This is a genomic window from Curtobacterium sp. MCLR17_036 (assembly GCF_003234445.2).
In the GTDB taxonomy this organism is placed as follows: Bacteria; Actinomycetota; Actinomycetes; order Actinomycetales; family Microbacteriaceae; genus Curtobacterium.
In genome coordinates this window covers 223382-276703 of sequence record NZ_CP126269.1, presented here as the reverse complement: position 1 = coordinate 276703, position 53322 = coordinate 223382, and the positions used below count along the sequence as shown (strand labels likewise).

General features: G+C 73.2%; 61 protein-coding genes (1 of these 61 running past the window's edge). 19 read left to right on the top strand and 42 right to left on the bottom strand.

Going from position 1 to position 53322, the window contains the following annotated elements; genetic code table 11:
- The first annotated feature begins 85 nt into the window (after positions 1 to 85).
- A complete protein-coding gene (locus DEI99_RS01410) occupies positions 86 to 1069 on the top strand; it encodes a sugar phosphate isomerase/epimerase family protein (RefSeq protein WP_181434422.1) in 984 nt (327 codons plus the stop codon).
- Positions 1070 to 1079: 10 nt separating this feature from the next.
- Complete coding sequence (locus DEI99_RS01405; RefSeq protein ID WP_181434423.1) at positions 1080 to 1253, top strand: hypothetical protein; 174 nt, start codon at positions 1080 to 1082, stop codon at positions 1251 to 1253.
- Between the two features lie 54 nt (positions 1254 to 1307).
- Here DEI99_RS01405 and DEI99_RS01400 read toward each other — a convergent pair whose 3' ends face one another.
- The 6 genes from DEI99_RS01400 to DEI99_RS01375 all read right to left on the bottom strand — a co-directional run bounded on the left by DEI99_RS01400 (position 1308) and on the right by DEI99_RS01375 (position 6720).
- Complete coding sequence (locus tag DEI99_RS01400) at positions 1308 to 1637, bottom strand: hypothetical protein (protein WP_111041657.1); 330 nt, start codon at positions 1635 to 1637, stop codon at positions 1308 to 1310.
- Positions 1634 to 2203, bottom strand: coding sequence for a hypothetical protein (locus DEI99_RS01395; RefSeq protein ID WP_146247105.1), 570 nt, complete (start codon positions 2201 to 2203; stop codon positions 1634 to 1636). The genes DEI99_RS01400 and DEI99_RS01395 overlap by 4 nt, the downstream gene beginning before the upstream one ends.
- Positions 2200 to 2814, bottom strand: coding sequence for an RNA polymerase sigma factor (locus tag DEI99_RS01390; protein WP_258369373.1), 615 nt, complete (start codon positions 2812 to 2814; stop codon positions 2200 to 2202). Before DEI99_RS01390 ends, DEI99_RS01395 begins: the two co-directional genes overlap by 4 nt.
- A gap of 182 nt (positions 2815 to 2996) precedes the next feature.
- Positions 2997 to 3161, bottom strand: a complete 165-nt coding sequence (locus DEI99_RS01385) for a hypothetical protein (RefSeq protein ID WP_181434424.1) — start codon at positions 3159 to 3161, stop codon at positions 2997 to 2999.
- Positions 3162 to 3307: 146 nt separating this feature from the next.
- Positions 3308 to 5833 (bottom strand): ATP-dependent DNA ligase, encoded by a 2526-nt coding sequence (locus DEI99_RS01380; RefSeq protein ID WP_111041659.1) that lies wholly within the window; start codon positions 5831 to 5833, stop codon positions 3308 to 3310.
- Positions 5830 to 6720 carry an SDR family oxidoreductase gene (locus DEI99_RS01375; protein WP_111041660.1) on the bottom strand — a complete coding sequence of 297 codons (891 nt, stop codon included), beginning with the start codon at positions 6718 to 6720 and terminating at the stop codon, positions 5830 to 5832. The genes DEI99_RS01380 and DEI99_RS01375 overlap by 4 nt, the downstream gene beginning before the upstream one ends.
- A 134-nt stretch (positions 6721 to 6854) precedes the next feature.
- Here DEI99_RS01375 and ku point away from each other — a divergent pair, with 134 nt between their 5' ends.
- Positions 6855 to 7964, top strand: coding sequence for a non-homologous end joining protein Ku (ku, locus tag DEI99_RS01370; protein WP_111041661.1), 1110 nt, complete (start codon positions 6855 to 6857; stop codon positions 7962 to 7964).
- Here ku and DEI99_RS01365 read toward each other — a convergent pair.
- Positions 7961 to 8470 carry a DUF6328 family protein gene (locus DEI99_RS01365; protein WP_111041662.1) on the bottom strand — a complete coding sequence of 170 codons (510 nt, stop codon included), beginning with the start codon at positions 8468 to 8470 and terminating at the stop codon, positions 7961 to 7963. The genes ku and DEI99_RS01365 overlap by 4 nt on opposite strands.
- Positions 8471 to 8539: 69 nt before the next feature.
- Between DEI99_RS01365 and DEI99_RS01360 the strand changes: the two genes are divergently transcribed.
- Positions 8540 to 9151, top strand: a complete 612-nt coding sequence (locus tag DEI99_RS01360; protein WP_111041663.1) for an antibiotic biosynthesis monooxygenase — start codon at positions 8540 to 8542, stop codon at positions 9149 to 9151.
- Here DEI99_RS01360 and DEI99_RS01355 read toward each other — a convergent pair.
- Genes DEI99_RS01355 through uriH form a run of 6 tightly spaced genes read right to left on the bottom strand, consistent with a single transcriptional unit; the run spans position 9148 to position 14781 of the window.
- Positions 9148 to 9774, bottom strand: coding sequence for a TetR/AcrR family transcriptional regulator (locus DEI99_RS01355; protein ID WP_181434425.1), 627 nt, complete (start codon positions 9772 to 9774; stop codon positions 9148 to 9150). The genes DEI99_RS01360 and DEI99_RS01355 overlap by 4 nt on opposite strands.
- Positions 9771 to 10484, bottom strand: a complete 714-nt coding sequence (locus DEI99_RS01350; RefSeq protein ID WP_111041665.1) for a DUF998 domain-containing protein — start codon at positions 10482 to 10484, stop codon at positions 9771 to 9773. Before DEI99_RS01350 ends, DEI99_RS01355 begins: the two co-directional genes overlap by 4 nt.
- A gap of 16 nt (positions 10485 to 10500) precedes the next feature.
- Positions 10501 to 11448 (bottom strand): Ppx/GppA family phosphatase, encoded by a 948-nt coding sequence (locus tag DEI99_RS01345; RefSeq protein ID WP_111041666.1) that lies wholly within the window; start codon positions 11446 to 11448, stop codon positions 10501 to 10503.
- 50 nt (positions 11449 to 11498) lie between these two features.
- Positions 11499 to 12359, bottom strand: coding sequence for a ribokinase (locus DEI99_RS01340; protein WP_111041667.1), 861 nt, complete (start codon positions 12357 to 12359; stop codon positions 11499 to 11501).
- Complete coding sequence (gene uriT / locus DEI99_RS01335) at positions 12356 to 13786, bottom strand: uridine transporter UriT (RefSeq protein WP_111041668.1); 1431 nt, start codon at positions 13784 to 13786, stop codon at positions 12356 to 12358. Before uriT ends, DEI99_RS01340 begins: the two co-directional genes overlap by 4 nt.
- Before the next feature lie 5 nt (positions 13787 to 13791).
- On the bottom strand, positions 13792 to 14781 hold the full coding sequence (gene uriH, locus DEI99_RS01330) for a uridine-preferring nucleoside hydrolase UriH (RefSeq protein WP_111041669.1): 990 nt from the start codon (positions 14779 to 14781) through the stop codon (positions 13792 to 13794).
- Between the two features lie 164 nt (positions 14782 to 14945).
- Here uriH and DEI99_RS01325 point away from each other — a divergent pair, with 164 nt between their 5' ends.
- Entirely contained in the window at positions 14946 to 15944 is a 999-nt protein-coding gene (locus DEI99_RS01325; protein ID WP_258369375.1) for a LacI family DNA-binding transcriptional regulator, read from the top strand.
- A 511-nt stretch (positions 15945 to 16455) separates the two neighbouring features.
- Here the strand turns inward: DEI99_RS01325 and DEI99_RS01320 are convergent.
- The 9 genes from DEI99_RS01320 to DEI99_RS01280 form a co-directional block, all read right to left on the bottom strand.
- Positions 16456 to 18132 (bottom strand): MDR family MFS transporter, encoded by a 1677-nt coding sequence (locus tag DEI99_RS01320; RefSeq protein WP_111041670.1) that lies wholly within the window; start codon positions 18130 to 18132, stop codon positions 16456 to 16458.
- Complete coding sequence (locus DEI99_RS01315; RefSeq protein WP_258369376.1) at positions 18129 to 18749, bottom strand: TetR/AcrR family transcriptional regulator; 621 nt, start codon at positions 18747 to 18749, stop codon at positions 18129 to 18131. Before DEI99_RS01315 ends, DEI99_RS01320 begins: the two co-directional genes overlap by 4 nt.
- A gap of 50 nt (positions 18750 to 18799) precedes the next feature.
- Complete coding sequence (locus DEI99_RS01310) at positions 18800 to 19282, bottom strand: GNAT family N-acetyltransferase (RefSeq protein WP_258369378.1); 483 nt, start codon at positions 19280 to 19282, stop codon at positions 18800 to 18802.
- 119 nt (positions 19283 to 19401) lie between these two features.
- Positions 19402 to 20091, bottom strand: coding sequence for an HAD family hydrolase (locus tag DEI99_RS01305; RefSeq protein WP_111041671.1), 690 nt, complete (start codon positions 20089 to 20091; stop codon positions 19402 to 19404).
- Positions 20092 to 20146: 55 nt separating this feature from the next.
- A complete protein-coding gene (locus tag DEI99_RS01300; protein ID WP_111041672.1) occupies positions 20147 to 20788 on the bottom strand; it encodes an MBL fold metallo-hydrolase in 642 nt (213 codons plus the stop codon).
- Between the two features lie 57 nt (positions 20789 to 20845).
- Positions 20846 to 21271 (bottom strand): MarR family winged helix-turn-helix transcriptional regulator, encoded by a 426-nt coding sequence (locus tag DEI99_RS01295; RefSeq protein ID WP_111041673.1) that lies wholly within the window; start codon positions 21269 to 21271, stop codon positions 20846 to 20848.
- A gap of 77 nt (positions 21272 to 21348) precedes the next feature.
- Positions 21349 to 21921 carry a DUF3618 domain-containing protein gene (locus DEI99_RS01290; RefSeq protein WP_111041674.1) on the bottom strand — a complete coding sequence of 191 codons (573 nt, stop codon included), beginning with the start codon at positions 21919 to 21921 and terminating at the stop codon, positions 21349 to 21351.
- Complete coding sequence (locus tag DEI99_RS01285) at positions 21918 to 22361, bottom strand: phage holin family protein (RefSeq protein WP_071254181.1); 444 nt, start codon at positions 22359 to 22361, stop codon at positions 21918 to 21920. Before DEI99_RS01285 ends, DEI99_RS01290 begins: the two co-directional genes overlap by 4 nt.
- Positions 22358 to 23176: a hypothetical protein gene (locus DEI99_RS01280; RefSeq protein ID WP_111041675.1), complete on the bottom strand. Its 819-nt coding sequence runs from the start codon at positions 23174 to 23176 to the stop codon at positions 22358 to 22360. The genes DEI99_RS01285 and DEI99_RS01280 overlap by 4 nt, the downstream gene beginning before the upstream one ends.
- A 147-nt stretch (positions 23177 to 23323) precedes the next feature.
- Here DEI99_RS01280 and DEI99_RS01275 point away from each other — a divergent pair, with 147 nt between their 5' ends.
- Both DEI99_RS01275 and DEI99_RS01270 read left to right on the top strand, forming a co-directional pair.
- Positions 23324 to 24079 (top strand): glycosyltransferase family 2 protein, encoded by a 756-nt coding sequence (locus tag DEI99_RS01275; protein ID WP_111041676.1) that lies wholly within the window; start codon positions 23324 to 23326, stop codon positions 24077 to 24079.
- A gap of 105 nt (positions 24080 to 24184) precedes the next feature.
- The gene (locus tag DEI99_RS01270; protein WP_181434426.1) at positions 24185 to 24853 is read left to right on the top strand and encodes a hypothetical protein; all 669 of its coding nucleotides are present in this window, start codon (positions 24185 to 24187) and stop codon (positions 24851 to 24853) included.
- Here the strand turns inward: DEI99_RS01270 and DEI99_RS01265 are convergent.
- On the bottom strand, positions 24850 to 25476 hold the full coding sequence (locus DEI99_RS01265) for a helix-turn-helix domain-containing protein (protein WP_111041678.1): 627 nt from the start codon (positions 25474 to 25476) through the stop codon (positions 24850 to 24852). The two genes, DEI99_RS01270 and DEI99_RS01265, sit on opposite strands and share 4 nt — an antisense overlap.
- Before the next feature lie 66 nt (positions 25477 to 25542).
- Here DEI99_RS01265 and DEI99_RS01260 point away from each other — a divergent pair, with 66 nt between their 5' ends.
- Complete coding sequence (locus tag DEI99_RS01260; RefSeq protein ID WP_111041679.1) at positions 25543 to 26526, top strand: NAD(P)/FAD-dependent oxidoreductase; 984 nt, start codon at positions 25543 to 25545, stop codon at positions 26524 to 26526.
- Here DEI99_RS01260 and DEI99_RS01255 read toward each other — a convergent pair.
- From DEI99_RS01255 to DEI99_RS01245, 3 genes are all read right to left on the bottom strand, one after another.
- A complete protein-coding gene (locus DEI99_RS01255) occupies positions 26511 to 27194 on the bottom strand; it encodes a pentapeptide repeat-containing protein (protein ID WP_111041680.1) in 684 nt (227 codons plus the stop codon). The genes DEI99_RS01260 and DEI99_RS01255 overlap by 16 nt on opposite strands.
- A 133-nt stretch (positions 27195 to 27327) precedes the next feature.
- Positions 27328 to 27786: a DUF6314 family protein gene (locus DEI99_RS01250; RefSeq protein ID WP_111041681.1), complete on the bottom strand. Its 459-nt coding sequence runs from the start codon at positions 27784 to 27786 to the stop codon at positions 27328 to 27330.
- Between the two features lie 56 nt (positions 27787 to 27842).
- Positions 27843 to 28433, bottom strand: a complete 591-nt coding sequence (locus DEI99_RS01245) for a hypothetical protein (RefSeq protein WP_146247106.1) — start codon at positions 28431 to 28433, stop codon at positions 27843 to 27845.
- 376 nt (positions 28434 to 28809) lie between these two features.
- Between DEI99_RS01245 and DEI99_RS01240 the strand changes: the two genes are divergently transcribed.
- The 3 genes from DEI99_RS01240 to DEI99_RS01230 are packed head-to-tail and all read left to right on the top strand — an operon-like array spanning position 28810 to position 31087.
- Positions 28810 to 29130, top strand: a complete 321-nt coding sequence (locus DEI99_RS01240) for a hypothetical protein (RefSeq protein WP_284180912.1) — start codon at positions 28810 to 28812, stop codon at positions 29128 to 29130.
- The gene (locus DEI99_RS01235) at positions 29127 to 29846 is read left to right on the top strand and encodes a response regulator transcription factor (protein WP_111042051.1); all 720 of its coding nucleotides are present in this window, start codon (positions 29127 to 29129) and stop codon (positions 29844 to 29846) included. Before DEI99_RS01240 ends, DEI99_RS01235 begins: the two co-directional genes overlap by 4 nt.
- Positions 29843 to 31087, top strand: a complete 1245-nt coding sequence (locus DEI99_RS01230) for a sensor histidine kinase (RefSeq protein ID WP_111042050.1) — start codon at positions 29843 to 29845, stop codon at positions 31085 to 31087. Before DEI99_RS01235 ends, DEI99_RS01230 begins: the two co-directional genes overlap by 4 nt.
- Before the next feature lie 103 nt (positions 31088 to 31190).
- On the opposite strand, the gene DEI99_RS01225 is transcribed toward DEI99_RS01230, so the two are convergent.
- The 5 genes from DEI99_RS01225 to DEI99_RS01205 form a co-directional block, all read right to left on the bottom strand.
- Positions 31191 to 31328 carry a hypothetical protein gene (locus tag DEI99_RS01225; RefSeq protein ID WP_181434470.1) on the bottom strand — a complete coding sequence of 46 codons (138 nt, stop codon included), beginning with the start codon at positions 31326 to 31328 and terminating at the stop codon, positions 31191 to 31193.
- 269 nt (positions 31329 to 31597) lie between these two features.
- Entirely contained in the window at positions 31598 to 32704 is a 1107-nt protein-coding gene (locus DEI99_RS01220) for an NAD-dependent epimerase/dehydratase family protein (protein WP_111042049.1), read from the bottom strand.
- Entirely contained in the window at positions 32704 to 33897 is a 1194-nt protein-coding gene (locus tag DEI99_RS01215) for a zinc-dependent alcohol dehydrogenase (RefSeq protein WP_111042048.1), read from the bottom strand. Before DEI99_RS01215 ends, DEI99_RS01220 begins: the two co-directional genes overlap by 1 nt.
- A gap of 133 nt (positions 33898 to 34030) precedes the next feature.
- Positions 34031 to 34666, bottom strand: coding sequence for a DNA alkylation repair protein (locus tag DEI99_RS01210; protein WP_111042047.1), 636 nt, complete (start codon positions 34664 to 34666; stop codon positions 34031 to 34033).
- Positions 34667 to 34834: 168 nt separating this feature from the next.
- Positions 34835 to 36046 (bottom strand): peptidoglycan DD-metalloendopeptidase family protein, encoded by a 1212-nt coding sequence (locus tag DEI99_RS01205; protein WP_111042046.1) that lies wholly within the window; start codon positions 36044 to 36046, stop codon positions 34835 to 34837.
- Positions 36047 to 36207: 161 nt separating this feature from the next.
- Here DEI99_RS01205 and DEI99_RS01200 point away from each other — a divergent pair, with 161 nt between their 5' ends.
- Positions 36208 to 38148 (top strand): gamma-glutamyltransferase family protein, encoded by a 1941-nt coding sequence (locus tag DEI99_RS01200; RefSeq protein WP_258369443.1) that lies wholly within the window; start codon positions 36208 to 36210, stop codon positions 38146 to 38148.
- 93 nt (positions 38149 to 38241) lie between these two features.
- Here DEI99_RS01200 and DEI99_RS01195 read toward each other — a convergent pair whose 3' ends face one another.
- Entirely contained in the window at positions 38242 to 38646 is a 405-nt protein-coding gene (locus DEI99_RS01195) for a VOC family protein (protein ID WP_111042045.1), read from the bottom strand.
- A 57-nt stretch (positions 38647 to 38703) separates the two neighbouring features.
- The gene (locus DEI99_RS01190) at positions 38704 to 39747 is read right to left on the bottom strand and encodes an NAD(P)-dependent alcohol dehydrogenase (RefSeq protein ID WP_111042044.1); all 1044 of its coding nucleotides are present in this window, start codon (positions 39745 to 39747) and stop codon (positions 38704 to 38706) included.
- 417 nt (positions 39748 to 40164) lie between these two features.
- Here DEI99_RS01190 and DEI99_RS01185 point away from each other — a divergent pair, with 417 nt between their 5' ends.
- The 3 genes from DEI99_RS01185 to DEI99_RS01175 all read left to right on the top strand — a co-directional run bounded on the left by DEI99_RS01185 (position 40165) and on the right by DEI99_RS01175 (position 42519).
- On the top strand, positions 40165 to 40605 hold the full coding sequence (locus DEI99_RS01185; RefSeq protein WP_071254211.1) for an OsmC family protein: 441 nt from the start codon (positions 40165 to 40167) through the stop codon (positions 40603 to 40605).
- Positions 40606 to 40691: 86 nt separating this feature from the next.
- Positions 40692 to 40949 (top strand): hypothetical protein, encoded by a 258-nt coding sequence (locus tag DEI99_RS01180; RefSeq protein WP_111042043.1) that lies wholly within the window; start codon positions 40692 to 40694, stop codon positions 40947 to 40949.
- Positions 40950 to 41007: 58 nt separating this feature from the next.
- Complete coding sequence (locus DEI99_RS01175; protein ID WP_111042042.1) at positions 41008 to 42519, top strand: threonine/serine exporter family protein; 1512 nt, start codon at positions 41008 to 41010, stop codon at positions 42517 to 42519.
- A 155-nt stretch (positions 42520 to 42674) separates the two neighbouring features.
- Here DEI99_RS01175 and DEI99_RS01170 read toward each other — a convergent pair whose 3' ends face one another.
- Together DEI99_RS01170 and DEI99_RS01165 are read right to left on the bottom strand one after the other, a co-directional pair.
- On the bottom strand, positions 42675 to 42869 hold the full coding sequence (locus DEI99_RS01170) for a DUF2795 domain-containing protein (RefSeq protein ID WP_071254217.1): 195 nt from the start codon (positions 42867 to 42869) through the stop codon (positions 42675 to 42677).
- A 97-nt stretch (positions 42870 to 42966) separates the two neighbouring features.
- Positions 42967 to 43653, bottom strand: coding sequence for a TetR/AcrR family transcriptional regulator (locus DEI99_RS01165; protein ID WP_111042041.1), 687 nt, complete (start codon positions 43651 to 43653; stop codon positions 42967 to 42969).
- A 166-nt stretch (positions 43654 to 43819) separates the two neighbouring features.
- Here DEI99_RS01165 and DEI99_RS01160 point away from each other — a divergent pair, with 166 nt between their 5' ends.
- On the top strand, positions 43820 to 44137 hold the full coding sequence (locus DEI99_RS01160; protein ID WP_146247122.1) for a hypothetical protein: 318 nt from the start codon (positions 43820 to 43822) through the stop codon (positions 44135 to 44137).
- Between the two features lie 94 nt (positions 44138 to 44231).
- Here the strand turns inward: DEI99_RS01160 and DEI99_RS01155 are convergent, their stop codons facing one another.
- Complete coding sequence (locus DEI99_RS01155) at positions 44232 to 45131, bottom strand: SDR family oxidoreductase (protein ID WP_111042055.1); 900 nt, start codon at positions 45129 to 45131, stop codon at positions 44232 to 44234.
- Positions 45132 to 45329: 198 nt separating this feature from the next.
- Between DEI99_RS01155 and DEI99_RS01150 the strand changes: the two genes are divergently transcribed.
- Entirely contained in the window at positions 45330 to 46061 is a 732-nt protein-coding gene (locus DEI99_RS01150; RefSeq protein ID WP_111042039.1) for a hypothetical protein, read from the top strand.
- Between the two features lie 15 nt (positions 46062 to 46076).
- On the opposite strand, the gene DEI99_RS01145 is transcribed toward DEI99_RS01150, so the two are convergent.
- The 3 genes from DEI99_RS01145 to DEI99_RS01135 form a co-directional block, all read right to left on the bottom strand.
- Positions 46077 to 46859 carry an endonuclease/exonuclease/phosphatase family protein gene (locus tag DEI99_RS01145; RefSeq protein ID WP_111042038.1) on the bottom strand — a complete coding sequence of 261 codons (783 nt, stop codon included), beginning with the start codon at positions 46857 to 46859 and terminating at the stop codon, positions 46077 to 46079.
- A 54-nt stretch (positions 46860 to 46913) separates the two neighbouring features.
- Entirely contained in the window at positions 46914 to 48422 is a 1509-nt protein-coding gene (locus DEI99_RS01140) for an LCP family protein (protein ID WP_111042037.1), read from the bottom strand.
- 66 nt (positions 48423 to 48488) lie between these two features.
- A complete protein-coding gene (locus DEI99_RS01135; protein ID WP_111042036.1) occupies positions 48489 to 49139 on the bottom strand; it encodes a GntR family transcriptional regulator in 651 nt (216 codons plus the stop codon).
- 71 nt (positions 49140 to 49210) lie between these two features.
- On the opposite strand from DEI99_RS01135, the gene DEI99_RS01130 reads away from it, so the two are divergent.
- Together DEI99_RS01130 and DEI99_RS01125 are read left to right on the top strand one after the other, a co-directional pair.
- Positions 49211 to 49609 carry a MarR family winged helix-turn-helix transcriptional regulator gene (locus DEI99_RS01130; RefSeq protein WP_111042035.1) on the top strand — a complete coding sequence of 133 codons (399 nt, stop codon included), beginning with the start codon at positions 49211 to 49213 and terminating at the stop codon, positions 49607 to 49609.
- Positions 49610 to 49688: 79 nt separating this feature from the next.
- Entirely contained in the window at positions 49689 to 50711 is a 1023-nt protein-coding gene (locus DEI99_RS01125; protein ID WP_111042034.1) for an LCP family protein, read from the top strand.
- Between the two features lie 81 nt (positions 50712 to 50792).
- Here DEI99_RS01125 and DEI99_RS01120 read toward each other — a convergent pair whose 3' ends face one another.
- The 3 genes from DEI99_RS01120 to DEI99_RS01110 form a co-directional block, all read right to left on the bottom strand.
- Positions 50793 to 51491, bottom strand: coding sequence for a LysM peptidoglycan-binding domain-containing protein (locus tag DEI99_RS01120; RefSeq protein ID WP_284180911.1), 699 nt, complete (start codon positions 51489 to 51491; stop codon positions 50793 to 50795).
- A gap of 299 nt (positions 51492 to 51790) precedes the next feature.
- Complete coding sequence (gene rlmC, locus DEI99_RS01115; RefSeq protein ID WP_111042032.1) at positions 51791 to 52942, bottom strand: 23S rRNA (uracil(747)-C(5))-methyltransferase RlmC; 1152 nt, start codon at positions 52940 to 52942, stop codon at positions 51791 to 51793.
- 7 nt (positions 52943 to 52949) lie between these two features.
- On the bottom strand, positions 52950 to 53322 hold the 3' portion of the coding sequence (locus tag DEI99_RS01110) for an SMP-30/gluconolactonase/LRE family protein (protein ID WP_111042054.1). The gene runs 500 nt beyond the window's last position; only the last 373 of its 873 coding nucleotides appear in the window; its start codon lies off the right edge, out of view — the gene reads right to left on this strand; its stop codon occupies positions 52950 to 52952.

The window sequence follows — 53322 nt, the reverse complement described above, 5'->3', positions numbered from 1 at the left end:
GGGTGGGGATCGGGACGTCGACGGACACGGGGCAGCGCACCGCAACGACGCGGCCGCCACTGTTCCGGGACTACGGAGGTACGCCGTGCTGGAACACGATCTGCTGGCGACGTCGTGGACGTGGGCGGGCGACGAGAGCATCCGGGACCGCGTGCACGCGGTCGGCGCGGCCGGGTTCGCCGGGCTGTCGCTGTCGCTCGACGACCTGCACGAGGTCCGTGCGACGACCGGCTTCGCCGAGCTGCGACGCATGCTCGACGGCGCGGGCATCGTCTGGGTGCAGCTCGGTCCGCTGGACCGGTGGTGGACCTGCGCGAGCCGGACCGCCGACGACGTCGCCGACCGCGGTGTCGTGCTCGAGGCCGCGGCCTCGCTCCGCGCGTGGCAGGTCGTCGTCCGGGCCGACACCTCGCTGCCCGGAGCCTCACCGGTCGCCATGGCCGAGGACTGGGTCGCCCTCGCCGGACAGGCCGAGACGGTCGGCGCGCAGCTCGTGCTCGAACCGGAACCGTGGTCGAACCTGCCGACGGTCGAACGTGCCTCGCGGTTCGTGGCCGGCGCCGGGCACCCGAACGGCGGGCTCCTGCTCGACGCGATGCACGCCCTGCGTGGCGGGTCGACCCTCGCCTCGATCCGGCAGGGCGTCGCGCCCGCGACCCTGGCCGCGGTCGAGCTGAGCGACGGACTGCTGCACACCCCGTCCGGCATGACCCTGGCGCAGGAGTCCCAGCAGGCCCGGTACCTGCCGGGGGCCGGCGCGTGGGACCTGCCCGGCTTCGTCCGCACCGTCCGCGACCTCGGCTTCGACGAGCCGTGGGGCGTCGAGGTGCGCACGCCGGCACACCGGGCGATGCCGATCGCCGACGCCCTGCGGACCGCCGCGGCGGCGACCCGTGCGGTGCTCGACGCCGCGGATGCCTTCGGCACGCCGGCCGCCCCGCCGATGCCGTCCAGCCCGGCTCCCACCTCGGCGGTCGACTTCGAGCCGCCGCACCGTGCCGACCCGCGCCGCCTCGGCGGACCGCTCGACGGTCGCCGCCGGGACGCCGACACAGGCACGCCCGCGTAGTCTCCGGCGCATGAGCGACCAGCCAGCAGACGACGCCATGCTCCGCCGCGCGCAGGAGTCCATCGACGACGCGAAGGCCGCGGCGGCCGACGTGGTCGAGCCCGAGGAGGACACCCTCGTCGACGAGGGTGCGCCCGTGGCCGACCACGCCGAACCCGCCGACGGGCCGGCTCCCGCCGCCTGACACCGACCGACCACCGGAGCGCCGGGTCCTTTCACGGGCCCGGCGCTCCGGCGTTCAGTCGATCTCGACGGCCCGGACGGTCAGGTGCGCCGGTGGTCCGCCGAGGACGTCCACCACGGTCGTCCGGACCGTGTCCCGCACCTCCCGCAGCACCGCGGTCGTCGGGAGCCCGCGGTCGACGGTCACGACGACACGGACGACCGGTCCGTCGTCGCCCTGTCGGACGAGCACCGCTGCGCCGTCACGCGGTGTGTCGAGGGCCGTCCGGACGTCACGGACGAGCGTCGCGAGCGCCGGCCCGGGCGGCACGACCGACCGCACCCCGGGCACGGCGAGCACCGCTGCGGTGAGCGTGCGGGACGCTGCCCGCAGGTCGGCGCTCACGGGGTGCCCCCGGTCATGACGTCGGCGACGCGGACCACCAGGGTCCGGACGGTGAAGGGCGCGTGCGTCCGCAGCGCCTCGGCGATCGCGGCGCGGAGCGCGTCGGCCCGTTCGGGGACGGACGCGTCGATGGTCGTGACGACGGTGACCTCAACGTCGACCGGTCCCCCGGGCACGGTCAGGTCGCCGGTGAACCGGGTCCGACGGACCAGCACGCCGGGGAACGCGTCGCCGAGGCTCCGGACGAGGCCGCGCAGCGCGCCCTCGGTCACCACGAGGTCCGACGCCGGGTCGTCGTCGGGCACCGGGATGTCCCGGCCGGCGTGCGCCGTCGTCCGGATCGCCGCGAGGACCGAGGTGATCCACGGCTCGTCCTCGTCACCGTCGGTGCCCGGGTCGAGCAGCTCGCGCGACGCCGAGCGGAGCGCCTCGAGCCGTTCCAGGGCGCTGACCGCGTCGGGGTCGCCCTCGATGTCGGGGCGGAACGGGTCACGGTGGGCGTCGAGGTACTCGGAGAGCTCGTCGAGGGTGAAGGCGCCGTGACGGTCGTCGGTGTCGTCGGTCATCGCCACACCTCCATCTGCTCCATCACCCGGCGGCGGGCCCGCGCCAGCAGCCCCCGTACGCTCGTCGCCGTCAGCCCCGTTGCCTCGGCGATCTCGGCGTAGGGTGCGCCACCGATCTCCCGCATCACCCAGACCGCGCGCTGCGCGTCCGGGAGAGCCTGAACGATACGCGCGAGTTCCTGCACCTGGAGCCGCGTGGCGACCACCTCGTCGACGGCCTGTTCCGAGGCGGAGTCGACCACGGCCTCCAGGTCCGCGTGCGGGTGCCGTCGACGCAACCGGTCGAGGGCCTTGTTCGCCGTGATCCGGAACAGCCAGGTCCGGACCCGGTCCGGGTCCTCGACCCGGTCGATCCGCTGCCAGGCCTGCAGCGCGGCCTCCTGCACGGCGTCGTCCGCCTCGCCGTCCCCGTGTCCGAGGATGCGTGCGGCGTACGCGCGCATGAGCGGGCCGTAGCGCCGGATGAGCACCCCGAAGGCCGCGGTGTCACCGTCGGCGCTGCGTTCGACGAGCGAGGCGTCGGTCAGCGCGGACAGGGACTCGTCGCTCGCCACGGGCGGCTCCTCATCACGGATCTCGGTCGTCAGCGTGACGAATCGGGTCGTCGTCACGTCTTTAGTTTCGTGCCTACCAGGTGCGCGTCAGCGTGCCTGGTGCGAGCGCGTCGTGGCCGGCCGCCCCTGAACGGTCGGTCACGACGCTCCGGCGGCCCGTGCGCTCCCTGATCCGACGCACGGGCCGTTCTTCATTGCCCCACCGTGCTCCGGCGGGCCTGCGTGGCGGCACGGGTTCGTCAGTCGTCCTCGTCCACGAGGAAGTCGGCGTACGTGACCTCCGGGACCGGGGTCGGGATCGGGTCCGTGCGCTCGCCGGACGCCTCGGCCGTCGGCTCGGCGTCCGTCGCGACGGCCACGCGTTCCTCGGCGTCGTACGGCGGCAGGTACTTGCTCGAACTCATCGCGGTGCCCCTTCGTCCCGGCGACCGTAACAGCGCCGGGCGTCTGCGCAGCAGGCGTGCACCGTGATCGTCCCCCGCCGAGGGCCCGGACGGGGGACGGAAGTTCGCCGACGGCGGACCCCATGCGAACGCATCCGTGCGCGGGCTCAGGGTTCGCGCGTGACGTCCTCCGGGTCCTTGTCGGGGCGCCAGCCGCGCCAGGAGGCCTGCCGGAGACGGCCGTCACCGGTCCACTCGGCGAACTCGACCTCGCCGACGTGCTTCGGCGTCACCCACTGCGCGTCGCGCGCATCGACGCCCGGCACGTCGACGAACGGCGACGTCGTGCGGGCGAGCGGTCGCAGCACCGCGGCGATCTCGGCGAGGTCGCGGTCGCGGAACCCGGTGCCGACCCGGCCGACGTACTGCAGGCCGTCGGGCCCGGGCACGCCGAGCAGCAGGGAGCCGACGCCGCCGGCCCGTCGCCCGTTCCCGGGGCGCCAGCCGCCGACCACGACCTCCTGCGCGGCGTGGTGCTTGAGCTTCAGCCAGGCCTCGGACCGGCGGCCCTCGGCGTACCGCGACGACCGTTTCTTCGCGACGACCCCCTCGAGCCCCTGCTCTCGTGACGCTGCCATCACCGCGTCGAGGTCACCCGACACCGCGGGCGGCACGTCGATCGCCCCACCCGGTTCGACGACGGTGGTGAGCGCCTGCCGGCGGGCGTCGTACCCGAGTCGCGTGAGCTCGTGCCCGTCGGCCTCGAGCACGTCGAAGAGCAGGAACCGCACGGGTGTCGTCTCCTGCGCGGCGCGGACCTCGCGCGCCTTCGTCAGACCCATCCGGTTCTGCAGCAGCTGGAACGACGGTCGCCCGCGCTCGTCGACGGCCACCACCTCGCCGTCGAACACCCCGTCGACCCCGGCACGCTCGGCCAGCTCCTGCAGCTCCGGGTACTGCGCGGTCAGGTCGTTGTCGTTGCGGCTGCGGAGGGTCACCGACCCGTCGCGCACGGTCGCGAGCGCCCGCACGCCGTCCCACTTCATCTCGAAGGCCCAGTCCGCCGGGTCGAGCCGCGGCGTGCCCGAGGCCGCCGTCGCCTGCATCGTCCGACGGTCGGACGGCGGGGTGTCGGCAGCGGCAGCCCCCGTGATCCGCCGCCGTCCGTCGCGGTGCCCGGCGTCCGCTCCGTCGTGCGCCGCGTCGCCCCGCCGGTCGGTCGGTCGGCCGGCGCCGTCCGCCGCCCGGTCCGGCTGCTCCTTCGTGCGGTGGATGAGCCAGTTCTTCTCGTCGCCCCCACCCCGGCCGCGGGTGTGCAGGAGCGCGAGCCGTCGCACGCCGCCGGCGCGGCCGTGCAGCGTGACGATGACCTCTTGTCCCTCGCGCCACTTCTCGAGCTCGTAGGTGCCGTCGTCCCAGAGGGTCACCGTGCCGCCGCCGTACTCGTCGTGCGGGATCGTGCCCTCGAACGAGCCGTACTCGAGCGGGTGGTCCTCGGTCTGCACCGCCAGGTGGTTCTTGCCCGGGTCCGTCGGTTCACCCTTCGGCAGGGCCCAGCTGACGAGCACGCCGTCGTGCTCGAGCCGGAAGTCGTAGTGGTCACGCGTGGCGTGGTGCTCCTGGATGACGAACGTCGGTGTGCCGTCCTTCCGCACCGTCGGCGCGCCCGCCGGCACCGGTTCCGGGGTCTTCGACGCGTCACGCTTCGCCCGGTAGGCGGCGAGCCGGTCGCGCGCCGGCTGCTCGGCATCGTTCGCGCGCTCGGTCCGGTCGCTGTCCCAGTGACCGTGGTCGTCCCGCCCGACGGCCAACGAGGCGGAGGCGACCGGGTGCAGGAAGTCCCCACGGGCCTCCAGGCGTTCGAGGACCTCGTCCAGGGTGAGCTGCGCGAGTCCCGCCTTCTCGAGCTCCGCCCAGGTGCGGGGTGCAGCGACCGTCGGCCGGTCACGGCCGCGCAGCGAGTACGGGGCGATCGTCGTCTTGTTGCCGTTGTTCTGCGACCAGTCGACGAAGACCTTGCCGGTGCGCTCGGCGCGGCTCATCGACGACAGCACCAGGTCGGGCAGGTCCGTCTCGAGGGCCTTCGCCAGCTCGTGCGCCACGTCCGAGACGTGCGCCGTCGTGGAGCGACCGTCGAGGGCGGCGTACAGGTGGATGCCCTTCGACCCCGAGGTGACCGGGTACGGGTCGAGTCCCATGCCGTGCAGGATCTCGCGGGCGGCGAGCGCCACCTCGACGCACTCCGGCAGCCCGACCCCTTCGCCCGGGTCGAGGTCGAGCACGAGCCGGTCCGGGTTCTGCTGCCCGCCGCGGGGACCGAACCGCCACTGCGGCACGTGCAGCTCGAGCGCCGCCTGCTGCGCCATCCACACCAGGGTCGGCAGGTCGTCGACGATCGGGTACTCGTTGTCGTGCTCGGTGTGGTGGATCGTGTGGTGGCGGACCCAGTCCGGCGCGGAGTCCGGCAGGTTCTTCTCGAAGAAGACCTTGTCGCCGACGCCGTTCGCCCAGCGCTTGCGCGTCACCGGGCGGTCCTTGACGTGCGGGATCATCCACGGCGCGACCCGCTCGTAGTACTCGATCACCCGCCCCTTCGTCGTGCCGGTCTCGGGGTAGAGCACCTTGTCGGTGTTCGTCAGCGCGAGCCGACGGTCCCCCACCAGCACCACGGTCTTCCGGGCGGCCGGGCTCACAACGCCACTCCGGTCGCTCCTGCCACGGTGAGGGTGGTGCCGGACGTGTACGACGACTCCGGCCCGGCCAGGTACACGTACGCGCCGCCGAGCTCGACGGGCTGGGCCGGCCGGCCGAACGGCGTGCCCACGCCGTAGTGCGCGATCTCGTCGCCGGGGTAGCTGATCGGCTGCAGCGGCGTCCACACCGGCCCCGGCACGACCGTGTTCGCGCGGATGCCCTTCGGTGCGAGCTGCCGGGCGAGGCCGTTCGTGTACGTGATGATGGCGGCCTTGGTCGCCGCGTAGTCGATCATCCGGTCCTGCGGCTGGTAGGCGGACACCGAGCTCGTCGTGACGATGGAGCTGCCGGGCGCCAGGTGTGGCACGGCCGCGCGGACGAGCCAGAACAGCGAGTACACGTTGACCTTCATCGTGCGGTCGAAGTCCTCGGTCGACTGCTCGGTGACGTCCTCGTGCACCTGCTGGTGACCGGCGACCAGCACCAGCGAGTCGAGCCCGCCGAGCTCGCTGACGGCGTCGCGCACCAGGGTCGCGCAGAACGCCTCGTCGGTGAGGTCCCCTGGCAGCAGCACGGCCTTGCGCCCGAGGTCGCCGATGACGTCCCGCACCTGCTCGAGGTCGTCGCGCTCTTCCGGCAGGGCGTTCAGTGCGACGTCGGCGCCCTCCTTCGCCATGGCGATCGCCGCGGCCCTGCCGATGCCCGAGTCGGCGCCCGTGACGAGGACGCGGTACCCGCGCATCCGTCCCGTGCCGAGGTACGTCGTCTCGCCGTGGTCCGGCGGCGGGTCCATCGCTCCGGCCAGGCCGGACCCCTGCTGCGTCTGCGCGGGGAACGGCGGGCGGGCGAACTGGTCGCGTGGGTCCTGCTTGTCGAGCTGGCTCATGCGCCCATCGTGCTCGCGTCGGCCGCTCCGCGGTCCAGCGAGGCCGGATCTGTGGACGGTTCCGCCGGACCGCGGACCTGTGGACGACCCGACCACTCCGGGCGCTCCGACCGGGACCCGGGCATCATGAGCGCATGAGGTCGATCTGGAAGGGCTCCATCGCGTTCGGGCTCGTCAACGTGCCGATCAAGGTGTACGCAGCCACCGAGACGCACGACGTGTCCCTGCACCAGGTCCACGACGAGGACAAGGGCCGCATCCGGTACAAGCGGGTGTGCGAGTTCGGGCACGAGGTCGAGTACGCCGACATCCAGCGCGCCTACGACGACGGCGAGAAGACCGTCGTGCTCACGGCGGACGACTTCGGGCAGCTCCCCGAGGAGCAGTCGCACGAGGTCGAGGTGCTCGAGTTCGTGCCCGTCGAGCAGGTCGACCCGATGATGTTCGAGAAGACCTACTACCTCGAGCCCGACTCGCGCTCGCCGAAGGCCTACGTGCTGCTGCGCGAGACGTTGGCGACCACCGACCGCCTGGCGATCGTGCAGTTCACCCTGCGCCAGAAGACCCGGCTCGGGGTGCTCCGCGTGCACGACGACGTCATCCTGCTGCAGGGGCTGCTCTGGGGCGACGAGGTCCGCGCGGCGGAGTTCCCGGCACTCGACACCTCGGTGAAGGTCAGCGCGAACGAGCTGAAGATGTCGTCGTCGCTCGTCGAGAGCATGTCGACGGACTTCGATCCCGACCGCTACACCGACTCCTACCAAGAGGAACTGCAGCAGCTCATCGACGCCAAGCTCGAGGCCGGCGACGACGTCGACACCGAGCAGACGTTCGGCGCGAAGGACGACGAGGACGACGAGGGCGAGGGCGGAGACGTCCTGGACCTGATGGCCGCCCTGCGTGCGTCCGTCGACAAGAAGCGGTCGGGAGGCTCGGGGTCGCGTTCGTCGTCCGCCTCGCGTTCGTCGTCGGGTTCCGAATCGGGCACGTCCGGCTCGACGAAGCGGGCCCCGGCCCGGAAGACCCCGGCGAAGAAGACGAGCACCGACAAGACGAGCACCGAGAAGACGGGTACCGAGAAGACGGGTACCGAGAAGACGGGTACCGAGAAGGCCCCCGCGAAGAAGGCACCGGCGAAGAAGGCACCGGCGAAGAAGCCGGCAGCCAAGAAGGCACCGGCCGAGAAGACCACCGGGAAGACGACGGCCGAGAAGACGACGGCCGAGAAGAAGCAGGCCAGCTAGTCGTCGTCGGTGTCGCGCCGAGTCCGCCGGACCGCGAGCGGCACCGACACCCACAGCGCTGCCGTGCCGAGGGCGACCGCGACCCCGCCGAGTACGCCGCCGATATCCCCGACGACCACGTCGAAGACGAAGAGCACGGTGCCGGCGAAGAGCAGGGCGCTCACGATGAGCGTCGCCAGCAGGATGACGTTGCCCACCCGGACCAGGTCGTGCTTCTGTCGCTGCCGGAACACGAGTCGGTGCGTCGCGACCGCCGACAACGCCGTGACGGTGACCAGGACCGCCAGGACGACCAGCACGAGGTAGACCGCCCGCTGCCCGACGTCGAGCGTCGTGAACCGCTGTTGGAACGGCAGCGTGAGGAGGAACCCGGCCAGGATCTGGGTGCCGGTCTGCACGATCCGGAGTTCCTGCTGGATGTCCGCCCAGTTCCGGTCCCACCGTTCGGTCGGCGTCTCGTGCCGCCCGCGCTCGGTCGACCTCGGGTCGCCGTCCGCCTCGCTCATGCCCCGAACCTACCGAGCCGCGACCCCGGTCGACACGAACCGGTAATACGGGTCGGCGACACTGGTCCCATGACTCCAGAAGAGCCTGGGGCCGCACCGACGCCACGAGCGCTCAACGGCCCGCCCGTCACCGTGTCCATCACCCGGCTGGTCGAACCCGACCGCATCCCCGACGTCACCCGCTGGGTGCAGTCCGGGGTGAACCTGGCCAACCGCTACCCGGGCTTCCTCGGCTCGGGGTGGGTGCGCTCGCACGCGACGAGCCGCGAGTGGCACATGCTCTACCGGTTCGCCGACCACGACTCCCTGGCCACGTGGGAGAACTCCGACGACCGGCTCCGCTGGCTCGACCTCGGCCGCGACCTGGTCGTCGAGTCCCGCGTCGAGCGGCGCACCGGCATCGAGGGCTGGTTCGACGTCCCGCAGGACGCCCCGGCCTCGAGCGCTCCCCCGCGGTGGAAGCAGGCGGTGAGCATCTGGCTCGGCTTCTTCCCGGTGAACCTGGCGTTCACGTACCTGATGGCCTGGCTCGTCCCCGCGTTCGCGCACGTCGCGATCCTGCCCCGGGTGCTCGTCACGACGCTCGTGCTCACCCCGATCATGACGTTCTGGGTGCTGCCGTTCGTGACGAAGCTGATCCGCCCGTGGCTGCTCGCGCCGCCGCGGTCCGAGCGGACCTAGCCGACCCGGCCGACCTCGCCGGCCGCGTCCGGGAACCCGCCGTCGTGGCCGAGCGCGTCCCAGGCCACGCGGAGCACGTGCGGGCGGGCCTCGGCGGCCGAGGCGTCGCCCTCGTACGTCAGCGCGAGCATGACGATCGCCCCGAACGCCCCGGACACCCGGGCGCGACGGTCGAGCGGGGTCGCCGTGGGGTCCCCGGGGTCGGTGCCGAACAGCTCGAGCAGCGTCGCGGCGACCGGCACGAGCCGTGTCCCGACGTCGTCGCCGCGGTGCAGGGTGAACGCGGCGAGCGCGAGCTCCGCCCAGCCGGGTCGGGCCAGCGCGAGGTCGGTGATGCCGGCGAGCGCCGCCGCGTCCCGTGCGGGCCCGACCGGCAGGTCGCGCACCGCCCGCAGCACCGCCTCGGTCTGCGCCGCGCACTGGGCGAGCGCCGCCTCGACGAGCAGGTCCTTGCTCGTGAACCGCGCGAGGACCCCCGCCTTCGAGTACCCCGAGCGGTCGGCGACGGCCTGCACCGCGGTGTCCTTGATGCCGCGGCGGGCGATCAGACCGGCGACGACGTCGAGCACGTCCCGGTCGACGTCCTCGCTCGACGGACGCCCACGACGGGGCCCGGCGGTCACGCGCGCTCCGCCGATCGGCGGCGGACGGCCCCGACGAGCAGGACGGCGCCGGTGAGCACCTCCCACGCGATGATCGTGTACACGGAGCCACGTTCCCACACCCCGTCGGGGAACACGTCGACCGCGCTGGTCGACGAGTCGACGACGAGCATCACGAGGGCGACGAGGCCGAGGACCCCGAGCACGGCGCTCGCCACGCGGTACCCGCGGGTGGCTCCGGTGCGCCGGCCGGACGCGGCGGCGACGATCGCCACGACGTTGCCGGTCGTGATCGCCGCCGCGGCGCCGAGCACGTGGAACGCGATGGTGCCGTCCTCGGTGCTCGCCTGGCTGCCGTGGAACGACCCGACCAGGACCATCCCGACCAGGTGGACCGCGCCGAGGACGACCGCCGTCACCCGGGCCCTGCGGGACGCGCCCCGGAGCAGCACGGCGGCGAGCACCGTGGCGGCGCCGAACAGCACCCCCTGGCCGACGAAGGTCGCGTTCATCAGTCCGTGCAGCGGCGAGTCGATCGCCCGGCCCTGGAACGAGCCGACGTCGGGGACGCCGAGGTCGGAGATGTAGTTGGTCGCGTAGCTGTAGCCCGGCCAGGCCGACGCCGAGACGGCCTCGCCGGTGAGCCAGCCGAGCCCGGCGACGAGCCAGGCCACGGCGGGGACGACGAGCCCGCGGTGCACGGTCGACGGGATGGTGTCCGTTCTGGTCATTCCCTGACCATAATGGTCAATTCTGGGAACCGCCCAGGACGGAGAGCTGGTCGAGCCGCTCGAGGATGACGCCCTCGCGGAGCGCCCACGGGCAGATCTCGAGCGCCGGCAGGTCGAAGATGTCGAGGCACGCCTCGGCGACGAGGGCACCGGGCACCACCTGGTGCGCGCGGCTGGCGGAGACCCCGGGCAGCGTCGCGAGCTCGTCCACCGACATCGTGAGCAGCTCCGGCAGCCGCTGCCGCAGCACGGCGCCGTCGAGCACACGCGGCACGAGCGGGCCCGCCGCGGACGGCGCGGCGCCGCAGATCCGCGCGATCGACCGGAACGTCTTCGAGGTCGCGACGGCACGGTCCGGCCTGCCCGAGCGGAGCAGGCGCCCGGCGTCCCGGGCGATCTCGACGCGGATCTCGTGCCGGATCCGGCGGACGTCATCCTCGGTCGGGGTGCCCGCCGCGAAGTACGCGCGTGCGAGCCGCGCGGCGCCGATGGGCATCGACCACGCGACGTCCGGTGCCTCGTCGGCTCCGCCGGCGATCTCGAGCGAGCCGCCGCCGATGTCGAAGACCGCCAGGCGCCCGGCGGACCAGCCGAACCACCGGCGCACGGCCAGGAAGGTCAGGCGCGCTTCGTCCCCGCCGGACAGCACCGCGAGTTCGACGCCCGTCGACGAGGCGACGTGGGCGAGGACCGCCTCGGAGTTGACGGCGTCCCGGACGGCCGAGGTGGCGAACGCGAGCATGTCCTCGCACCCGCGCTCCTCGGCGACGCGGACGGCGTCGGCCACGAAGGCCGTCAGCGCGTCGACCCCCTCGGACGTCACCGCGCCGGCGGCGTCCAGGTGCTCGGCGAGCCGCAGCGGCTGCTTGAACGAGGACGCCGGCAGCGGCGCGGCGCCGCCGTGGGCGTCCACCACGAGCAGGTGGCCGGTGTTGGACCCGATGTCGAGGACTCCCACGCGCATGGCACCACGGTAGTGGCCCCGTCGGACGGGCCCGGCCCAGGAGGCACGGTTCAGCCCCGCAGGAACGACTCCAGTTCCGCGGTGGTCGGGTACGAGGCCTGCGCGCCCGCCTTCGTCGCGGCGTACGCCCCGACACCGACCGCGAACCGCGCGGCCTCGACCAGCGGGTCCCCAGCGGCCAGGCGGAGCGCCACCGCACCCATGAACGCGTCGCCGCAGCCCGTGGTGTCCACCGGGTCGACCCGGACGGCGTCGATCGACATCGGCGCGGCGTCACCGTCGTGCACGACGCAGCCCGCGCCGCCGCGGGTGATGATGGAGCGCGCGACGCCGTGCTCGCCGAGTTCGGCGGCCTCGTGCTCGTTGACGAGCAGGACGTCGGTCAGCTCGAGCAGTTCGGCGGGGACGGCGCCGAAGGGCGACAGGTTCGTGAGCACCGTGACGCCGGCGGCGTGCGCGGCCCGGGCTGCCGCGAGGACGACGTCGACCGAGACCTCGAGGCAGAGGCCGAGCACGCCGGCGTCGTCGAAGGCGTCGGCGGGCACGTCGTCCGGCGAGAGCGTGCCGTTCGCGCCGGCGGAGATCACGATGGTGTTCTCGCCGGCGCCGTCGACCGTGATGACGGCGGTGCCGGTGGCCACGCCCTCCCGGACGGCGACGTGCGTGGTGTCCGCACCCGCAGCCGCGACGGAGTCGCGGAGCAGTGCACCGTTCCCGTCGTCACCGACCGCACCGATCATGCGGACCGTGCCCCCGAGCCTCCCGGCAGCCACCGCCTGGTTGGCGGACTTGCCGCCGGGCAGGATCGCCAGGTCGGACCCGTGCAGGGTCTCGCCGGGCCGGGGGAAGCGCTCGGTCCGGACCACCAGGTCCGCGTTGAGCGATCCGACGATCACGATGGTCTGGGTCACCGGACGGTCTCCTTCTGCGGGGCGGCGGACGTGGTCTCGGCGCCCTCCGGTCGGGGGATGAGGAACGAGACGGCGAGTGCGACCGTCGTGATCGCGGCCCCGAGCAGCATGCCACCGGAGTACCCGGCGGTGCCCGCGGACCCGCCGACCCCGAGCGCGATCTGCAGTGCCGGCAGGACGGCGAAGCTGACCCCGGCGCCGAGGTTGAACGCACCCGCGTTCAGACCGGGCAGGAAGCCGGGGTTCGACTCCGGCGAGAGCACGATGCCGAGGCCGTTCAGGATGATGTTCGCGATGCCGGCGTACGTGATGCCGATCAGGACGGTCGCGGTCACCAGGACCGGCAGCGAGTGCACGCCCACGAGCGCCATCAGGACGGTCGAGACGATGCTGCCGATCAGGCCGACGCGGAGCACGGCCCGGTAGCCGATGGTCGGTGCGAGGCGTCCCGCGAACGGACCGACGATCCAGCCGACCAGCGCGTACGGGGTGAGGAACACGAGCGACGCCAGGTCGGGTTCCATGCCGAAGCCGGCGTCGCCGTTCTGCGCCAGCGACGTGACCAGGCCGTTGACCACGGCGAAGACGCCGGTCATGGTCAGGAACGTCGTCGCGAGCAGCGCCCAGGTGGCACGGCGCTTGAGGAACCGGGTCTCGACCAGGGGCTCCCGAACGCGCGACTCGACGGCCCAGAAGACCGCGAAGGCGGCGAGGGCGACGACGATGCCGCCGACCACGAGCACCGGGTTCGCGGCACCGAGCTTGCCGGCCTCGTTGAACGCGGTGAGCAGCGCGCCGACGCTCACCACGAGGGGCACCACCCCGATCCAGTCCATCCGGGTGCCGGCGGACGGCTTCGACTCGACCCCCCAGACGGCGACGAGTGCCAGCGCGATCACGGTGACGAGCGCGATGACCCAGAAGATCCCGCGGAAGCCGAAGTTCGTGGCGATCCAGCCGCCGGCCAGGGCGTCCACCCCGGCGATCCCACCGTTCACCGCGGTGAGCAGGCCGAGTGCGGCGCCGTAGCGCTTCGGGTCGCTGATCTCGTTGCGCAGGACGAGCAGGCAGATCGGGACGACCGGACCGGTGACGCCCTGGATGATCCGGCCGGCGAACAGCATCGGCACGTTCACCGCGAGCGCCGCGACGACGCTGCCGACGAACATCACGGCGAGCATCCCGAGCAGGACCCGCTTGCGGCCGACGATGTCGGACAGCCGCGGCAGGAACAGCGAGAACAGCGCCGCCAGCGTGAAGTACAGCGTCTGCGAGAGCCCGATGGTGGCGTCGTCGGTCCGCAGCTCGCGCGCCATCGTGACGAGCGCCGGACTGAGCATGCTCGCGTTCAGCTGGAACGCGATGCACGCGGCGAGGAGCGCGGCGGTGAGGGCGCCGATCGACTTCGTCGTCGATGAGGTGGTCATGGTGCTCAGATCTCCGTCGTGGTGGTGGCGGCGCGGGGCGTCCAGCCGGTGTCGGGGGTCTCGCCGATGCGCTCGAGAGCGTCGACGACCAGGTCCCAGAAGCGGCCGTGGTCGAGCTCCATGGCGGCGCTCGTGCGGCAGCCCTCGGGCGCGGGCGCGCGGAAGTCGGCGACGGTCATGCCGAGCGTCAGCGCGCCCTGGGTCTCGATGCGGATCGGCACCTTCACCGCACGGACGATCGTCGGGTCGATGACGTACGCGACGGCGCAGGGGTCGTGCACCGGCGGGGCGTCGAAGCCCTGCGCGTCCTTGTACGTCTGGCCGAAGAAGTCGAGCAGCTCACCGACGAACGCGGCGGGACCGGTGCCGACGGCGGCGATGCGGGCAGCGACCTCGGGGGTGGCGAGCGCCTGGTGGGTCAGGTCGAGGCCGACCATGACGACGTCCCAGCCGGCCTCGAACACGATGGCGGCGGCCTCGGGGTCGATGACGATGTTGAACTCGGCGACGGGGCTCCAGTTGCCGACGTGCACCCCGCCGCCCATGAGCACGACCTGCTTGACGCGCTCGACGATGCGGGGTTCCTTGCGGACGGCGAGGGCGATGTTCGTCAGGCCGGCGGTCGGCACGATGGTGACGGTGCCGGGCTCGTGGGCCATGACCGTGTCGATGATGAGGTCGACCGCGTGCCGCTCGTCGAGGCCGAACGCCGGCTCCGGCAGCACCGGGCCGTCGAGGCCGCTCTCGCCGTGGATCTCCGGCGCGACCTCGACCTCGCGCAGCAGCGGCCGCGCGGAACCGGCGGCGAAGGGCACCCCGGTGATGCCGGCGATGCGGGCGACCGCCAGGGCGTTGCGGGTGACCTTCTCGAGGGTCTGGTTGCCGACGACCGTGGTGACGGCGAGCAGCTCGACGTCCGGGTTGCCGTGCGCGAGCAGCATCGCGACGGCGTCGTCGTGGCCGGGGTCGCAGTCGAGGATGATCTTCGAAGGCACGCGGGGCGCTCCACTTCTTCGGGGAATCGAGGGGGTGAGTGCTCGGCGCGGTGGGGATCCGCAGGGCGACAGCGCGTCGCACCGCAGCGCGTCAAGCGTTTGACATGGAAGCACGTCAAGCGTTTGACGTCAAGTCGTCGAGGCTGCCTCGGTAGCATCGGCACGTGCCCCACTCCGCCGCCCCGGCCCGTCGCGTGACCGCGGCGATGGTGGCCGAGCGCGCGGGCACGAGCATCGCCACCGTGTCGCTCGTGGTGAACGGCAAGGACCGCGGACGCGTCTCGGCGCCCATCGCCACGCGGGTCCGCGACGCCGTCGACGAACTCGGCTACGTCGTCGACCACGCCGCGAGCTCCCTGGCACGAGGCAGCGGCGACCTCGTCGTGCTCATCGCCCCCGACCTGTCGAACCCGTTCTTCGCCGAGGTCATCCGCGGCGTCCGCGACACCCTCGGCGACCGGTTCCAGCTCGTGCTCTCCGTCACCGAGCCGGGTGCACAGCCCGTCGCCGCCGACGTCCGCCGCTTCGAACGGCTCCGACCCGCCGGGATCCTGGTCGACGCCCCCGCCGCCGGGGAGTCGATGACGGCGAGCGTCCCCGTCGTGCTGCTCGACGCCCCCGGTGGTGTCGAGGCCGTCAACTACGACCTCTCCACCGGCGTGCACGACCTCGTCGCGCACCTGCACGCCCTGGGGCACCGCCGGGTCGGCTACCTCGACGGCACCTCGCGCGCGACGACGTTCGGCGTCCGCCGCGACCTGTTCGAGCAGGCCTGCACCGACGCCGGCATCGCCGTCTCCGAGGTCACCGCCCGCGCCGACCTCACCGTGGACGCAGCAGCCGCGGCGACCGAGCACGTCATCGAGGCCTGGCAGGACGACGACGTCACCGCGGTCGTCGCGGCGGCCGACACCCTCGCCTACGGGGTGCTGCGGGTCGCCGGCTCGCTCGGCATCGCCGTCCCCGGGGCCCTGGCGGTCGCCGGCTTCGACGACCTGCCGTCGTCTTCGGTCACCGCCCCGGCCCTGACGAGCGTGGCGCTGCCCGGTGCCGACCTCGGCCGTGCGGCGGCGGTCCGGCTCCTCGCGACGCTCGACGGCACGGCCGCCGAGCCCGCAGCGCTGCCGACGCGCCTGGTCCGCCGCGCGAGCACGGGGGCGTAGGCGGTCCGCGCCGGGCGGGCGCGGTCATGCAGCGCACGGGCCGGTCCGGTCCTGTCCGGGCCGGGCCGGGCCGGGAGAGCGACACACCTCGCCGCAGCGGACTGGTCCCCATCGCGGAAGCGACAGTTTGCCGCGGATGTTCCGCGGCGAAGTGTCGCTTTCGCGGACCCGCAACCTCGCAACCTTCGAGCCTGCGGCCCCACCACCCAGCAGGCCAGCGGGAGGGTCTCCTCCGCGGAAGCGACACTCCTCGCCGTAGCGCGATGGTTCCCATCGCGAGAGCGACAGTCCGCCGCGAACAATCCGCGGCGAAGTGTCGCTTTCGCGGACGGGCGGGCCTGCGTACCCATCCACTGACGGACGGGAGGCACGGCGCCAGCTGGCACCGTGCCTCCCGTCCGAAGGTGGCCACGACCACCTCGCGAAAGAGACAGTTCACCGCGAACGTTCCGCGGCGGACTGTCGCTTTCGCGAGACCGGCCCGGCCCGGCCCGGACCGGCCCGGCCCGGCCTACTGCTGCGCGCGGTCCGCGGGCTCGACCGGCTGCGCCTGCTCGGACCGGGCGGCACGCTGGGCGCGCTCGAGCTCGTCGGCCTCGTCGCCGCCGACGGCCTCGCCGCGGGCGACCATGCCGGCCGTGTCGGACAACTTGATCTGCGGCAGGAACAGGGCGAGCAGGAACGCCACGGCGATGAACGGCAGCAGGTACCAGAACACCGGGGCCAGCGAGTCGGCGTAGGCGTTCACGATGCCGTCCTGCACCGCCTCGGGCAGCTTCGCGACGGTCGCCGGGTCGATGCTGCCCGCCGACGACGCCGCGTCGGTGGCGGAGCCGCCGGCACCGCGGAACACGTCGGTGAGCGACGTCGTGAGCCGCGCCGTGAAGAGCGCGCCGAAGACGGCGGTGCCGAGCGAGGCACCGACCTCGCGGAAGTAGTTGTTCGTCGACGTCGCGGTGCCGACCTGCGACGCGGGCACGGCGTTCTGCGCGACGAGCACGACCACCTGCATGATCAGGCCGAGGCCGGCGCCGAAGACGAACAGGTACGCGCAGATGAGCCAGATCGGGGTGTCCGCGGCGAGCTGGGTCATCGCGAGCATGGCCATCGCGACCAGGACCGTGCCGACGATCGGGAACATCCGGTAGCGGCCGGTCTTCGTGATGAGGACACCGGACGCGATCGAGGTGCCGATGAGTCCGGCCATCATCGGCAGCATCAGCAGGCCGGAGACCGCGGCCGAGGTGCCCGACGCCATCTGCAGGAACGTCGGGACGAAGCCGATCGCGGCGAACATGCCGATGCCGAGCACCAGGCCGATGCCGGTGGCGAGCAGGAAGGTGCGGTTGCGGAAGAACGACAGCGGCAGGACCGGGTCCTCCACCCGCGACTCGACGAGCACGAGGAGCGCCGCCGACACGACGAGGCCGGCGAACCAGGCCCAGGTCTCGGGGGCGTCCCAGCCGTGGTCCCGGCTGCCGCCGAACTCCGAGAAGAAGACCAGGCAGGTGGTGGCGGCGGACATGAAGAGCACGCCGAGCACGTCGATGCGCTTCGTCGCCTTCTTGTTCGGCAGGGTCAGCGCGAACCAGGCGACGAAGAACGCCGCGATGCCGACCGGGATGTTGATGTAGAACGCCCAGTTCCAGGTGAGGTGGTCGACGAAGAACCCACCGAGCAGCGGGCCACCGATCGCGGACAGGCCGAAGATCGCGCCGAGCGGGCCGAGGTACTTGCCGCGCTGCGAGGCGGGCACGATGTCCGCGATGATCGCCTGCGACAGGATCATCAGCCCGCCGCCGCCGAGGCCCTGCATCGCGCGGAACACGACGAGCTGCGTGAAGTCCGTGGCGAACGCACACCCGGCCGACGCGATGGTGAACAGCGCGATGGCGATGAGGAACAGGTTGCGGCGACCGAGGACGTCGCCGAACTTGCCGTAGACGGGCATCACGATGGTGGAGGCGAGCAGGTACCCGGTGGTCAGCCAGGCCTGGTGGGCGACGCCGCCGAGCTCGCCGACGATGGTGGGCATCGCCGTCGAGACGATGGTCTGGTCGAGGCTGGAGAGCAGCATCCCCGCGATGAGTGCGGAGAAGATGATCCAGATCCGGCGCTGCGTGAGGAGCAGCGGCCCGTCGGTGCCTGGGCGGGCACGCTTGGTCGTGCCCGGCGCGGTGGCGCTCATGCGGTGTGGTCCTGTCCGGTCGTGATGGCCGCCCTCATGAGGCGGAGGTTCTCGGTGAGCAGTGCGTCGAACGTCGGCCCGGTGGTCTCGTCGAAGGCGTCGTCGAAGTACGTCTCCGCCGTCACCTTCGCGAGCGCCGCGGCCGCCTCGGTCACCAGGCGCGCGCGGCGGTCGGCCGGGTCGTCCCAGCCGAACCGGGTGCGGACCGCCGCGGTGATGCGGCCGAGCTGCACGTCGGTGGCGGACAGGAACCGCGCGACGAGCGCGGGCTCCCGTTCGAAGACGCCGCGGACGAGGACCTCGTCCGCGCGGTCGATGCCGACGCGTCGCAGCTGGTCGACCGCGAGCGCGACGATCGAGTCGAGCGGGTCGAGGTCGCCGGGGACGATCCCGCCGGCGGCGTAGGCCTCGATCGCCTCGACGTCGGCGTTGATCTCGATGCCGAGCACGGCGTCGTCCTTCGACGCGAAGTGGTTGAAGAACGTGCGACGCGACACCCCGACGGTCTGGCAGAGCTGCTCGATCGTGAACCCGTGCAGCCCGTGCTCGACGGTCGCCCGACGCGCTTCGACGATCATGCGTCGGCGCAGCGCGTGGGTACGTTCGGTGGTGCTCACCGAGCAAGAATTGCACTCTGTTGCTGAGAGTGCAATGTGGAGTTCGTGCCCTACAGCGCCTTCTCGAAGCAGAACGACCACGGCATGGTCGCCGCGTAGGGCTCGTAGACTTCGATCTGGTGCCAACCCGTCTTGCGGTACAGCGCGACGGCGTCCGGCTGCTTGTCACCCGTCTGCAGGATGAGCCGCGGGGCGCCGAGCTCGCGACCGACCCGCTCGCACTCGTCGAGCAGCGCCGTCGCGGCACCCTTGCCCCGCGCAGCCGCCAGCACGATGAGGCGCTTCAGTTCGACCTCGTCACCCAGACGCCGGACGGCGATGTGCCCGACCGGCTCACCGGACTCGTCCACGGCCAGGATCGACGTGACGACGGTCGACGGGTCGACGCTCAGCGCACGGCTCCGCTCGGCGGTGACGGCCGGGTCCTCACCGGCGTTCGACGAGCCGTAGCGCTCGTGCATCTCGTCGTCCATCCGGGCGCGGAGTTCCACGCTGCGGGGGTCGTCCCAGGACACGCGTTCGATCGTGATCACGAACGTCGATCCTGGCACGAGCGACCGACGGCGCGGAAACCGAGGCGCCCGACGGGCGCGACCAGCGCCGCCCGGCAGGCGCGACCGGCACCGCCCGCGGGCGCGACCGGCACCGCCCGTCAGGCGCGCTGACCGAGTGCCGCGATCGGGCCCTCGCCGGCGCGGAACGCCGCGAGCACCGCCGCCGCGTCGTCGCACACCTCGGCCGCTCCGGCACCGCGGAGCTCGTCACCGCCGATGCCGCCGGTCATCACGCCGACGCACCGTACCCCCACCTTGCCGGCGGACTCGACGTCCCACATGGCGTCCCCGACCATCACGGCGTCGTCGGCGGAGACCCCGGCCTTGTCGAGCGCGACCCGGATGATGCCGGGGTCCGGCTTCGCCTGCTCGACGTCCTCGGAGCTGGTCTCGGCGGTGACCCACTCACCCGCGTCGAGCAGTTCGCGCAGGCGGGCGAGTTCGTGCTCGGGCGCACTGGTCGCCAGGACCACGGCGTGCCCGGCCTCGGCGACGGCCTGCAGCAGTTCGCGCGCACCCGGCAACAGCCGGAGCCGTGGCATCTGCTCGGCGTAGTACGCCGTGTGGAACTGCTTCGCGGTGTCGCGGGTCTGCTGGGACGCGTCCGGCAGCAGCGTCTCGAGCAGCTTCGCCGAGTCCATCCCGATCGCGCGGTGGATCCGCCAGGCGTCGACGGACTCCCCCGCCGCCAGGAACGCTCGCCACCACGCGTCGATGTGCGCGTAGTTCGAGTCGGCGAGGGTGCCGTCGATGTCGAAGAGGACTGCTGTCGTGGGTGCGTCGGCCATCCGTCCATGCTGCTCGGGAGGCCCGGATCGCCTCACAGGGGCGGCCGGCGGCCCGTCAGACGGTGATCGTCTCCCCCACGGGCAGGATGCGGACCGGTACCGGCCCGAGACCGTCCGGGCCGAGGAACCGCGTGGTCGACTGCTGGCCGAGGTCGCTCAGCATCGCCTCGTGGATCTGCACGGCCCGCTCGGGGGCGACGGCGCGGACGTAGTCGACTGCCTCGGCCGTGTTCGTCCACGGCCCGCTCGTCGGTACGAGCAGGGTGGGCACGGGCACGCCGGGCTGCAGGTACGCGTCACCGGGGTGGAAGACGGCGTCGTCGACCAGGTAGCCGACGTTGGCGGTCGAGGGGATGTCGGGGTGGATGACCGCGTGCTGCTCGCCGAAGACCCGCACGGAGAACGGCCCGACGGCGATCGTGTCCCCGGCGTGCACCGCGACGACGCGGCCGTGGTGCTCCCCGAGCTGCTCGACGACGGTCTGCGGTCCGCGGACCACGAGCTCCGCGTTCGCCGCCAGCCCCGCGCGCAGGGCGTCGAGGTCGAGGTGGTCGGGGTGGTCGTGTGTGACGAGCACGCCCGCGGCCGCGCGGACGAGGTCGGCGGCCTCGGGCGTGAAGACGCCCGGATCGATGACGAGGGTGACGCCGTCCCGTTCGAGGACGACCGTGGCGTGGGTGTACTTCGTCAGCTCCATGCGGCCAACTGTACAACAGTGTTGTACTTGTTGCACGGGGTCGACCTGCGGGTCCGCTCAGTCGGCCCGGCGCGCCAGCCGCTCGAACAGCTCGGGCAGGCGGGCCAGCAGGGCACGTTCCTCGTCGTCGGTCTCGGCCCGGATGGCCCCGGCCAACCAGTCGGCACGGGCCTCCATCTCCTGCTGCAGCACCGCACGCCCCCCGTCGGAGAGGCGGATGACCGAGACCCGCCGGTCGGCGTCCGAGACGGCGCGTTCGACGTGCCCGCGGGCCGCCAGCTCCCCGACGGTGCGCGACTGGCCCTGGTGCTTCACCCCGCGGAACCGGGCGAGCTCCGCGATCGTCAGCGGCCCCTCGCGCAGCAGGAGCCCGAGCGTCGCGGTGTGCGCCGCCGGCAGGGCGTCGGCCTCCCGCCGCGCGGCGCGCACGAGGCGACCGACGGACTGCCGGAGCTCCGCGGCGAGCTCGTCGATCGGGTCCATGCCGGAACGCTACCGCGCGACGGACGGGAGGCCCGTGGCTGGGTCGCCACGGGCCTCCCGTCCGTCTCCTCGTCGCGTCAGCTGTTGCGGACGTCGTCCGCAGCCCCCTGCGCGTGGTCCTGCACGTCGGACGCGGCACCCTGCGCCTCGCCCTTGACGGTCTGCGCGGCGTCCTGCGCGGTCCCCTTGAGGTCCTGCGCGTGCTCCTTCGCCGCGTCGCCGAGCTGCGACCCGACGTCCTTCGCCTGCTCCTTGACGTCGTCGACGAGCGGTGCCGCCTTCTCCTTGAGGTCACCGGCGAGGGCTTCCTCCTTGTCCGTCGTCGGCAGGAGCGACGACACGAGCCAGCCGGCGCCGAACGCGATGAGGCCGACGGCCAAGGGGTTGCCCTTCGCCTTCTCGACGCCCTTGTGCGCGACGTCCTTCGCCTGGTCGGAGGCGCCCGTGGCGGATCCGGAGGCGCTCGAGCGGGCCGAGTGGGCCGCGCCCATCACGGACTCGCGGACGTCCTGGAACCGGCCCTTGACCTTCTCCGTCTGGCGGTGGGCGATGGACGACGGGCTGACCTTGTCGGCGAGGGCGTCGACGTCGGAGCCGAGTTCGCCGCGGGTGCGCTCGATGTCGGCGCGGATCTCGTCTGGGGTGCTCATGGCTTCCTCCCGGTGGTGGGCTTGAGGGTGTCGGGGACTTCCTTGACGGTCTCGACCGTCTGCGGGACGCCCCGGATCTCCTTGATCTCCTTGCGCCCACGGAGGGCGAGGACGGCGGCGACGATCGCGTAGACCACCGCGATGATCAGGGCGGACCAGGCGTTGCCGACCAGGTGTCCGAGTCCCCACCACGCGGCGATGGACAGGAACAGCAGGGCGAACAGGGCGGTCAGGCCGGCGCCGCCGAACATGCCGCCCGCCTTGCCCGCCTTCTTCGCGGAGTCGGTCAGCTCGGCCTTGGCGAGCGCGACCTCCTGCCGGAACAGCGTGGAGAGGTCGCGGGACACGTCGGACAGCAGCGACCCGAGCGGCGTGGTCGCGGCACGCTCCTCGGGGGTCGGTTCCCCGAGGGGTGTCGCGCCGGGGGCGGAGTGGCTCATGCGGTGCCCCCCGGCCCGGTGGTGCCGTCGCCGGCCTCCTTCTCGTGCTTCGCCTCGGTCGCGAGCGCCTTGGCCAGACGGCCGGCCAGCAGGCCGGCGCCCGCGGCGATCGCGATGAAGGTGCCGGGTCGCTTGGCGGCGAAGGTCTTCACCTCGTCGAGCAGCGAGCCCGGGTCGCGGTCCTCGAGGAACCCGGCGACGGAGTTCGCGCGGCCCGAGAGGTCGCGGACGACCTTCGAGGCGACGCCCTGCTCGTCGTCGTTCTCGGCCATGCGCCCGAGCTGCTCACCGAGGCTGCGGAGCCCACCGGCAGCGCGCTGCTGCTGGTCGGCGGCCTGGTCCTTGAGCGTGCTGCTCGCCTGCGCGTACAGCTGCTTGGCGTGGTCGGTCGCCTCCGAGGCGACGTTCGACGCCTGCTCCTTGACGGTGCCGGCCACGTCGGCGGCCTTCTCCTTCGCGTCGCCGGCGACGTCCTGCGCGGCACTCTTCGCCGCGTCGGCCTTGCCGGAGCCGCTGCCGGCGTCGTGCCCCGACGTGCCGCCGGTGCCGACGGCGCCGCTCGCGGCGGTCGGCGTGGCCGGCAGCTGCTCGTCGGCGGGGATCGCGTCGAGCGGGGCGTCGAACGGCACCTCGGTGGCGTCCTCGCCGTACGGGTCGTACGTCAGCGGCGTCGACGGGTCCGCGGGTCGCGCAGCGGGCGTGTCGCTCGCCCAGGACGGCACGGTCACGCCGGGCGCGACCTCGTGCCCTTCGGCGGCTGCGGTGCGGTCGTGGATCGGGGTCCCGGAGTCGTTCCCGGGTGGGTTCGTGGTCATGGTCGGCCTTCCGGTTGTGGTCGTCGTCGGCGTGCACCGGCGGCGTGTCGTGACCGAACGTGCGCGCTCGCCTCTGGGCATGCACGCAGGAACGCCACGGAACGCGGCCCGACCGCCCGCACAGCGACCGCTCGACAGGATGGTGGGATGCCCAGCGTCTCGGTCGTCATCCCCGTGCGCGACGACGCCGCGCACCTGCGCCGGTGCCTCGACGCCCTCGCGCTGCAGACCGTCCCTGCTGACGAGATCGTGGTGGTCGACAACGGCAGCACCGACGAGAGCGCGTCGGTGGCGTCCGCCGCCGGGGCCGTCGTGGTCTCCGAACCCGTCCGCGGCATCGCCCGGGCGTCGGCACGCGGCTACGACCGGGCGACGGGTGACGTGCTCGTCCGGCTGGACGCCGACTCCGTCCCGCCGGCCACCTGGATCGCCGACGCGCTCCGGCTGCTCGCCGACCCCGCCGTGGTCGCGGTGACCGGGCCGGGGCGTCCGCACGACGGCAGTCCGCTCGTCGTCCGGCTCTGGGACGCGGTCTACATGCGGCCGTACTTCACGCTCATGTGGGCCGCGCTCGGCCGTCCGCCGTTGTTCGGGTCGGCGATGGCGCTGCGCCGCTGGACCTGGCGGGCCGTGCGGTCCCGCGCGCACCGCGAGGACGCCGAGGTCCACGACGACGTCGACCTGAGCATGCAGCTCGACCCGGCCTGGCGGGTGGTGGCCGACCACGCGCTGACGGTGGGGGTGTCCGCACGACCGTTCTCGGGCCTCCCGTCCGCCCTGCTGCGGACGCGCCGCGCCTTCCACACGTTCCACGTGAACGGCCGACGGGCGAACCCGGTCCGCCGGTGGGCACGGCGCGTGCGCTCCGCGTGGCGGGGGCGCCGTGCCTGGCGCCGCCCCTGACACACCACCGGGCAGGCGCCACCGGCCCGGCCGGCCCAGGATCGGATCGGATCGGTACCGTCGTGAGCGATGGTCACGACCGGACGTGACCGGACGAGGGGAACCATGCGCGACACGACGCGGACCACACGCACGACGCTCACCGTCACGGCACTGCTCGCGGCGGGCCTCGCGCTCGCCGGGTGCGCCGCCGACGGCGGGACGGACCCGGCCGGCGCCGCAGCGACCACCCCGGGCACCGGCACCGCCGCCCCGACGTCGGGCGGCAGCAGCACCCCCCGCCCGACCTCGACGATCACGCAGGTCCCCGGCGTCGACTTCGACGGCGGCTCGGTGCCGGACAGCTGCACCGACCTCGTCACGCCGGGCAGGTGGGACGACTCGTTCGCGAAGGCGCCGCTGAACGACCCGTCCGTGGTCGGTGACCCGATCGCGATCCCGAAGAGCGCCTTCACCCCGGTGCTGCAGCCCGACGGCAAGCGGCTCTACTGCGTGTGGCGGGAACCGCAGGCCGACATCTCGTACCTGTCGATCGCGGTGGACGTCGTCGACTCGGCCACCGCGAGCGACGAGCTGCAGGCGCTCACGGCGAAGGGCTACGACTGCGGCAACGAGGCCGAGGGGTTGCTGTGCCAGAAGGTGTCGGAGAACGAGCAGTACCCCGTCACCGACGGCGACACGTACTTCACCCGGGGTGACATCGGCATCCACATCCAGCAGTCGAACATCGAGACGACCGACCTGCTCGAGGACGTCACGGCGCACGTGTTCTAGGGCGTCGGCGTCCGCTCACGGGTCGGGCGGGAGCGCACGTGCGCCCGCTCGCCCTGCGGCCCGAACAGGCAGAGCACCTCGGTGACGGCGTCGGTGACGTTGCCGACCCAGTGCGGCGTGTGGGTGTCGAACTCGACGACCTCACCGGGCCCGAGGTCGATGTCCTGCTCGCCGAGCAACAGCCGCAGGCGACCCGACAGCACGTAGATCCACTCGTAGCCCTCGTGCGTCTTGAGCGACGGCTCACCGCCGGGCGAGTGCGGCTGGAACAGCTGCTTGTACGACCGCACGCCGCCGGTCCGACGGGTCAGGGGCACGACGACGCGGCCACCGATCACCTCGGGCTTCATGTGCACGCGGGGATCGCCGGTCGGCGGAGCGCCGACCAGGTCGTCGAGCGGCACCTGGTACGCCCGGGCGAGCGGCAGCAGCAGCTCGAGCGTCGGTCGCCGCTGCCCGGCCTCGAGCCGCGACAGGGTGCTCACCGAGATGCCGGTCTGCTCCGACAGCGCGGCGAGCGTCACGGCGCGGTGCGCGCGCAACGCGCGGAGCCGGGGCCCCACCCCGTCGACGACCTCGGTCGTCGTGCGCGTGGTCGTCCGGTCCTGCTGACGGTGCTCCATGCCGCCATGTTGCCACACCGGCAACAGACGTTGCCGCCGCACGGACCCGGCGCCGATGATCGACCCATGCCTGATCAGTACGACGTCATCGTCATCGGCGGCGCGGCCGCCGGCCTCTCCGCCGCCCTCGTCCTCGGACGCTCCCGCCGGTCCGTGCTCGTGGTCGACTCCGGCGAGCCCCGCAACGCCCCGGCGGCCGGCGCCCACAACTACCTCGGCCGCGAGGGCGTCGCCCCCGCGGAGCTCGGCCGCCTCGGGCGGGACGAGGTCGCCGCCTACGGCGTCCAGGTCACGGCCGGGAGGATCGTGGCCGCGTCCGCCACGACCCTCGCCGGCGCCGACCCGGTCGGCTTCTCGGTCACGCTCGACTCCGGCGCGACCGTCACCGCCCGCAGGCTGGTCGTCGCCTCCGGCGCCGTCGACGTCCTGCCGCAGGTCCCCGGGCTCGCGGAACAGTGGGGGCGCGGCGTCGTGCACTGCCCGTTCTGCCACGGGTGGGAAATCCGCGACCAGCGCATCGGGGTCTTGGTCACGACGCCGACCGGAGCGCACCACGTGCAGATGTTCCGGGCGCTGAGCGACCGGGTGACCGCGTTCGTGACCGATCCTGCGCTCCTGGACGGGACCGCCAGGGCCGGCCTGGCCGCCCGTGGCGTCGACGTGGTGGACGGCCCGGTCGCCGAGGTGCTCTCCGAGGGCGAGCGTCTGACCGGGGTGCGCCTCGGGGACGGTTCCGTCGTCGCGCTCGACGCGCTCGCCACGGCCAGCCGGCCCGAGGCGCGGGTGGCGTTCCTGTCCGGCCTCGGCCTGACGGCCTCCGAGCAGTTCATGGGCGACTTCTCGTACGCGACGGCGCTGACCGTCGACGCCGTGGGGCAGACCCCGGTGCGGGGCGTGTACGCGGCCGGCAACGTGACGACCCCGATGGCGACGCTGATCGCCTCGGCCGCCGCCGGCACCCAGACCGGCGCAGCGGTGCACGGCGACCTCGTGCAGGCCGACCTGGCCGCGGCGCTGGCGACCGCTGCCGCGGCTCAGTCGACGCGGTAGCCCGCCTGCGCCGCCAGGAGCGGGGCGAGCGTGTACAGCTGGTCGGTGCCGATCGTCGCACCGCGGAAGCCCTCGAGCCGCTCCACCCGGTCGAGGTCGGCACCGCGCAGGTCCACGTGCTCGATCCGGGCGTTCGACCCCTCGGCGTCGCGGATGCTGCTGCCCTCGAACGAGACCCGCAGCAGCTTCGCGTCGGCGATGTCGAGCTCGTCGACGACGCAGTCGCGGAACACGACGTCGGTGAGCGTCGAGCCGCGCAGGTTCACGAAGCCGAACTTCACCCCGACGAACTCGACCCCGTTCAGCCCCGTGTCGTACAGCTCCGCCGAGCCGACCCGGCCGCCGGAGACCCGGACCTCGCGCCAGGAACTGCTCGACGCGCGGAGCACGGGCGCGTCGAGGGTGTCGACGAGCGAGTCGTGGATCCGCAGGCCGCGCAGGTCGGCGTCCCCGGCGCGGAGCGTGTCGACGACGCACTCCTCGATCTCCAGGTCGGGCAACCGCTCGCCGGACAGGTCGAGCACGTCGATGCGCTTGCCCTCGATCCGGTCCCCGCTCAACACGTCACCGGGGCCGGGCGCCCGGTCCTGCAGGTCCGCGGGTTCGGTCAGGGTGATGCGCGGGGCGTCGGTGCCGCCGGTGCCGCCGGTGCGTGGTGATCGTGCCATGCACCCAGTGTGGTGGCTCGGGGTCCGGCGCGGGGCTCGGGGTCACGCTCGGGCTCGGGGTCCGGCGCGGGGCTCGCGCTCGGGCTCGCGCTCGGGCTCGGGCTCGGGCTCGGGCTCGGGCTCGGGCTCGGGGTCACGCTCGGGTGAGCACGCTGTCCAGCCGGTAGTCCTTCGCCGGGCCGCGCGCCTGCCACCGGACGGTCCAGCGGTCCCGGTCGCCCGCGAAGGCACCGGTGTAGTCGTCCGGGGCGCAGGCGTGGGCGACGCTCGTGCCCCAGACCCAGTCGTGGAACACCCGCCCGTCGGCGAAGTGCACGGTCCAGCCGGCGGGGCCGGGGGCGGCCCCGGGCCCGGCACCGGGGCCGGCATCCGGGGCGGCGTCCTCGCTGCCCCGGCGGACCACGAGGGTCCGCGAGACCGGTGCCGTGCGCCCGGCGAAGACCATCACCCCGGTCTCGTCCCACCGCACCTCGTCGGGTCCGACGAGCGTCAGCGTCGTGGTGCCGGTGACGGTGCCGCGAGCCCCCGCGAGCCGGTCGTGCACGGTCCGGCGGAGGTCCCACGTCCCCGTCAGGTCGGTCGGCAGCAGCATCCGCTCACGACCCCTTCCGCATGGTGGTCGAGCGTACCGCGACGCCTCGGCCGGGATCACCGGAAGGCGTGCACCGTCCCCGGGGTCACGGCGTGCGGCGAGAGCTGGACGAGGCGGTAGGCCGTGCCCTCGTCGTAGGTGAGCACGACCGTGTGGCGCTTCCACAGGTACGGGTAGGCGGTCGTCCGCGGGCGGTTGGCGCTGAACTCGGAGATCACCGCGCTCCGGACGATCTTGCGACCGTGCACGTCGTACAGGGCGACCTCGTCCGGCGAGCTGGCCGTCGCCATCGCGCACGTCGAGTCCACGAGGTACTGCTTGCCGCCGTCGCCGCGCAGGTCGCCCGACGCGGTGACGATCGACTGCACGTCGTCACCGCAGATCTGCAGACCGGGGTGCTCCGCGGCGGCGACGGCGGCCGTCAGGCCGGGCACCGAGTCGGTGTCGCGGTAGCGGTCCTGCCGTCCGGGGCGCGGGGGCTGACCGGCGGGGAACGTCACGGTCGCCGAGGGCGACGCGGCGACCGAGGTGGCGGTGGCGCGCTCGGCGGCCGAGGCCTGCGCGGGGGTGCCCGCACCGGCGCAGCCGGTGAGCGCGAGGGCCGCCGCGGCGACGGCGAGGATCGAGATGGAGGTCTTCATGGTCACGGTCTTCCCTTCAGGTGTGCGGGCTGGCACCCGCTCCGAACGACGCTGACGCTACGGAGCGGTCGTCTCCGACCGGTGTCACACCATCGTGGCCCGCGGCGTCCGGGACACCGCGATCCGCGTCGGTCCGTGCGAGCATCTGTGACGGAACTGACACATCCCTGCCCCGTGCGGGACACCGACGAGACGGAGGCTCGGAGCATGCAGCGCCCAGTACCCTGGCGGGGCCTCGGCATCACCGCCGCGGTCGCCGTGACCGCCGCGGTGGCCATCGCCTCCGTCACCGCCATGTCGACCCCCCTGCCGCACGACGCCCTCCCCCGCCGCCACGGTCGACGTCGGCAGCGCGTACTACGCCGGGTGCGGGGAACAGGCCGTGGCCCAGCCCGCGGCGATCCCGATCTGGTGTCAGTCGTCGGACCAGCGCCTCGAGAACCTGGCGTGGTCGTCGTGGGGCGGCCGGCAGGCGCTCGCCACGGGGTTGCTGACCGACAACGCCTGCGACTGCTCGACCGGCACGACGCGCGCGTACCCGGTCGCCGTCCGCTTCGACGACCCGACCGCCGTCGGCGAGGTCCGGCGGTACGAGCGGCTCAGCATCACCTTCCCCGGCCACCGACCGGCGTGGGCGAGCCGCGCGACCATGCACTTCATCTGGGGCGACCTCGGCTTCCTGAGCGACCAGGAGCGGGCATGACCGGCCCCACCCACGGCTCGGTGCGCGTGACCGGTCCCGCGCACGCTTCGGAGCCGGCGCCGCTGGTCCTGCTCGCCGAGGACGACGACGACGTCCGCGAGACCACGGAGCTCCTGCTCCTGCGTCGTGGCTGGCGGGTCACCGCGACGGTCGACGGCGTCGCGGCGCTCGAGGCCGTCGACGTCGAGGTCCCCGACGTCGCCGTGCTCGACGTGGCGATGCCCCGGCTCAACGGACTCGACCTGACCGCCCGGCTCACCGCGCTCGGCATCCCAGTCGTCCTGCTGACCGCCCGCAGCCTGCCGCTCGACGAGGTCACCGGCCTCGCCGCGGGGGCGGACGACTACGTCACGAAGCCCTTCGACGCCGACGTCCTATCCGCACGGCTGCGGGCCGTGCTGCGTCGACGGCTCGGGCCGCCGCAGGAGGTGCTGGCGATCGGCGACGTCCGGGTCGACGTCCGCGCCCGACGGGTCGAACGCCGAGGGGTGCCGGTGCCGTTGACCTCGGTCGAATTCCGGGTGCTCGAGGCCCTGCTCCGGAACCGGGGCGCCGTGCTCAGCAGGGAGCAGGTGATCGCGATGGCGTGGGACAGCACGTGGCAGGACCCGCGGATCGTCGACACGAACGTGCAGCGGCTCCGACGCAAGCTCGGGCCGGGGGTGGTCGAGACCGTCCGCGGCTTCGGCTACCGCGTCGACCGGGACCCGTCGTGAGCTGGACGTCCGACACCGGTGGCCACCGGCGCCTCGGCGACGCCGACCGCACCCCGTGGTGGCGCTCGCTCCGGTTCCGCACGGCGGCGGCCATGACGGTGCTCGCCACGACGCTCGTGGTCGGGGCCGGCGCGGTGTTCGCGCACACCGCGATCGACGACGCCACCGGTCAGCTCCGGCAGCAGGCGCTCACCCAGCTCGACGAGATGATCGCGACGCAGGCGTTCGGCGGGGCCCTGCCGCCGGAGTCCACGGACGACCCGGCGGTGCTGCCCGCAGCGCTCCGGGCCTCGCTCGACGGCGGCACCGCCGTGACCTACGACGACGGCCGCTGGATGTGGGCGGCGCGCGACCAGGCGTCGGGCGTGATCGCCACCCGTGTGGACAACACCCCGTTGCAGACGCAGTGGGCCAACCTGCAGCACACCTTCGTCCTCGCGGCCGTGGTTGCGGCGGCGATCGCGGCGGTCGGCTCGTGGTTGGCCGCCGGACGGCTCACCGCACGGCTCCGGCGCGCGGCGCGGACCGTCGACGAGACCGTCGCCGGACGGACCCCGGCCGAGGTCCGGGGCGACGACGAGGTGGCGGTGCTCTCCCGCGGGCTCGCCGACACCGCGGCGGCGCTGGCCCGGAGCCTCGACCACGAACGCGCCATCAGCGCCGAGGTGGCGCACGACCTGCGGACACCGGTCACGGCGCTGGTCGGGGCCGCCGAGCTGTTGCCGGACGGGCCCGACACGGCGCGGGTCCGCCGGATCACGACGCGGCTCCGGCAGCTGCTCGACGACCTGCTCGACCTGTCCCGCGCGGCGCACGAGGCCGGCGAGGGGCGGGCGGTCGCAGCCGACCTCGGCCGCACCGTGCAGGACCTGGTCGAGGACGAGGGGCTCGGGGAGCGTGTCGAGCTCCGCACCGCCGACGCGGGGCGGGTCGTCGTCGACCCCGGCCACCTGCGCCGGGTGCTCACCAACCTCGTGGCGAACGCCGAGCGGCACGGTGCGGGGCCGGTCGCCGTCGAGGTGCGCGGGCACGCCGTGGCCGTGCAGGACTCGGGACCGGGCTTCCCGCCCGAGGTCCTCCGCGACGGCCCGCGACGCTTCGGTGCCCTGGGCTCGCACGGCGGGTCGGGGATCGGGTTGGCGATCGTGCTGCAGCACCTGGCGGCCTCGGGCGCGGTGCTCCGGCTCGAGAACACCGACCGGGGCGCCCGGGCGACGGTCGAGCTCCGCCCGGCGGACTGACGGGCGGACGGCTCGGCGAGCCTGCGGGCTGGCGCGCGGGCGAGCTGGTGGGTCAGTGGGCCACCGGCCGGCCGACGGTCGCGCGGGCGCCCCCGTCGTGCGCTCAGGGCAGCCAGAGCGCCGCGATGCCGATGATCGCCACGAACGTGACGACGATGGCGACCTCGAGCCCGAGCACGACGAGGTCGTCCTGCTGTGGCACGTCGTCGTCGTGAGTGGAGGATCGCGTCGAGGTCTGCATGCCCGCGACCGTAGGCACCGGATGTCTCAGCACTGCGACAGTCCGACGACCCGAGGCCCCTCCGGAGCCCCGATCCCCGTCACCGCGGGCGCTGGATCGTCACCGTCCCGACACACAGCACGTGCGCGATCCATCCCATCGCACGTGGAGTGGGAAGCGGATCCGCGCGTCGGAGGCCAGAACTTCCGGCTCCCGACGCGCGGAAGACCCTCCCACGCGCGGAACGACCTCCGACGCGCGAAACAGCACCCCGGCACCCCGCCCGCGCCCTACCCGCGCAAGGGCCCCGACGCCGGGACGTTCGTGCCGTCGGCGAAGCCGGCCACCAGCGCACGCAGGGCGTCCTCGGAGGTGTGCCGCGGCTCCCAGCCGAGCACCGTCCGGGCACGGTCGGTGCGCATGATCGGCACCCCGGCCGCGATGTCGATCCAGCCGGCGTCCGTCGGCTGCAGGCGGAGCCGCCAGGTCAGGGTCACGATGCCGCGCAGCAACCGGAGCGGGATGCGCACGGCGCCGAGCATGCCGAAGGCCCGTGCGAGCCGCGGCGGGTTGAGCACCGGCGACGCGGCGATGTTGAACGCACCGCCGGCCCGCCGGTCGACCGCGCGCCAGTAGGCGTCGGCGACGTCGTCGGCGTGCACGGCCTGGAACACGAACGGGTACGGCAGCGGCAACACGAGCCAGCGCACCCAGCGGACGATCGACATCGGCACGAGGTGCCCGAGGAACAGCCCGCGGATCTCGGCCGCCGCGTCGCGCTGGAAGACGAGCCCTGGCCGCAGCCGCGTCACCACCACCGAGGGGTGCTCCGCCTCGAACGCGTCGAGCGCGGCCTCGTTCTCGGCCTTGTGGATCGAGTACGTCGCCGTCGGGATGCCGTCGGTCGGCCACGTCTCGTCGACGGGCGTGCGCTTGCCGTCGACGTCGACCCCGCGGTAGGTGCCGACGGACGACGCGATGACGACCTGGGGCACCCCGACGCGGGCGACCGCCGCCAGGACGTTCGCCGTCCCCGTGACGTTCGTCCGGTACTGCGTCGGGATGTCGTGCGTCGGCTGCAGGGCCCACGCCAGGTGGATGACGGCGTCGGCGCCGCGGAACACGGCCGCGAGCCGGTCGACGGCGTCCGCCGCGCCGACGTCGACGCTGTGCCACACCGCCGAGGCGTACGGCTCGGCGTGCGCGTCGGGCAGCCGCCGGGCGACGCCGACGAGCTCGACCTCGCCGCGTGCGGCGTCGGGCGACGCGGCCGCGTGGGCACCACCGTGCCCCGCAGCCGCCGTCGCTGCTCCGTCGCCGCCGGCGCGGACCTCGGCGAGCCGGCGGAGCACCGCCGTTCCGACGTTGCCGGTCGCGCCGACGACGACGATCCGCATCAGGCGGCTGCCATGGCCGGGTCGAGCACGACCTTCACGCAGTCGTCCTGCTTCTTCTGGAACACCTCGTACATGTGCGGGGCGTCCTCGAGCGACACCCGGTGCGAGGTCAGGTCGAGCGTGCCGAGCGGGTCCGACGGGTCGGACACGAGCGGCATGAGGTCGTCGACCCAGCGGCGGACGTTGCACTGTCCCTCGCGGATCGTGATCTGCTTGTCGAACAGCGTCATCATCGGCATCGGGTCGGCCATGCCGCCGTAGACGCCGCTCAGGGAGACCGTGCCGCCGCGGCGCACCAGGTCGATCGCGGTGTGCACGGCGTCGAGCCGGTCGACGCCGGCGGTCTCGATCGCCTTCTGCGCGAGCTTGTCCGGCAGCAGACCGGCGGCGCGCTGGGCGAAGCCGGCGACGGGATTGCCGTGCGCCTCCATGCCGACCCCGTCGACGACGGCGTCCGGGCCGCGGCCGTCCGTCAGGTCGACGAGCTCGGCGACCAGGTCCTTCGACAGGTCGAACGTCTCGATGTCGTACTTCGCGGCGAGGTCGCGGCGGACCTGCTCCGGCTCGACGGCGAGCACGCGGTAGCCGAGGTGCTTGCCGATGCGGGCGGCGAACTGGCCGACCGGGCCGAGGCCGAGCACCGCGAGCGTGCCGCCCTCCGGCACGTCCGCGTACTGCACGGCCTGCCAGGCCGTCGGCAGGATGTCGCTCATGAACAGCCAGCGGTCGTCGGGCGTGCCGTCGTCCGGGATGACGATGGGGCCGTAGTCCGCGTGCGGCACGCGCAGGTACTCGGCCTGGCCGCCGGGCACCTGGCCGTACATCTTCGTGTAGCCGAAGAGCGCCGCGCCGGAGCCGTACTCGGTGACCTGGGTGGTCTCGCACTGCGACTGCAGGCCGCGCTCGCACATGTAGCAGTGCCCGCACGAGATGTTGAAGGGGATGACGACGCGATCGCCGACCTTGAGGTTCGTGACGGCGGAGCCGACCTCCTCGACGATGCCCATCGGCTCGTGCCCGAGGACGTCGCCCTTGTCGATGTACGGTCCGAGCACCCGGTACAGGTGCAGGTCGGAGCCGCAGATCGCCGTGGAGGTGATCCGCACGATCGCGTCGGTCGGCTGCTGGATGGTCGGGTCGGGGACGGTCTCGACGGACACCTTCTCGGTGCCCTGCCAGGTGAGTGCGCGCACGTCGCGTTCCTCTCGTGGTTCGCTTCGGGCCGGCCGGGAGGCACGGCTCGCGTTCACGTCCTCGGTACCCGCCCGCCCCGTGGTGCGTTCCCAGCCCGGCGTGCGGTGCGCGCGTCGGCGCGCGTGGCGGCGGTCAGCCGCGCAGGCGGTCCCGCTCGGCCGCCGGCAGGTGCTCCGTCGCGGTCGCGAGTGCGGCGGGCGTCAGGAACCGTCCGCTCTGCTCGAGGAACGCCACGAGGGCGGGCTCCGACGCCCGCTTCCCCGTCTCGCGCAGCACCCGGCCGAGCGCGGACTGCACGGTGTCGCCGCGTTCCCGCACGAGTCGCCCCGCGATGCCGAGTGGCACGTCGGCGTCGCCCTGCTTCGCGAACGCGAGCGTCGCGACGACAGCGATCCGCCGCACCATCGCGACGTCGGACTTCACGAGCGCGAAGATCGGGCCCGTCGAACCGCCGATGAGCGGGGCGCCGACGAGCTCCTCGGCCGCGAGGTCGACGAGCACCGGGTCGTCGAACCGCTCCGCCTTGGCGGCGGCCAGGTACTCCTCGGTCAGCTCCGGGTCGGGGCGTGCCCGCATGGCCTGCACGAGCAGCAGGACGGCGACGGTCTTCGCGCCGTCGTCCTCGCTCCAGAGCAGCGCCGAGCGCTCCCCCTCGTCGAGGTCCTGGAACTGCCGCGCGACCCGGCGGGCCGCCGCGACGTCCCCGGTCGTGCGGGCGAACGCGGCCAGCACGGCCTCGGCGTCGTGTCCTCCGCCGCGCTGTCCCATCGCCTCCAGCCTACGGTCCCGGGGGCGTGGACGGGGCGGGGTGTCGCCCGCCCCGCTGGGTGGGCAGGGGTGCGGACGCGCGCCCGTCGGCGACGCGACCGTCCCCGTCCACCCGAGCCGTGCCTCCCGGCCGGGACGCGCTCGTGCCGTCCGCCGCCGTGCGCCGCGTCAGCGGAAGTGCAGCGTCCCGAGCGGGTCGACGAGGGTGCCGTTCCGCCGGACCTCGACGTGCACGTGCGGCCCGGTCGACTGCCCGGTGTTGCCGGACTTCGCGATCTCGGTCGAGAGCTTGACGATCTGGCCCTTCTTGACCTCGATCTTGCTGAGGTGCGCCGTCAGGACCGTGGTGAGTCCGTAGGTCACGACGACGTAGTTGCCGTACGCGGCGTCGTTCGCGACGGTCTTCGTCACGGTGCCGGACCCCGAGGAGTACACCGCCGTGCCCACCGCGACGGGCGCGTCCGTGCCCTGGTGGTAGCGCGGCACGTGGCCGGCGCCGCGGTCGTCGCCGTAGCGGCCGCTGATCTTCGTGCCGTTGACCGGCCAGGCGAGGCCGGTGACCGGGCGGCTCGACCAGACGCGGGTGTCCTTCGCGCCGTAGAGCACGACGTTGCCGTCGACCTGCACCAGGAGGGTGCCGGAGCCGGCCGTGCTCGTGCGGCTGGACCAGAGCGCGACCTTCTTGCGCGAGGCATCACGGGTCCAGACGACCATGTTGCCCTTCTTCTGCAGCTCCACCCAGGCGCCGGGGTGCCCGCCGGTCCTCGTCTGCCAGACGACGCGGCCGCCCTGCTTCTGCACGAGGTTGCCGTCGGTGCGCATGTTGAGGGTGCGGGTCGCGCTCGTGTCGGAGCGCAGGACGGTGCCGCCGAGGATGCGGTTGCCGGACAGGACCCGGTCCTGGAAGTTCGTCCAGTTCACGACGACCTTCTTGCCCGCCAGGAGCGCCATGGTGCCGTCGGCACGGACCTTGAGCGCCGTCGACTGCCCGGTGCCCGCCGACGCCCAGCGTGCGAGCCGCTTGCCGTTCCTGGTGATGTCGAGCGCGCGGTTCTTGCCGACCACGGCGACCGCGCCCGGCGCGCCGGACGTGTTCGAGGCCCAGAGCACCTGGTTGCCGATGCCGTACTCGACCAGGTTGCCGTCGCCCTGCATGATCAGGCGGAACTGGCCGTTCGGCGAGGTGACCTGGTCACCGGGGGCGATCGTCGTGCCGGCCGGTGCCGAGCCGACCCAGACCGCCGACGCCGAGGCGGGTCGAGCGGTCACCGCGAGGTCACCCGCGACGAGTGCGGTCGCGGCGACGGCGAGCGCCGTGAGGAGCCCGGCGAAGCGGAGGGACCGGCGCGCGCGCACGACGGTCGAGTGGTTGGTGGTCATGGAGTCCCTGCCTCGTGGAGCGGCCGCGCCCCTGCGCGGTCGTTCGGCGCTCGCCCTGCACGAGTCGCCGAACGATGGTCGCTTCTCACCGCGGGGCGCACAACCCCGTGACAGGGGGGTACGGCGACACCTGTCCGCCGGTGCTGGGACAGGATGGGGCCATGCCGACGCCGAACCCCGCCTTCGTCCCGCCCGCCGGACAGACCACGCGCCCCGACCTGCAGGGCACCTTCGGCATGGCCGCCGCGACGCACTGGACCGCCACGGCCACCGCGCAGTCCGTGCTGGAGCGGGGTGGGAACGCGTTCGACGCGGCGGTCGCCGGGGCGTTCGTGCTGCACGTCGTCGAGCCGCACCTGAACGGGCCGGGTGGCGACCTGACTGCGGTGTTCGCGACGGCGACGGACCCGACCCCGGTCGTGTTGGTCGGGCAGGGTCCCGCACCGGCCGCTGCGACCCCGGAGCACTACCGCGCCGAGGGCCTCGCCCTCGTGCCGGGGTCCGGCGCCCTCGCCGCGACCGTCCCCGGCGCGGTCGACGCGTGGCTGCTCCTGCTGCGCGACCACGGCACGTGGGAGCTCGCCGACGTCCTCGCCCCGGCGATCGGCTACGCCCGCGACGGCCACCCCGTCGCCCCGGCCGTGGTCCGCACCATCACGGCCGTGCAGGACCTGTTCCGGCAGCACTGGCCGACGTCCGCGGCGCAGTGGCTGCCCGACGGTGCGGTGCCGGCCGCCGGTGACCTGGTGCGCAACGAGGCGCTCGCGTCGGTGCTCGACCGGCTCGTCGCCGCCGGTACCGGCTCCGGCACCCGGACCGCCCGCATCGACGCGGCCCGCACCGAGTGGTCCGAGGGGTCCGTCGCCGAGGCGATCGACCGGTTCGTCCGCGAACCGCACCGCCATTCCTCCGGCACCGACCACGCGGGGGTGATCCGCGGGTCGGACCTCGCGGCCTTCCGGGCGTCCTACGAACCGGCGACGACGGCGACCTTCCGCGGGTGCACGATCGCGAAGACCGGGCCGTGGGGGCAGGGGCCGGCGCTGCTGCAGACGCTCCGCCTGCTCGACCCCCTCGACGACGCACTGCTCGACCCGTCCACCGAGGTCGGCGCGCACACGATCGTCGAGGCGCAGAAGCTCGCGCTCGCCGACCGCGAGGCCTTCTACGGCGACGGCGACGTCCCGATGGACGTCCTGCTCTCCGGCGCCTACACCGACGAGCGTCGCGCGCTCATCGGTGACCGGGCGTCCGCGGAGCTCCGCCCGGGCAGCGTCGCGGGCGTCGAGCACGTGCTGCCGCCGTTCCGCACCCCCGACGACGCCGAGCGTCCGGCTGGGCTCGGCGAGCCGACCGTGCAGGTCGCGCGGGGCGCCGGTCGCCCGCCCGTCGCTCCCGCTGCTCCCGCTGCTCCCGGTGCTCCCGCCGCTCCCGGTGCTCCCGTCGCTCCCGTCGCTCCCGCTGCTCCTGTGGAGGACCGCGGCGAACCGTTCGTGGCCCCGGACGGCGAGACCCGCGGCGACACCTGCCACATCGACGTCGTCGACCGCTGGGGCAACATCGTCAGCGCGACCCCGTCCGGCGGCTGGCTGCAGTCGTCACCGACGATCCCCGGCCTCGGGTTCTGCCTCGGCACGCGCCTGCAGATGACGTGGCTCGAGCCGGGCACGGCCTCGACCCTGCGTCCGGGGGACCGTCCGCGCACGACGCTCACCCCGACGCTCGTGCTGCGGGACGGCGAACCCGTCGCGGCCCTCGGCTCACCGGGCGGCGACCAGCAGGACCAGTGGCAGCTGCTCTTCCTGCTGCGCTGGATCGTCGGCGGGTACTCGCCGCAGCAGGCCATCGACGCCCCGGCACTGCACACCACGTCGTTCCCCGGTTCGTTCTGGCCGCGCACGTGGGAGCCGGCGGGACTCGTGGTCGAGGACCGCCTCGGCGACGCGGTGATCGCCGGCCTGGAGGCCCGTGGTCACGTGGTCACGCGCGCCGGCGACTGGTCGCTGGGTCGCCTCTCCTGCGTCACCCGAGACACGTCGACCGGCGTCCTCGGTGCCGCCGCGAACCCGCGGGGCGCGCAGGGCTACGCCGCGGGGCGCTGACACCCGGGGCGGGCGCGGGGCGGGGTCCGGGTACCGGGTACCGGGCGCCGGCGTGACGGTCGCCGGGCACCGGCGTGACGGTCGCGGTCGCCGTCAGGGCGTCGGTGCCGTCTCCGGCTTCATCCAGAACGGCGAGTAGTGGTACCCGTCGGGGTCGTCGAACTGGCGCTGGTACATGAACGGGAAGTCGTCGGTGTCCCCGACCCGGCCCCCGGCGGCGGCGGCTCGCTCCACCAGGTCGTCGACCGCCTCGCGGCTGTCCAGGTCGAACGAGACCGTCACCTTCGAGGGGGTGTCCGGACCGCCGACGAGGTCCTCGGTCCCGCCGACGCTCGCGTACACCGCACGGCTGGCGAGCATGACGAACTGCCCGGGCGTGATCGCGAAGCACGACACGTCGTCGCGGGACATCGTGGTGTCCTTCGTCCAGCCGAGCGCGCTGTAGAAGGCGGTCGCGCGTTCGACGCTCTCGACCGGGCAGCTGATGAACAGGCTCATGCGGGCAAGGATCGCCCCGCCCGCGACACCCGTCAAGGGCGCCGCGGGCGCTGCCCGTCAGAGCGTCGGGACGACCACCGCGCGGCCCGAGAGCTCGCCGGACTCGAGCTTGCGGTACGCCTCGAGCGCGTCCGACAGCGCGTAGCGCTCGACGTCGGGGACGATCTGCCCCGCGCGGTACATGGCGACGACCTCGTTCAGGTCCTCGATGGTGCCCCAGTACGTGTTCGTGATGGTCGACTCGTACGGCGTCGAGAAGAAGTTCCACTCGGTGGTGCCGCCCGCGATCCCGACGACGGTGAACCGGCCGCCGACCGCCATCGACGCCTGCGCGAGCGTGATCGTGGGGGTGGCACCGACGAAGTCGAAGGCCGCATCGACACCGCGACCGCCGGTGATCTCGCGGATCGCAGCGGCCTGGTCCGGGCCGCCGGGCACCGTGATCGCGCCCCGGGCGGCAGCGCGGTCCATCGCGTCCTGCTTCATGTCCGTGGCGATGACCGTGGCGCCGGTGAGCGCGGTGAGGATCTGCACGGCGATCTGCCCGAGGCCGCCCAGCCCGACGACCAGCGCGTACTTGCCGCCGCCCGCCAGGTTCGGCAGGGAGTTCTTGATCGCGTGGTACGGCGTGAGCGCGGCGTCGCTGAGCGGTGCGGCGGCGATCGGGTCGGCGTCGCCGAGCGGCACGAGGTTCCGCGCCGGCACCGTCACGTACTCCGCCATGCCGCCGTCGCGCCCGAGGCCGATGCCCATGTACGGGTTCGTCGCGGCGTTCTCGCAGTAGGTGTCCTGCCCCTTCGAGCAGTACGAGCAGTGCCCGCAGCCGACCGGCCCGTACACCAGGTAGGCGTCACCCTCGGCGAAGCCGGTGACCCCGTCGCCGACGGCCTCGACCCAGCCGGAGTTCTCGTGACCGAGCACGAACGCGGGGGCCTGGGCGCCCGGCTGGCCCTCCTGGAACTCGCGGTACACGGCGACGTCCGAGTGGCAAGCCCCGGCACCGGCGACCTTGAGCAGCACCTCCCCCGGCCCGGGAGTGGGCTTCGGGACCTCCGTCAGGGACGGGAAGGTCTGGTACTGCTCGAACACGACGGCGCGCATGGGGTTCTCCTCTTTCGCTGACTGCGGGCGGCGGATCGGCGGTGATCCGTCGGGCGTCAGGAGGGGTGCGGCGTCGCGATCGGATCGTGTGATCCGGAGGTTCATCCTACACCTGTTGCCCTCCGCGACACCTGTCGCCCACCTGCACGCGCACGCTCCTTCCCATCGCGCGTGAGATGGGAAGCGGTTCCGCGCGTGGTCGGCCGGAAGGAACGTCCCCCGACGCGCGGATCACCTCACCACGCGCGGAACGACCCCCCACGCGCGGGACAGCACCGGAACAGCACCCGGGCAGCACCAGGCACACCCGGAACCCTGCGTCTTCGCCGTGAGCGGGTTGCGAGAACGAGCGTTCTCCGATTGACTCGGCTCCGACGGTCCCGCTCGGGTCCGATCCCCCACACGAAAGGAGCGGCCATGCCCACGCGCACCGCACGCACCGCCTGGAACGGCGGCCTCAACGACGGTTCCGGTCAGGTCGAGCTCTCGAGCTCGAAGGTCGGCACCTACGACGTCTCGTTCCCGAAGCGCGCCGCTGACGAGGCCGGTGGCACGACCAGCCCCGAGGAGCTCATCGCCGCAGCGCACTCGGCCTGCTACGCCATGCAGTTCTCCGCCGTCCTCGGCGAGGCCGGCGGCACCGTCGAGGCCCTCGACGTCAAGGCCGACGTCTCGCTCGGCCCGGACTCGGCCGGCGGCTTCAAGCTCACCGGCATCGCCCTCACCGTCAGCGGTGAGGTCTCCGGCATCGACGAGGCGACCTTCCTGAAGGCCGCCGAGGACGCCAAGGCGACCTGCCCGGTCAGCAAGGCCCTCACCGGCGTCGAGATCACGCTCGACGCGACGTTCGAGCAGTAGGCAGCAGACCGACCACCTGTCGGACAGGAGGCCCGTGGCGACCCCGCCACGGGCCTCCTGTCCGTCGTCCCCGTACGCTGGTGCGCATGGGACGTCGCCTCTTCGCCACCCCGTCCGGTATCGCGTTCTGGGTGGGCCTGGTCGCCCTCGTGGCAGGGATCGTGGTCGCGCTGACCGCCCCGACGGCGTCGTTCGGCTGGTTCGCGTACGCGCCCCTGTCCGACTACGCCTTCGTCGCCGGGACCAATTCGGTGCAGCGGGCCGTCGGTCAGCTGCTCGCCGTCGCCGGCGCCGTGGTCGCCGCGTTCGCCGCCGGTCGGCTCAGCGTGCGCCGCCGGAGCTGACCCTGCGGCGTCCAGCGGACGTCCGGACTCGGCGCGATCCGCCTGGCACCATGGCGTGATGGCCGAGCAGCACCCCCCTGGCCCGCACAAGCCGGGCCGCCCACCACGGCCACGACGCCGCAGCCTGGCGCAGCACGACCTGCGCGACGCCCGGGCCCGTCTGCGCGGCACGATCTACGAGCACGTCGAGCCCGACGCGAAGGGGCGCGACCAGTACACCGCGACCCAGATCGTCGACTTCTGCCTCGACCTGGCCGAGGTGATGCTCGCCTCCGGCGCGGACACCCGGAGCGTCGAGACCGCCGTCGTCGCGGTGTCCACGAAGTGGAACCTCGCGCCGCTCGACCTCGACTTCTCCGGCAGCTCGGTGACGATCCAGTACGCGCCGTCCGACGTCCCGCCGCTCGTGAAGGTCCGCACCGTGCACTCGGACGGCTCCGACCTCGACCGCCTGGCGCGGGCGAACCAGATCGTCGACGACCTGATCCACGACGACCGGGACATGACCTCTGCCGTGAACGCGCTCGTCGCCGTGCTCCGGATGCCGCCGCGGTGGCCGACGTGGCTGGCCGACGTCGGCCTGTCCGTCCTCGGCACGTCGATCGCGATGCAGGCCGGCGGCGGCTGGCGCGCCGGGGTCGGCGCGTTCGTGCTCATGCTCGGCATCATCGTGTCCGGCCGGTGGCTGACCGGCCGCGGGTACCCGCAGTTCTTCGTCTCGGGAGCGCAGGCCGCCGTGGCCTCCGCGATCGGGTCGCTCGCCATCCGCGCCGAGGTCCTCGGGCCCGGCGGCGCGGCCACCATGGTCGCCGCCCTGGTCGTGCTCCTGCTGCCGCACCCGTCGCTCGTGACCTGGGCGCAGGACGCCATCTCCGGCTTCCGGGCGATGGCGGTGGCCCGCGCGTTCTACATCGGGCTGGTCATCGCCGCGATCGTGGTCGGGGTGCCGGCAGGCATCGCCGTCACGCACTGGCTGTCGATCGAGGTCGACCCGTCCGGCATCGTCATCCGCCCCCTGCCGCTCTGGGCACTCATGTCGCTCACCGTCGTGTCGGCGGCGGCGAACTGCTTCGTGCAGCAGGCGAGCGCCCGGGTGATCCCGGTCGCGGTGGTCTTCTCGGTCGCGGCGGGTACCTCGCTGTGGGTGCTGCGCCAGGCCGGGCTGCCGCTGCTCGGTGCGACGTTCCTGGCGTCGGTCCTGCTCGGCGTGCTGTCGACCTACGCGGCGGTGCGGATGCGGACGGCGGTGGCGGCGATCGCGGTACCGGCGTTCTGCGGGGCGCTGCTGCCCGGTGTCGCGGTGTCGAACGCCCTGCTCAACTTCATGTCCGGGTCACCCGGCGCGGCGCTCGACTTCGTCGCCGCGGTGTCCGTCGCGCTCGGCATCGGCGCCGGACTCGTGCTCGGCGGCCTCTTCGCCACGCCCGGCGCCCGTCGCGCCCTGCGCCGCACCCGTCGGGTCGTCGTGCACTCGGTCCACAACGACACCACGGCGCTGCGGGTCATCCGGGACTCCGGGTACGACCCGGGCGACGGTTCGGTGCCGCGCGGGTCGCGGTCGAGCGCGTAGCCCGGGTCGCCCGGGTCGCTCGGGTCGCTCGCGGTCAGGCGGGTCGCGCTCGGGCGGCACCGAATGAGCAGAAGACGTCGGGTGCGATCACGCCACCCGACGTCTTCTGCTCACTCGATGCGACCGTGTCGCGAGCGCGGCACGGTCGCTCGCGCTCAGCCCGCGTCGGAGACGGCGCTCGACACCGCGGTCGGGCCGTCGTACTCACGGTCCGGGATCCCGCGCAGTGCCTCGAGCACGTCGTCGGGGGCGTTCTCCTGCTCGGCGGTCGAGACGATGTCGTCCTTCGACGCCGGGTAGTCGATGCCGCTCAGGTACTTCTGGACCTGGATGGGGTTCGGTGATGCCATGTCGGTTCCTTCCGTCGACACCCATCGGTACGCGGTCGACGCTCGGCCCCGGCGCAGGCACGCGCTCAGCGGACGTCGGACCGGGCAGGAACCGCGCTCAGATCTCCCAGCTGCCGGTGTCGTCGTCGTTCCAGGTCGCCAGACGGCGGGCGGCGCCCGCCTCGTAGCGTTCCATCCACCCGCGCTCGAGCCGCGCCACGGCCCGGTCGAAGGCCGGCACCAGGTCGAGGTCGGAGCGCAGCAGCGCCTGCAGCTGCAGGCCCTCGTACAGGGCGATGAGCTGCTCGGCACCGCGCCGCGGCTCCATGGTGTGCGGCGCGCGGCCGACGGCGACGTCGTGCTCGAGTCCGCGCTTGATCTGGGCGTAGAAGAGCTGGTAGCGCGAGCGCAGGTAGTTCGCCATCGGGTGCAGCGGGTTGCCCGCCACGGACAGCAGCGCGACGAGCAGGCGCATGAGCGCGGGGTCCTCGGCGTTCGACGCGACGATGGCGCGGAGCAGGTCGACGGTGGAGCCGTCCCCGACCTCGCGCGTGACCTCGTCCATCCGGGCGCCGTTCCAGCGGTCCAGCGCGGCGAGCACCAGGCCGTCCCACGACGGGAAGTGCTGCTCGAGTTCGGAGACGGGGATCCCCAGGCGTTCGGCGACGTGGGCGGGTCGCGCCTCGTGGAAGGGGACGTCGCGCAGGAGGTCGACGGTGGCCCCCACGATCGTGATCCGCAGGTGCAGGGTGGCGGCCGCGGCGACAGCCGCCTGCGTGTCCGCGCTGGTGTGTTCGAGCATCATGCCCTCCGTCGTTCGCCGGACGTCGTGTCCGCGTCGCCCCGGGAGCCGGGACCCCTCCATGCTGACGCAGAACGGGGGACACCAGAATCCCCGGTCCGGGTGTCAGCACATCGGAGGACAAGCGACGTCCAGCGCCCTCGCGGCACCGCGTGTGACGATGCCGGGCATGACCCCGAACGACCCCACCGCACAGGGACTCGCGACCATGGCCTCGGCCGGCTTCGAGTTCGGCGGCGACCCCGACCAGGTGGCCCACGACGTCCGGGCCATGTGGGAGCAGCTCGGGCGACCGGCCGGAGCGTTCGAGGCCGCCGCACGGGCCGTCGCGGTGCTGCCCCAGCGTCCGGAGGTCCCGATCGCCGACCAGGCTCGCCGCCGGGCCGTCGAGCGGGCGATCGGCATCAACCCGGTCGAGGTCGAGCTCGCCGCGGCCCTCTCGGCGCGCGAGCTCCTCGAACGGATGGCCGGCACCGTCACCTGTTGACGCCGCGCCGGCGGTGGACGCGACCCAGGACACGACAGGAGGCGCGGTGCCCACCGGCACCGCGCCTCCTGTACGACCGCTCGTGGAGCGCGCCCTACGGCGTCGGCATCCCGCCGTCGACGTGCAGCGTCTCGCCCACGACGTACGACGACTCGCCGCTCGCCAGGAACACGAACGCCGGCGCGAGCTCGGCGGGCTGACCCCAGCGACCCAGGTAGGTCTGTTCACCGGCGGAGGGCAGCGCCTCCGGCGGCTGGCCGCCGGCCGGCTGCAGCGGCGTCCAGATCGGACCCGGGGCGACCGCGTTGACGCGGATGCCCTTCGGGGCGAGCTGCGCCGCCAGGCCCTTGGCCATGTTGTTCACGGTCGCCTTCGTGGCGGCGTAGTGCACCAGGTGGGGCGACGGCGCGTAGGCCTGGATCGACGTCGTGTTGATGATCGTCGAACCCGGCTGCAGGTGCGGCACGGCGGCCTTCGTGATGCGGAAGGTCGCGTAGGCGTTCGTCTTGAAGGTCTCGTCGAACTCCTCGTCGGAGATCTTCGTGATGTCGTCGACGTTCTGCTGCTTGCCCGCGTTGTTCACGAGGATGTCGAGCCCGCCGAGCTGCTCGACGGCGTCGGCGACGAGCTGCTCGCAGAACTCGAGCGAGGTGATGTCACCGGGCAGGGCGACGGCCTTGCGGCCGGCCGCCTCGATGAGGCCGACGATGCGCTCGGCGTCCTCCTGCTCCTCGGGCAGGTACGAGATGGCGACGTCGGCGCCCTCGCGTGCGTAGGCGATGGCGACGGCTGCGCCGATGCCGGAGTCGCCGCCGGTCACGAGCGCCTTGCGGCCCTCGAGACGGCCGGAACCGCGGTAGGTGTCCTCGCCGTGGTCCGCGGGGACGTTCTTCGCCATCTCCTCGTCGGTGCCGGCACCCTCGAGGTACTGCTCGTCGGGCTTCTTGTCGGCGTAGAGCTTGGTCGGGTCCTGCATGGTGTACTGGTCCGTCATGCCGGTGACGGTACGCAGCCGCGACAGCACGTCCGCCCAGGAGGCTGTCCCCCGGTCCCACGGGTCGGCCCACGTCCGATCGCGCGCACCACCGGGGCGCCGCTCGCGCCCCCCGACAAGGTCACGGTCCGGTGACGGCCCGGACGCGATTCGGTAACACCTGTCGTCCACGCCGCTCCGGCGTCGTACCGTCGGACGGTGACTCCTCGGACCAAGCTCGCACTCTGCGCCGCCGTCCTGGCCTGCACGGCCGGATCGGTCGTCGGCGGTGGGACGCCCTGGGCCGGGCCGGACGCCGCGGTCGCCGCGGTGCCCGTCCGCGACGCCGCACCGGTCGTCGTGACGGAGTCGCAGCTGCGCGAGGTGGACGCGATCGAGCTCGGCGCCGAGTCGCTCGTCCTGCGCGCCGGCGACGACACCGTCGTCCGTGCGTCGATGCGGGACTCCGCGCTCACCGTCGGCCTGCTCGACCGCCTGCTCGGCACACCGTCGCGCACCCAGACCGCCGAGGGCGACGGCGGCGCGTGCTTCCCCGCCGGCACCACGTACACCTGGCGCGGCGCCGTGCGGGTCGCTGCGCTGGCGACCACCGCACGCATCGGCAACGCCGTCGAGATCCGGGTGCTGCGCGACGCGGTCCGCAGCCGCTGGGGCTCGACGGTCGAGCTCTCCGGCCCGGACGGCGTGCGGGTCGGCGACGACATCCGCCGGGCGATCGCCGACGCCCCGCGCTCGGAACGCGTGTCCTACGGCTCCGACGACACCCAGGCGTGGCAGCTGCTGCTCCAGCAGGGGTGGGAGCGCACCGACCGGGGGCGCCGGGCCGCGCACGCGCACACCGGGACGAACGGGGTGTCGGCGCTGACCGACGAGACCACGGTCACGGTGCTCGGGTCGCCGATGCCGGTGCACGCACAGCGCAGCTGCTGACCCGGCCGCCCGCGGTCAGACGCGGATCGTCGCGACGACCGGGAAGTGGTCGCTGGCGAACCAGGTCTCCGGTCCGTCGTGGTCGATCTCGACCCGCTCGACGGCGGCGACCCCGCGCGTGAGCACCCAGTCGATGCGCTCTCCGGAGTCGACCGGGGGCTGCCACTCGTTGTAGCTCGCGGTCCGGTCGTCCGGGTCGCCGGCCACCAGCCAGGCGTCCTCGAAGCCGGCCTCGCGGAACACGCGCGACGCCGCACCCGAACCGGACGGCTCGTTGCAGTCGCCCGCGAACACGACCGGGCCGGTCTCCGCGGCCAGGCGCTCCACGATGAGGGCGGCGCTCCTCCCCCGGACCTCGTCGCCGTGCGGGCCGACCTCGTGGTCCATGTGCGTGGTGAGCAGGGTGAAGGCCGGGCCGTCGGCGTCGAGCAGCCGGACGTGGTTGGCGATCCGCGGGTACAGGCTGCCCCAGGTGTTCGACACCGGTTCGTCGGGGGTGTCCGACAACCAGAACGACCCCTGGTCGGTGGGGCGGAAGCGGTCACGGCGGAAGAACACCGCCGCGTGCTCGCCCGCGGTGCCGCCCTCGCGACCCTGCCCGACGTCGGCGTGGTCGGGGAGCCCGGCGCGCAGGGCGTCCATCTGGTGGTCGAAGGCCTCCTGGACGCACAGCACGTCCGGGTCGTGCCGCCGGATGATGTCGAGCACCACCGGCAGCCGTGCCGGCCAGTCGTGCGCCGGGTCGGGGTTCTTGACGTTGTAGGTCATCAGGACGATCGGACGGGCCGCAGTGCTCACCCGTCGACCGTACCGATCCCGCCGCGGGACGTTCCCATCCCGCGGGGGACGCGGTCAGTTGATGCAGGTGCCGTCGGTGCCGTAGTTGTGCACGTCGGTCGACTTCGGCGACGGCTCCTTCGACGGCTTCGCGCTGGGCTTCGACCCCGAACCCGAGGAGCTCCCCGCGTCGGCGGCGGGCGACGAGGCGGTCGCACTCGGCGCCGCGACCGGCTTCGGGGTCTTGCCGTCGGTGCCGAGCACCAGCGTGACCGTCGAGACGACGTTCGTCCGCACCGCGACCGCACCCGGCGTCACGGCCGCGACGGCCTTCGCCTGCGACTCCTGGCCGGCCGGGTACTGCACCTGCGTGGTCTTCGTCGTCGGGGACGACCCGGCCGGGGCGACCTGGAACCCGCGTGCCGTCAGGACCTGCCCGGCCGCGGTCGCGGCGCCCTCGACACCGGAGCCGTTCAGCACGGTGACCGAGGTGTTCGCCGGCTGCGCACGACCGGCCTTGGCGTAGCGCTCCGGCTCGCCGACCAGGCCCTGCACGAACGCGGGCAGCCCGACGGTGTCGACCTCGACGATCGAGAGCGCCGTGCCGTTCGGGTAGATCGTCGGGGTGCCGAGCGTCGGGATGGTCGCCGACTGGATGTTGCCCGGGCGCAGGTTCCGCATCTGCGTCGCGAGGGACACCAGGTCGGTGTCGGTCTGGATCGAGTCACCGATCGCCCCGAGGATGTTGTTCATCTTGATCGGGTTGAGCAGCGTGCCGGCGGACAGGACCTTGCGGGCCTCCTGCGACAGGAAGTACTGCTGCCGCACGTTGCGGTCGAGGTCGCCGTTCGGCAGCCCCTTGCGCTGGCGCACGAACGACAGCGCCTCCTTCGCGTTGAGCGTCGACTTGCCCGCGGGCAGGTCCACGCCGGAGTCCTTGTCCTTCGCGGGCTGGTTCAGGCACACCTCGACCGGGCCGAGTTCCTTCACCACCTGGTAGAAGCCGAGCAGCGAGACGCGCACGTAGTGGTCGATGGACAGCCCGCTCAGGTTCTCGATCGTCTTGATGAGCGTCTTCGCACCGCCGGTGTCGCCACCGCCGTTGAGCGTGCCGTAGTAGAAGGCGCTGTTGAGCTTGCCCTTGCCGACGTCCGGGATGTCGACGTACGAGTCGCGGGGGAACGAGATCATCGTCGCCTGCGAGCCGTCGGCGTTGATGTGCAGCACGATCATCGTGTCGGTGTTCGTCGCACCGCCGTCGGTCGTCGTGCTGAGCTCGGCCATCTGCTCGGGGGTGGCGTTCTCCGGCCGGTGGTCGTCGCCGACGAGCAGGATGTTCTGCGCCTTGCCGTCGATGTCGTCCTTGTCCTTCTTGCCGCCGGCGATGGCGTCGATCCGCGTCACCCCGCTCTGCACGCGGTTGAACGCGAAGGCCGCGTACCCGCCGCTGAGCAGGAGTGCCATGGTGAGCACCCCGGCGACGGCGGGGAAGACCACGCCCGCCCGTCGCTTCTGGCGCCCGTGGCGCGGCGGCACGGAGCCGCGACGCGCGGGGTCGGTCGTCTGCTCGGGTTCGTTGCTCACCGGGAAACCATAACCGCCGCGCGCACGACGCACATGGAACGGACCTGGGAGGTCCCCACTGCCCGCCTAGGACCGTTCGGGCAGCAGGTGGACGGCTTCCATCGCGAGTTCGGCCGCGATCGGGTCCTGGTCGAGGACGGCGGCGCGGAGCTTCTCGAGCTCGGGCAGGATCACCTCGGCCGGCACCAGCTCGGCGAGTCCGGGCACCCGCAGCTTGAAGGCGAGGCCGTCGGTCGTCGAGCGGCAGAGCTGCGCGAGCGAGGGGTTGCCGCAGGCGTCCGCCCACAGCGAGTACAGGTCGGCGCCCTCGTGGAACACCTCGTCCTGCTGGTCGGCTGCGATCTTGCCGTGCGCGTCGTCGAGCATCTGCACGATCTTCCCGCGCTGCGACTCGGTGAAGCGCGAGACCGCCAGGCGGACCACGCCGCCGTAGATGACGCCGAGCGTGCGGTACGCGTCGAGGAACTCCTCCGCCGTCGGGGCGGCCACCCGGGTGTAGCGGTTCGGCGCCATCTCGATGAGCCCGGCGCGGGCGAGCTCGGCGAGCGCCTCGCGGATGGGGGTGCGGGAGACCCCGAGCCAGGCGATGAGGTCGTCGTCGTTGAGCCGTTCCCCGGGCTCGAGCGTGCCGTCCATGATCGCGTCGCGGATCTTGTCCTGCACGGTGTCTCTCAGGAGCTTGCGCTCGGCTGCGGGCTGCGTCGACGGAACTGGCATGCGCCCAGCGTGTCACATGTCAGCGCCCGGCGGCGAGCGCCACGACGAGCGGTGCGACCTAGACTGCGGCCATGGACGACACGACCACCCAGTGGCCGCTCGGTCGCCTGCTCTCGGCCGCGGCGCGAGCCGTCGAGCGCGAGTGGGACGAACGGCTGCGGGCGATCGGTCTGCCGCACGCCGCGCTCATCGTCGTGGACATCCTCGTCAGGACCGGCCCCAGCGGCGCCGAGTCGCTCGCGCGCACCGCCCGCGTGCAGCCGCAGACGATGTCGCGGACCCTGGAGCGCCTCGAGCGGGACGGCCTGGTCGAGCGGACGCCCCACCCGGCCGATCGTCGCCGCCGCGTCGTGCAGGTCACGGACGCCGGCCGAGCGTCGTGGGAGACGGCCCGGCACATCGAGCGCGAGGTCCTGCCCGAGGACCCGGCGCTCCGCGCAGCGCTCCAGGGAGTGCTCGACGGGCGCTGACCGCCCTGCCGGTCACATATCACATGCGATACCCTGGTCGGGTCGACTGCCGGTCGACCCGACCCCGCAGGAGCCCCGCATGTCCGAACGTCGGGCGGCCCGTCTGGCCGCCGAACAGTCCGTCCGCCGATCCCGCCGCCGGCGGCCCGTGGTCGTCGCCGCCGTGGCGACGCTGGCGTCGCTCCTCGGCATCGCGGTGGTCGTCGCCGTCGTCGCGAGCGTCTTCGTCGGCGGCCTCGCCCGGAGCTTCGGCGACCGCACCGACACGATCGGTGACGCGTTCCCACAGGGTGCCCGACCGGCAGCGACGAAGGGCGCCGAGAACGTCCTGCTCATCGGCTCGGACCGTCGGCCGGCGGACGACCCCGACCGGACCGCCGGCGGCCGTGCGGACACCCTGATGCTCGCGCACGTCCCGGCCGACCGCAGCGCCGTGTACCTGATGTCGATCATGCGGGACTCCTGGGTCGAGGTCCCCGGCCACGGTAGCGCGAAGATCAACGCCGCGTACGCCTGGGGTGGCGTCCCGCTCACCGTGCAGACCGTCGAACGCCTGCTCGACGTCCGCGTCGACCACGTCGCCGAGATCGACTTCACCGGGTTCGCGTCGATGACCGATGCCCTCGGCGGTGTCACGGTCGACTCCTCGCAGGCGTTCAGTGCTCGCGGTCACGACTTCGTCGCCGGGCCGAACCGCCTCGACGGCGACGCCGCCCTCGCCTTCGTGCGCGAGCGCTACGCCTTCGCCGACGCCGACCACACCCGGGTCCGCAACCAGCAGGCGTTCATGCGCGGGGTGCTCGACGGGCTGCTCTCGCGGGGGACCCTGACGAACCCCGGCCGCATCCAGGACTTCGTGACCGCGACGAGCGAGCACCTGTCCGTCGACCCCGGACTCACGTTCCCGCGGCTCGTGCGGCTCGGCTGGTCGCTCCGGGGCGTGCGCGCGGACGACCTGCGGACGTTCACGCTGCCGACCGCGGGCGCGGGGACGTCGCCGGACGGTCAGTCGATCGTGACGCTGAACACCCTGGCCGTGGGCGAGCTGTCGCAGGCGCTGCGCTCCGACGACGTCGCCGGGTGGCTGGCCGACCACCCGTAGGCCACAGTCCCGGCCCCCGCACGCGACGACGCCCCACGACCGAGGTCGTGGGGCGTCGTCGTCGCTGGATCGGCGGAGCGATCAGGCGGGGAGCTGGAGCTCCTGGCCGGCGTAGATGAGGTTCGCGTCGTCGATGGTCGACGTGTTCGCGGCCCACAGCTGCTTCCAGCCGCCGTCGATCGTCAGCTTCGTCGCGATCGAGTCGAGGGTGTCGCCCGACTTGATCGTGTACGTCTTGCCGCTCGTCTCGACCGGGGCCGGCTTGCTCGGCGTCGTGGCGGCCGGAGCCGGTGCCGACTCGGTCGTGCTCGGCGCGGTCTGCTGCGGGGCGGCCTGCTGCGGCGCCGCCTGCTGCGGGGCCGCCTGCTGCGTCGGTGCGGCCTGCCGCACGGGGGCCTGCGGGGCCGGCGCGGCGGCAGCCGGAGCGGCACCGCTCGTGCCGCTCAGCCCGAGCTTCGCGGAGCAGGCGGGCCAGGCGCCCCAGCCCTGCGAGGCGAGGACGCGCTCGGCGACGGCGATCTGTGCCTCGCGGCTCGCCGACGCCGGGTTGCCCGCGCCGCCGTTCGCCTGCCAGGTGCCGAGGCTGAACTGCAGGCCGCCGTAGTAGCCGTTGCCGGTGTTGATGGCCCAGTTGCCGCCGGACTCGCACTGCGCGAGGGCGTCCCAGGTCGAACCGGACGCTGCGTTCGCGGGGGCTGCCGCGAGGCCGACACCGGTCGCGGCGATGCCGGCGAACGCCAGGCCGCCGACGATGGTGCGGGTACGGGAAAGCTTCTTCATGTGATTGCTCCACCGGGATCACGCGCTGCTCGAACGCAGCGGCCACTGCCCACCCCGACCGATCGCGGTCTGTCGTGGGGTGCGCCACCGGGGGCAGTGGACGTGTGCCGGCGGCACCTCGGCGGCAACCATAGGCAACTCATCACCGTTATCAAACCGAGACAAACGGTTCTACCCATCGATGCTATGTACCCCGCCGTCGATCCTGTACGCGCCGATGCCCATGGGCATGGTCATCGCGTGTACCCGGGGGACGCCAACATGGCAATCGCCTGGCAATGGGGCGGAGGCGCCGCTGCTCAGGCCCGGGACAGCAGGGTCACGGCCTCCAGGTGACCGGTCTGCGGGAACATGTCGAGCACGCGCGCGCGACGCAGTCGGAACGACGGCATCCGCGCCAGGTCCTTCGCCAGGGTCACCGGGTTGCAGCTCGAGTAGACGACGTGCTGCACGTCGGACTCCTCGAGCCAGCCGGACAGGGTCGCCCCGATCCCCCGCCGCGGCGGGTTCACCACGACGAGCTCCGGGACCGCCGTCGGACGGGCCCGCAGGGCGTGCTCGGTGGCGTCGTCGGCAGCGAACCGGACGCCCTCGAGTCCGGCCTCGCGCGCGGACTGCTTGGCGGAGCGGACCGCCTCGGCGCTCGTCTCGATCCCGGTGACGGCGCGGCCGGCACGCGCGGCGTGCAGGGCGAACCCGCCGACGCCGCAGTACAGGTCCCACATCGACGCCGGGTCGAGCTCGTCGATCCAGGCCGTCGCCTGCGCGTAGAGCTGCGTCGCCACGGCGGTGTTCGTCTGGAAGAAGCTCTGCGGCCGCAGGTGCATCGTGATCCCGCCGAGCCGCATCGGCAGGGTCTCCTGCTCGGTCAGCACGACCTCGCGGTCGCCCTCGGTCACGGCCTTGTGCTCGGGCAGCAGGTTCGCGGTCACCACGACGGCGTTCGGCAACGCGGCCCGCAGCGCGTCGAGGTGCTGCCGGAGCTGGGGCAACTGCCCCTCGGACCGCAGCACGAAGCGCACCATGAGCTCGCCGTCGGGCGACTCGGTGACCAGGACGTACTTCAGCTCGCCCCGGCGTGCGGCCACGTCGTACGGCATGAGCCCGGCGTACGAGACGAAGTCGGCGAGGACGGGCAGCGCGTGCCGGATCCCCGGGGTGCAGATGCCGCAGTGCCGCAGGTCGACCCCGCGCTGTCGGTCGTCGAGGATCCCGACGGTCGGGCGCTGCGTCGAACCGCCGACCACCATCTTCGCCTTGTTCCGGTACCCGGACTCGGGGCTGGTGATCGCGGGCGACCAGGTCACCGCTGCCGGTCCGCCGGCGGCCTCGACCGCGTCGTGCAGGAGTTCCCGCGTGCGGAGCTCCTTGTCGAGGACCTGGTCGGCGTAGGGCTGCCCCATGAGCGTGCAGGACCGGCACACCCCGCGGTCGAAGTAGTCGCACTGCATGGCCGGCTCAGGATACGGCAGCGTCCCGCGTCGTCGTCGCGATCCGGTACACCGACGTCGTCGACGTCAGGAAGAGCGTGGTGCCGTCGTCGCCGCCGAAGCACAGGTTCGCCGTCACCTCGGGCACCGCGATCGCACCGATCCGCGAGCCCGTCGGGTCGAACACGACGACCCCCGTTGCCGCCGACGACCACACGTTGCCGTGCACGTCGACGCGGATGCCGTCCGGCACCCCCTCGCCCGGCTCGAGGCGCGCGAACACCCGGCCGTTCTTCAGCAGGTCGCCGCGGTCGCCCCTGCGGTCGTACGCCCGGATGACCGGTTCGTCGCCGTCCGAGCTGGCGACGTAGAGCACCCGCTCGTCGGGGTCGAACGCCAGC

What these genes read in the sequence shown, in the direction of transcription:
- DEI99_RS01190 (WP_111042044.1), bottom strand. Translation starts at nt 39,747, where the DNA reads ATGCGCGCCGTCGTGTTCGAGCAGTACCAGACCTTCCCGTCCCTGACG.
- DEI99_RS01345 (WP_111041666.1), bottom strand. Translation starts at nt 11,448, where the DNA reads ATGCGCGTGGGAGTCCTCGACATCGGGTCCAACACCGGCCACCTGCTC.
- DEI99_RS01395 (WP_146247105.1), bottom strand. Translation starts at nt 2,203, where the DNA reads ATGACCGACGACACCGACGACCGTCACGGCGCCTTCACCCTCGACGAG.
- DEI99_RS01320 (WP_111041670.1), bottom strand. Translation starts at nt 18,132, where the DNA reads ATGAGCGCCACCGCGCCGGGCACGACCAAGCGTGCCCGCCCAGGCACC.
- DEI99_RS01270 (WP_181434426.1), top strand. Translation starts at nt 24,185, where the DNA reads ATGCGCGACACGACGCGGACCACACGCACGACGCTCACCGTCACGGCA.
- DEI99_RS01220 (WP_111042049.1), bottom strand. Translation starts at nt 32,704, where the DNA reads ATGCGGATCGTCGTCGTCGGCGCGACCGGCAACGTCGGAACGGCGGTG.
- DEI99_RS01365 (WP_111041662.1), bottom strand. Translation starts at nt 8,470, where the DNA reads ATGAGCGAGGCGGACGGCGACCCGAGGTCGACCGAGCGCGGGCGGCAC.
- DEI99_RS01375 (WP_111041660.1), bottom strand. Translation starts at nt 6,720, where the DNA reads ATGAGCCAGCTCGACAAGCAGGACCCACGCGACCAGTTCGCCCGCCCG.
- DEI99_RS01405 (WP_181434423.1), top strand. Translation starts at nt 1,080, where the DNA reads ATGAGCGACCAGCCAGCAGACGACGCCATGCTCCGCCGCGCGCAGGAG.
- DEI99_RS01280 (WP_111041675.1), bottom strand. Translation starts at nt 23,176, where the DNA reads ATGACCACGAACCCACCCGGGAACGACTCCGGGACCCCGATCCACGAC.
- DEI99_RS01135 (WP_111042036.1), bottom strand. Translation starts at nt 49,139, where the DNA reads ATGCCAGTTCCGTCGACGCAGCCCGCAGCCGAGCGCAAGCTCCTGAGA.
- DEI99_RS01130 (WP_111042035.1), top strand. Translation starts at nt 49,211, where the DNA reads ATGGACGACACGACCACCCAGTGGCCGCTCGGTCGCCTGCTCTCGGCC.
- DEI99_RS01300 (WP_111041672.1), bottom strand. Translation starts at nt 20,788, where the DNA reads ATGGAGCTGACGAAGTACACCCACGCCACGGTCGTCCTCGAACGGGAC.
- DEI99_RS01235 (WP_111042051.1), top strand. Translation starts at nt 29,127, where the DNA reads ATGACCGGCCCCACCCACGGCTCGGTGCGCGTGACCGGTCCCGCGCAC.
- DEI99_RS01155 (WP_111042055.1), bottom strand. Translation starts at nt 45,131, where the DNA reads ATGACGGACCAGTACACCATGCAGGACCCGACCAAGCTCTACGCCGAC.
- DEI99_RS01260 (WP_111041679.1), top strand. Translation starts at nt 25,543, where the DNA reads ATGCCTGATCAGTACGACGTCATCGTCATCGGCGGCGCGGCCGCCGGC.
- DEI99_RS01125 (WP_111042034.1), top strand. Translation starts at nt 49,689, where the DNA reads ATGTCCGAACGTCGGGCGGCCCGTCTGGCCGCCGAACAGTCCGTCCGC.
- DEI99_RS01185 (WP_071254211.1), top strand. Translation starts at nt 40,165, where the DNA reads ATGCCCACGCGCACCGCACGCACCGCCTGGAACGGCGGCCTCAACGAC.
- DEI99_RS01255 (WP_111041680.1), bottom strand. Translation starts at nt 27,194, where the DNA reads ATGGCACGATCACCACGCACCGGCGGCACCGGCGGCACCGACGCCCCG.
- rlmC (WP_111042032.1), bottom strand. Translation starts at nt 52,942, where the DNA reads ATGCAGTGCGACTACTTCGACCGCGGGGTGTGCCGGTCCTGCACGCTC.
- DEI99_RS01350 (WP_111041665.1), bottom strand. Translation starts at nt 10,484, where the DNA reads ATGACCAGAACGGACACCATCCCGTCGACCGTGCACCGCGGGCTCGTC.
- DEI99_RS01360 (WP_111041663.1), top strand. Translation starts at nt 8,540, where the DNA reads ATGACTCCAGAAGAGCCTGGGGCCGCACCGACGCCACGAGCGCTCAAC.
- DEI99_RS01265 (WP_111041678.1), bottom strand. Translation starts at nt 25,476, where the DNA reads ATGGAGCACCGTCAGCAGGACCGGACGACCACGCGCACGACGACCGAG.
- DEI99_RS01290 (WP_111041674.1), bottom strand. Translation starts at nt 21,921, where the DNA reads ATGAGCACCCCAGACGAGATCCGCGCCGACATCGAGCGCACCCGCGGC.
- DEI99_RS01160 (WP_146247122.1), top strand. Translation starts at nt 43,820, where the DNA reads ATGACCCCGAACGACCCCACCGCACAGGGACTCGCGACCATGGCCTCG.
- DEI99_RS01225 (WP_181434470.1), bottom strand. Translation starts at nt 31,328, where the DNA reads ATGCAGACCTCGACGCGATCCTCCACTCACGACGACGACGTGCCACAG.
- DEI99_RS01285 (WP_071254181.1), bottom strand. Translation starts at nt 22,361, where the DNA reads ATGAGCCACTCCGCCCCCGGCGCGACACCCCTCGGGGAACCGACCCCC.
- DEI99_RS01195 (WP_111042045.1), bottom strand. Translation starts at nt 38,646, where the DNA reads ATGAGCCTGTTCATCAGCTGCCCGGTCGAGAGCGTCGAACGCGCGACC.
- DEI99_RS01175 (WP_111042042.1), top strand. Translation starts at nt 41,008, where the DNA reads ATGGCCGAGCAGCACCCCCCTGGCCCGCACAAGCCGGGCCGCCCACCA.
- DEI99_RS01385 (WP_181434424.1), bottom strand. Translation starts at nt 3,161, where the DNA reads ATGAGTTCGAGCAAGTACCTGCCGCCGTACGACGCCGAGGAACGCGTG.
- DEI99_RS01200 (WP_258369443.1), top strand. Translation starts at nt 36,208, where the DNA reads ATGCCGACGCCGAACCCCGCCTTCGTCCCGCCCGCCGGACAGACCACG.
- DEI99_RS01295 (WP_111041673.1), bottom strand. Translation starts at nt 21,271, where the DNA reads ATGGACCCGATCGACGAGCTCGCCGCGGAGCTCCGGCAGTCCGTCGGT.
- DEI99_RS01180 (WP_111042043.1), top strand. Translation starts at nt 40,692, where the DNA reads ATGGGACGTCGCCTCTTCGCCACCCCGTCCGGTATCGCGTTCTGGGTG.
- DEI99_RS01275 (WP_111041676.1), top strand. Translation starts at nt 23,324, where the DNA reads ATGCCCAGCGTCTCGGTCGTCATCCCCGTGCGCGACGACGCCGCGCAC.
- ku (WP_111041661.1), top strand. Translation starts at nt 6,855, where the DNA reads ATGAGGTCGATCTGGAAGGGCTCCATCGCGTTCGGGCTCGTCAACGTG.
- DEI99_RS01205 (WP_111042046.1), bottom strand. Translation starts at nt 36,046, where the DNA reads ATGACCACCAACCACTCGACCGTCGTGCGCGCGCGCCGGTCCCTCCGC.
- DEI99_RS01120 (WP_284180911.1), bottom strand. Translation starts at nt 51,491, where the DNA reads ATGAAGAAGCTTTCCCGTACCCGCACCATCGTCGGCGGCCTGGCGTTC.
- DEI99_RS01170 (WP_071254217.1), bottom strand. Translation starts at nt 42,869, where the DNA reads ATGGCATCACCGAACCCCATCCAGGTCCAGAAGTACCTGAGCGGCATC.
- DEI99_RS01250 (WP_111041681.1), bottom strand. Translation starts at nt 27,786, where the DNA reads ATGCTGCTGCCGACCGACCTGACGGGGACGTGGGACCTCCGCCGGACC.
- DEI99_RS01305 (WP_111041671.1), bottom strand. Translation starts at nt 20,091, where the DNA reads ATGGCCGACGCACCCACGACAGCAGTCCTCTTCGACATCGACGGCACC.
- uriT (WP_111041668.1), bottom strand. Translation starts at nt 13,786, where the DNA reads ATGACCACCTCATCGACGACGAAGTCGATCGGCGCCCTCACCGCCGCG.
- DEI99_RS01210 (WP_111042047.1), bottom strand. Translation starts at nt 34,666, where the DNA reads ATGGGACAGCGCGGCGGAGGACACGACGCCGAGGCCGTGCTGGCCGCG.
- DEI99_RS01165 (WP_111042041.1), bottom strand. Translation starts at nt 43,653, where the DNA reads ATGATGCTCGAACACACCAGCGCGGACACGCAGGCGGCTGTCGCCGCG.